Genomic DNA, 57,671 nt, shown 5'->3' with positions numbered 1-57,671 from the left:
TGCTGCAGGGCGAGATCCAGCGCCTTCGTCCGTTCCCTGGCATTCGGGGCACTGTTGGGAGGGGTGATCATGGACTGCGTCTCCTTCGCAGGGGCTGCGTTCGCGGGGATCCGGGTGGGAGCCGGCCGACGGCGCGGGCCGAAGGTGCCGCCCACCACCCTTCTAATGTCTGGGCGGCATATTACACACTTGTGCAGTAGGCGCAAGAGGGAGTTTTTCGGGTCCTGCGGGCACCCGGCGCGGCGCTAGACTGCGGGCCGGAAGGAGCGAAAGCACCGGAAAGAGAGGTGTCGCCATGAGCCGAAGCCTTCCACTCATCACCGCCGCGGTGCTGTTGCTCTCGGGTTGCCCGGGCGACGGCACCCGCCCCGGAGCGCCCATCCTCGTCACGCGCATCACGCCCGACGCGCCCAGGGCGACCTACCATTCGGCGCTCCACGAACCGTTGCGAACGGCCTGCTTCGACGAGGCGGGCTTCGCCGAACTCTGGAACCGCGCCTTCGCCGACCGCGGCACCGTGCCGGCGCCGCCGGCCGTGGACTTCGCCCGCGAGTTCGTCGTCGTCGCGGCGCTGGGTGAGCGTTCGAGCGGCGGCTACGCGATCGAGATCTCGGGGGCGCTGCTCGAGAACGGCGCCGTCGTCGTCGGCGTGCTTTCGACTTCGCCGGGCAAGAACTGCCCCGTGACGCTGGCCCTGACGCAGCCGCTCGACATCGTCCGGCTCGCGCGCCCGAACGACGGCCCCTTGCCGGTCCGCTTCGAGGAAAAGTCCGTCATCACGAGCTGCGGGTCGTAGCCGCCCCGCGCGCGGGAAACCCGCCGCGCGGTCAGTGCAGGATCGCGACCCGGCAACTCTCGCTTCGGCCGAAGCCCGACAGCCGCGCGAGATACGTGCCGCTCGGCAGGGCGCGCCCGGCGTCGTCGAGGCCCGCCCACCAGACTTCCTTCCAGCCGGGTTCGACGTCGCGGTCGAGGAGCAGTCGCACGCGCCGGCCCGTCAGGTCGAAGACCTCGAGCCTGACCGGGCCCGCCCGGGGCGCCTGAAAGCGGATCGCGGTGCGGCCGTTCGCCGGGTTGGGCGCCGGCCCGGCGAGCAGGCGCGCGACCGGCACGAACGGGTCGGTCACCGAAGCGGTGGCCGGCAACGGCCAGCCGTCGTCGTCGAACTGCGCGAGCGGAAACGTCGAGGGCGTATCCGGCGACGAGGACGCCCACAGGCTGTCGATGCGCGCTCCGATCGCGAGCATCGTCGAGTCGGTCTCGATCCACGCCATCGTCTCGGAGATCCCCGCGGCCGAAGCGGGGGTGACGACCGGCACTCCCGCATGCCCCGGCGAAGCGGGCGCAGGAAGGTTGTAGACCGGACTGCCGCTGATCAGGCACTGCAGTCCCTTGATCGTGTGCCGCGGCGCGGCGCCGTCGTCGGTGTACGAGCCGTTGATCTGCCCGGAGGCGAGCTCGTAGTACGTGCCGATGCGCGTCGCCGGGAAAATGCGGTTGACGACGATCGAGCCCTGCGTGCTGCCCGGGCTGTCCTTGTTGAGCGCGTCGTGCGTCACCGAGCCGGCCGGCGGGGCGATGTCCACGTAGCCCGTCTGCACGCCGCTCACGCTCACGCCGCCCACCGTCGTGCTGCCGCTCCCGCCCGTCGTCTCGCCGTTCCACAGCGGGCAGCTGTAGAGATGGCCGCCGACGCGGATGAGGTCGCGGTTGAGCTCGATCCACGTCGAGTGCGCGTAGAAGTCCTGGATGGCGTGCAGCGCCTCGCCGAAGAACATGAGCGCGACCCCGACCTGACGGCGCTCGGCGTCGTTGGTGGGCAGCGGCCGGTCGAGTCCCGAGCGCGCGAGCGTCATCAGCGTCTGGACGTTGTCCATGGACTCGGTGATCTGGTTGTTGTCGTAGTGCGAGGCGCTGAACTGGATCACCTGCGCCGAATCGGGATCCGAGCAGAACCATTGCAGGTAGGACGGGCAGTAGCAGCCCGAGACGCACTGCGTGATGTCGGGCCAGCGCACGCCCTGCAGGATGAACTTGAGAGCCGCCGGGCTCACCCCCTGCCGCGCGAGCACCTCGCCGGTCATGTTCGAGTGGCGCAGGACCTCGAACGCCCGGGCGGGAGCGGCGGCGAGGACGAAGACGAGCACGGTCAGGGCGAACGTTCGGGCGCGGAGCATGGCGGGGGATCTCCGGGTGCGAAGGGTGCGGAGCGAATCGGCGCGGCTCAAGGCTAGCATGCGAACCGTGGGGTCTTCAGCACGTTTGGCCGCGCGTCCCTGCGCCGCCGGCGGCCGCGGGCGGGCCCGGCGGGGTCGCCCGGCGTCAGCCGCCGAGCTTCGCCTCGTCCACCCGCTCGTAGATCGAGCCGCGCGGCGACAACCTGCTCCTGACGAGCAGCACGCGGTCCACGGCGAAGGCCGCCTGGGGCGCCCTCGCGGCGGAGAGCTTCGCGGTCCAGTCGGCGGGCGCTCTCGTTCTCCCGACCGTCAGGTGCGGCGCGAACGGCCGGTCCGCCGGTCCGAAGCCGTGCCGCACGAGCGCGGTGTCGAGCGCGGACGCGACTTGGCACAGCGCCCCGCTCCCCTGCGCGAGCCCGAGCCACAGCACGCGCGCACGGCGCGGCGACGGAAACACTCCGAACGTGCCGAGCGTGGCGGCGAACGACCCGCGCACCGAAGCGGCCTCGCGCGCCGCCAGCAGTGCGCGATGCGCCCCGTCCGCCCGGAGGTCGCCGAGGAAGCGCAGCGTGTAGTGCAGGTTGTCACGCTTCACCCAGGAGACGCCGTCGCCGGGCGAGCGCAACGGCCCGCACGCCTCCGCGGCCGCCGCCTGCGCTTCGGGCGGCGGAAAGACGGCGAGGAAGTACCGCTGCGTGTCGCTCATTGCGTGACCTGCCCCGGGCAGAGGGCCTTCGGGCGGTATGCCCGGGCGTCGCGGGGACCCGCTGGCGCCCTTTCGAAGCCGTCGCTTCACCGCGGACTCCGGCGCCGCCGGCCACCACGACCGTCCCCGCGCGGTGGAGTCCGCCCGCGGGAGCTTGAACACGATAGACGAGCGTGACAGCCTGCGACGAGGATTCCGGGCCACGTCCTGGCGCCCGGATCGGGAGCGAACGCGACATGGACAGCGGGCACCACGAACACACCCACGCCCACGGAGAACCGCCCCGGACCTCCGCGCCCACCGCCGCGAGCGGTCACGACGCGCACGCGACGCACGACGCCCACGCGGCCCACGGCGAACACGCGGCCCACGGCGAACACGCGACGCACGACCCCCGCGCGGCGCACGGCGAACACGCGGGCCATGACCAGCACGCCGGCCACAGCGTGGAGATGTTCCGGAACAAGTTCTGGATCTCGCTCGCGCTGACGCTGCCGACGCTCGCCTGGGGGCACATGCTCGCGCGCCTCGCCGGCCGCGACATGCCGCTCCTGCCGGGCTGGCGGTGGGTCGCGCCGCTCTTCGGCACCGCGGTGTTCGTGTATGGCGGCCTGGTGTTCCTGCGGGGCGCCGCGCGCGAGATCCAGGCGCGCCTGCCCGGCATGATGACGCTCATCTCGCTCGCGATCTCCGTGGCGTTCGTCTTCAGCGTCGCGGTGACCTTCGGCTACCCGGGGATGCCGCTCTGGGAGGAACTCGCGAGCCTCATCACGATCATGCTGCTCGGCCACTGGATCGAGATGCGCTCGATCTTCCAGGCCCAGGGCGCGCTGAAGGAGCTCGCGAAGCTCCTGCCGGCCACCGCGCTGCGCGAGGTGGACGGCCGCATCGAGGAGGTGGCGATCCGCTCGCTCGCCGCCGGCGACGTGGTGGTCGTCCGCCCCGGCGCGAGCGTGCCCGCCGACGGTCGCGTGCGAAGCGGCCGGAGCTCCGTGAACGAAGCGATGATCACCGGCGAGTCCCGCGCGGTCGCGAGGACCGAGGGCGACCCGGTGATCGCCGGAACCGTCAACGGCGAGGGCTCGCTGCGCGTCGAGGTCACGCGCACCGGCGGCGACACGTCGCTCGCGCGCATCATGCGGCTGGTCGGGCAGGCGCAGCAGTCCCGTTCGCGCGCGCAGGCGCTCGCGGACCGTGCCGCCTTCGCCCTGACCCTCGTCGCGGTCGCCGCCGGCGTGCTCACGGCGATCGTCTGGACGATGCTCGCCGCCGACCCCGCGTTCACCGTGGAGCGGGTCGTCTCGGTGCTCGTCGTGGCCTGCCCGCACGCGCTCGGGCTGGCGATTCCGCTGGTGATCGCCATCTCGACGACGCTCGGCGCGCGCAACGGTCTGCTCGTGCGTGACCGCCGCGGCCTCGAGGAGGCCCGCAACCTGGGCGCGGTCGTCTTCGACAAGACCGGCACGCTGACGCTCGCCGAGCACCGCGTGATCCGCCTGCGCGCCGTGGACGGGCTCGACGAGTCGGAGGCGCTCCGCCTCGCCGCGGCGGTCGAGCGGGACTCGGAGCATCCGGTTGGGCGCGCGATCGTCGCCAGCGCCGCCGAGCGCGGACTCCACCTTCCGCCGGCCGAGAACTTCCGCGCGCTGCCCGGACAGGGCGTCGAAGCCCGAGTCGGGGGCCGCGCGCTGCGGGTGGGCGGACCGAACCTGCTTCGCGGGCTCGGCGCCGAACCGGCGGCGGCGTTGATGGAAACCGCGTCGGAAGCCGCGGCGCGCGGGCAATCGGCCGTCTTCCTCATCGAGGATCGCCGCGCGCTGGCGGTGTTCGCCGTGGCCGACGCCGTCCGCCCGGAATCCCGCGAGGCGATCCGGCGCCTGCACGACGCCGGGATCGAGGTGGTGATGCTGACGGGTGACGCGCAGGCCGTCGCGGACGCCGTCGCCGCGGATCTCGGAATCGACACGGTCTTCGCCGAGGTGCTACCGGAGGACAAGGCGAGGAAGATCCAGGAGCTCAAGGCGCGGGGCCGGCGCGTCGCGATGGTCGGCGACGGCGTGAACGACGCGCCAGCGCTCGTCACGGCCGACGTCGGCATCGCCATCGGCGCCGGCACGGACGTGGCCGTGGAAGCGGGCGACGTCGTCCTCGTGCGAAGCGATCCGCGTGACGTCCCGCGCATCATCGAGCTGTCGAAGGCGAGCTACCGCAAGATGGTGCAGAACCTCTGGTGGGCCGCGGGCTACAACATCGTCGCCCTCCCGCTCGCGGCCGGGGCCCTGTCGCACTGGGGCGTCCTGCTCCCTCCCGCCGCCGCGGCGGTGCTCATGTCGGCGAGCACCGTGATCGTCGCGATCAACGCCCAGTCCCTCAGGCGCGTGCGGCTCTGACGCGGGTCGCGCTATTCCAGCGCCGCGTCCACCGGCAGGCCGAGCAGGTTGCGGCGCAGCATCTCGAGCGCGGTCTGGGCGGAGCGCTCGCGCACGGTCGCGCGCGTGCCCACCATGCGGTGGAGCCGCACGGCGGCGCCGAGCGGTGAGGCCACGGCGATGAAGACGGTCCCGACGGGCTTGGTTTCGCTGCCGCCGTCGGGGCCGGCGACGCCCGTGATCCCGACGCCCACCTCGACGCCGGCGCGCCCGCGCGCGCCGGCCGCCATCTGCTCGGCGACCGCGGCGCTGACCGCGCCCTGCGCCTCGAGCGTCGCCCGGTCCACACCCAGCAGGTCGTACTTGGCCTCGTTCGAGTACGTCACGAACCCGCGCTCGAGGTAGCGCGACGAGCCGGCGACGTCGGTGAGGCGCTTGGCGAGCAGGCCGCCGGTGCACGACTCGGCGGTCGCGATCCGCCAGCCCTTCCCCACGAGCGCCGCGCCCACGACCTCCTCCATCGTCGTCGTTCCCTCCGCGTAGACGACGTTCGAGACGCGCGCGCGCAGCTCCTCGTAGGCGCGCAGGCGCGTCTCGCGCACGGCGGCGGCGTTCGAACCGGCGATCGTCACGCGCAGGTCCACGCCGAACCAACTCGGCAGGTACGCCAGCGTCGCGCCGGGCCAGCCGCCGGACAGATTGCCGATGTGCCCGTCGAGGACGCTCTCGGCGATGCCGAAGGTGCGAAGCGTGAACACCTCGACCGCGTGCCCCACGCGCTCGCGGAAGTACGGGACCACGAACTCGCGCGCGAGCGCTTCCATCTCCTGCGGCACGCCGGGCAGCAGCACGACCGGCTTGTCGTGGTGCAGGATCAGCACGCCGGGCGCGGCGCCCTCGGGGTTCCGCCACACCTCGGCGCCGCGGGGCACGAGCGCCATGGTCTCGATCGCGGCCGGCAGGCGGCGAGCCATTCGCTTCGCCCGGTCACGAATCCACCCGAGCGCCGCCTCGTCGAGCTGCAGCGGCCGCCCGAGCGTGGTCGCGACCGCTTTGCGCGTGAGGTCGTCAGGCGTCGGCCCGAGGCCGCCGGTCATGATCACGGCGTCCGCGCGGTCGAGCGCGTTCGTCAGGCCCTCGGCGATTCGCCCGCTCTCGTCGTCCACCGTCGAATGCCAGGCGACCTGGACGCTGATCTCCTCGAGCGCGCGGGCGAGGAAGGCGAAGTTGGTGTCGAGCGTGCGGCCCGAGAGGACTTCGTGGCCGATGGTGACGATTTCGATCTGCATGCGCGCATCCGTCCGGTGACGTGGGGCGAGGGCCGAGTCCGGAATCTGCCGGAGCGCGCCGCGCGGGGCAAGCCGGTGTGGATGCGGCACACGCGTCGCGGGCGGCGGCGGCCCCCCGCGGGCCTGGGTTCTGTCTGAGGACGCCCCGCGGCGCCGCGGTCCCGGGCCCGCCCTTCGGGTTGCCGCCGGCGCCCGCAACGGCACCGCGCGGCGTTCTCAGACGGAACCTAGCGTTTCCGGCGCAACTGCACGTGACGCGTGAACGTCACGCGCCCTGCGCCGTGGCGCCACTCCGCGGCAATCGGCAGCCCGTTCTCATCGAACGCTTCGGCGGTGTCGAACTTCGCCACGAGTTGGTAGGTCGCCGAGTCCACGACCGAATACGAGATCTGATCGCGCCAGCGCGGGTCGAGGAACGCTTCGCGCGCGTAGGGGTTGGCCGGCAGCGCGTCGAGCGAGGCCGGCAGCGCGTCGTGCGCGTCGGCGTAGACCTGGACCTGGTTGGCGAGCTCCACCAGCGCCTGCACACGGCGCGCGTCCATGCTCCGCACCCGCGCCTGCTGCGGCGAGCCCACCTGCACCAGGCCCGCGACGAGCACGGCCAGCGTGCCGATCGCGCCGATGTGGCCGAGGACTCCGGCGCGCACGGGCCCCGCCGCGCCGTCGGATTCGTCGCGCCGCAGGCCCATCTGGTAGTGGCCGAACACGAGCCCGGCGATCGCGAACACGACCAGGCTCTGCAGGCCGATCCGCGTCGTGAGCCCGCCCGAGAGCAGATTCCGGAGCAGGCCCGCGAAGTTGCCGATCAGGGTGAGGACCGCGATGAACAGCGTCAGGTAGGTGAGCCAGCGGCGCACGCCCGAGGAGCGTTTCTCGGGCTCGCGCACCAACGAGCGGCCGACGAGCCACGAAGTCCACAGATAGATCGGGAACGCGGTCAGGCAGGCGGCGATCGCGGCGCGCAGCAGTTCGAGCCCCTGGCCGAACGGGAACGGCGCGGCAGCGTCGGGCAGGTGAATCGCGATGATCGCGAACAGGATCGCCCCGGCCGAGTAGGCGAACGTGTAGAGCGTCGCGAACATGACGAGGTGCATGAACGCCTCGCGCGCCGACAGCGACAACCGGCGTCGCGGCACCGGCAGGCCGGCGGGCCCGTCGGCCCAGCGTTCGAGTTCGGCGGCCACCTCCTCGGTGCGCCAGCGGGCCGCGGAGAGCGTCGCGCGGATCTGCTCGCGCGGAATGCCGCGGGCCAGCGCCTCGCGGACGAACTGCTGCAAATCGGCGTTCATGGCGACCTCCCTGAGGATCCCGCCCGGTCCGGGTGCGGCGGGACGAGCACGGGCCCGAATGCCGGCCGTGGACGAACCCCGCCCCGCGGTTGCGGGCTGGCCGCGGCGTCCGCCGGGGCTTACTTGTTCGCGTGGCCCGGAACGCGCCGGCGGCGTGGCCGCTCGTGCGAAATCCGGAACACGGCGACGATCGGCAGGGTGAGAAACGCGAGCAGGATCAGGGCGACGAGCACGAGCAGGACTTCCATGTGCGGCCCTCCTCTATCCCAGCAGCGGATGCCCCAGGCCCGCCAGCGCGAGCCGTGCGACGTGAAACGCGACGCAGGCGACGATTCCGGCGATGACGTCGTCGGCCACGACGCCCCAGCCGCCCGGCAGGCTCTGCGCCTGGTGCGCGCCGAGCGGCTTCCAGATGTCGAACATGCGAAAGAGCGCGAAGGAAGCGACGAACGCCGGAATCGTGTGCGGCACGAGCAGCAGCGCGAGCGACTGGCCCACGGCCTCGTCCACGCAGATCGGATTCGCGTCGTGGCCCAGCACGTGCTCGGCCTCGCCCGCGGCCCACACGGCGATCAGCGTGCCGGCGGCGAGCAGCAGAAGGAAAAGCCAAAGCGGCGGCACGGGCAGGAGGAAGCCGATCGCGGCGACCACGGCGCTACCGTAGGTGGCGCGAGGTCCCGGCACGAGCCCCACCGGCCCCAGCATCGCCAGCCATTTCGCGAGCGTCCTCACGACGGTCGGGGCTTGCCGGGCGTCTGCCCCGGTGCGAGCGGCGGGCGCGGCGCGCCGGGCGGCGGCGCGGCCTGCATGGGAGCGCGCGCGGGCGGCGCTCCGCCCGGGCGAAGCGGCGCGGCCGTGGGCCGCGGCCGAGAGATGCGTACCGGAGCCGCGGCCGGCCGTGCCGCCAGGGGCTGCAGCGGCGTCGGCGCGTACTGCGGCCGCGGAGGGGTCGCGGACGCAGTTGGCGCGGCGGAGGGCGAAGGCCGTGCGGGCGCCGGTGCCGCGGCGGACCCGGGCGCAACCACCGTTCGCGACAAGGAAGGCGAAGGCGGGGCCGGCGCGGACGGCGCGGGTCGCGCGGACGGCGGGGCCGGCGCGGACGGCCGCGCGGGCGCCGGCGCGCTCGAGGCGAGCCGGGCGAGCACGGCCTTGCACGCCGCGCGCAGCGTCTCGCTCACGCCCTTCGCGTCGCTGGCCACCGCTTCGAACTCGGGCCAGCCGTGCGGGTTCAGCGCCGCCCGCAGCCGCTCGAGTGGAATGGGCAGCGCCGCATCGCGCTTGTTGTACTGGAATACCCACGGGACGCGCGCCAGCGCGGGGCCGGTGATGCCGAGGGTGCGCAGATGCTCGTGCAGGTCGGCGAGCGATTCGCGGTTCGCCTGCTCGCGCGCCGGGTGCGAGTCGGCCACGAACACCAGCCCGTCCACGCCCTGCAGCACGGCGCGGCGCGAGAGCTTGTAGTAGACCTGCCCGGGGACCGTGTAGAGGTGGAAGCGCGTCAGGAAGCCGTTCACCTGCCCGAGGTCAATCGGCAGGAAGTCGAAGAACAGCGTGCGCTCCTGGTCGGTCGCGATCGAGATCATCCGGCCGCGCCGCTCGGCCGGCAGCCGGTCGTGGAGGACCTTGAGGTTGGTGGTCTTCCCGCACAGGCCGCAGCCGTAGTAGACGATCTTGAAGTGGATCTCGCGCGTGCGGTGATTGATCAGCGCCACGCTCGCGCCTCCCCCGCCGGGGCGGGCGCGGACCGCGTCACGGGCCGGGGCATGCCTGCCTCACTCCCCGAAGAGCGCGTCCACCTCGCTCGAGGCCGCCATGGCGTACTCGGGCGCCCCGGCGAACCCCGGCGCCGGCGCGTCGCCGATGCCAACCTTCTCGAAAAGCCCGCGGAACACCTGATCGAGCGTCGCCACGGCCTTGCGTGCCCGGTGCCGCACCAGCCCGAGGGAGCTGCGGCGGTCGAAGACGGTGCACAGGATCACGCGGTCTGCGAGCAGGCACGAATGCACGGAACGCAGCGCGCCCTCGCTCACGACGGCGGCGACCCCGGTCTCTCCCAGCAACTGGGCGAGTTCGGCGTTGGCGGTGAAATCGGCGGCCACCAGGCTCGCGAAGGACATCGCGTCGAAGTCGTCCACGCGACCGGCCGAGGTGATCAGCTGTCCCGAGCGGTCAATGAGGTGGGCCGACAGCGCGTTGGTGCGCTCGAGCAGTTCGGCGAGAACCTGGTCAATCGTTCGAAAGTCGTTTTCGAACAGAGTCCACTGCGGCATGCAGCCCCCGCTGGTCCGCGTTCCATATCGGACCAGAAGTGATGGGAACTCTGTGGCACGTCCGTGTTCCGGCGCGGAGGTGTATCACGCGGGCCGGGGCGGGACAAGCACCTTCGGGTTCGAAACCCCGCCGGCGCGCCGCCCGGAAGCGGAGTCGCTCCGGCGCCGGGGCGGCCGTCGGCGCGGCGGTTCAATCGTGCTCGTCCTCGATCTCGCCGACGATCTCCTCGAGGATGTCCTCGAGCGTCACGATCCCGACGAAGCGGCCCTCGCCGTCGCGGACGATGGCCATCTGCCGCTTCTCGCGCCGGAACCGCGCGAGCAGCCGCGCCACCGGGATCTCGGGGGCGACGAACAGCGCCGGGTACATCGCGTCCATCAGGATCACCAGCCCGCGAAGGCTGAAGATGTGGAACAGGTCCTTGGTGTTGACGATGCCGACCACGTGGTCGCGCGTGCCTTCCCACACCGGCATGCGGGTGTGGCCGGTCTCGCGGCTGGTTTCGAGAATCTCGTCCTCGGTCGCCCCGAGCGAAACCGTGACGACCTTCTCGCGCGGCACCATCACGTCGCGCACGGTCTTGTCCGACAGCTCGAAGACGTTCCGGGCGTAGGCCGCCTCGTCCGGCTGGATCACGCCGGCCTCGCGGCCCTGCTCGATCAGCATGTCGATCTCGTCGGGCGAGTGCACGTCCTGGTCGGGCCGGACCGGCGGCAGCCGCAGCTGGCGCACCACCCAGTTGCCCGAGGAGTTCATGAAATGAATGAACGGGCGGAACAGCCGGCCGAACACCAGCAACGGACCGGCGATGACCAGCGCCACGTCCTCGGCGCGCTCGAGCGCGACGGCCTTGGGGGCCCGCTCGCCCAGCACGACGTGCAGGAAGGTGATGATCAGGAAGGCCAGCGCCACCGCCGCGCCGTGCGTCAGCGCGAAGCTCCAGCCGCCCGGAATCGCCTCGAAGATCGGGTGCACCAGGTGCGCCAGCGCCGGCTCGCCGATCCAGCCGAGCGCCAGGCTCGAGAACGTGATGCCGAGCTGCGTGGCGGCGATCGAGTCGTCGAGCTTCTCGATCGCGTCGCGCACCGACACGGCGCCGAAGCGCTTGTGCTCGACCAGCTCCTCGACGCGCGTCCAGCGCACGGTCACGAGCGCGAACTCGGACGCGACGAAGAACGCGTTGAGCGCGACGAACCCGAACACGAGCAGGATCTGCAGCGAGTCGAGCAGGTACGGCACGGCGCCGGCGCCCCTACTCCACCTCGCGCCGGCCTTCGAGAGCGCGCGCGAGGGTGACCAGGTCCGAGTACTCGAGGTCGGAGCCCATGGGCACGCCCCGGGCGATGCGCGTCACCCGGACGCCCAGCGGGGCGATGAGCTTCGAGAGGTAGAGCGCCGTCGCTTCGCCGTTCACGTTCGGGTTGGTGGCCAGGATGATCTCGCGCACCTCGCCGGAGCGCAGCCGCTCGAGCAGCTCGCGGATCCGCAGCCGGTCGGGGCTCGTGCCCTCGAGCGGCGAGAGCGCCCCGCCCAGCACGTGGTAGCGGCCGCGGAACGTGGCGGTGCGCTCCAGCGCCAGCACGTCGCCCGGCGATTCGACCACGCACAGCACGGAGCCGTCGCGCTGCGGATCGGTGCACAGCGCGCACGGATCGTTCTCGCTGAAGTTGCCGCACGTGCCGCAGAAGCCCACGCGCTCGCGCACCGCGCGGATCGCCTCGGCCAGCCGCAGCGCGTCCTCCTTCGGCACGCGCAGCAGGTGCAGCGCCAGCCGCATGGCGCTCTTCTGTCCGATGCTCGGGAGCTTGACCAGCTCCTCGATCAGCAGCTCGAGGTACTTGGAGCTGTACACGGGATCCGGGGGCCGCGCGCTAGAACGGCAGCTTGAAGCCGCCGGTGAGCTTCGCGTACGCCTCGGCCATCTTCTCGGCCGACGTCCGCTGCGCCTCGCCGATGGCGGTGATGACCAGGTCCTCGATCAGGGTGACGTCGCCGTCCTTGAGCGTCTCAGGGCTGATCTTGAGCTCCTTCAGGATCTGCTTGCCGTCCACGACCGCCCGCACGGTTCCGCCGCCCGCCGAGGCCTCGTAGCGCTCCTCGCCCAGCTTCTCCTGCAGCTCGCCCATCTGCTTCTGGACCTTCTGGGCCTGCTTCATCATGTCGCCGAAGCTCTTCATCATTCGGAGCGGTCTCCTCGCCCGCTGCGGTCGATCATCTCGCCGTCGAAGCGCGCGATCGCCCGGTCAATGTTCGGTTGCACGTCCGCCAGGGTGGTCCGGCGCGGCGCGGACCCCGCCGCGAGCGGCGCGCAGCGCAGCTGCAGCGGCTCGCCGAAGGCGTTCGCCAGCTCCTCGCAGACGATGGCGCGGTGCTCGGCGACGTCCACGACCGCGCGGTGCAGGTCGTCCATCGCCAGCACGAGCGAGCCACCGGCGAGTCCGACGAGCCGGCTCTCCTCGAGGAACGCGCCGAGCATCCGCTTGCGCCCGTTGACGGCGGTGAGCGTCAACTTCCAGCGCGACTCGGTGAGCGCGTCGAGCTCGATCGCGTCCTCGCCCGGGGCGGAAGTCGTCGCGATCGCCTCGGGCGCCGCGGGCGCGGAAGCCGGGCCGGCCGGCGGCGACCAACGTTCGCGCGCGGCTGCCGCGGGCGCCGACGGGCCGGCGGCGGACGCGCGGGGTTCCGCGTCGCTGCCGCGCGCGGGCGCGCGGCCCGCGGGCGGCGCGGCGCTCCGGGCCCCGGGCGGCGCAGCGGCGGGCGGGGCGGAAGCGCCGCGCGCCGCTTCGCCCGCACGCGCCGGCGGGCGCGTCGCCGGCGGCGTGACGCCGCGCGCCCCGGACGGGCCCGTTGCGGACGGGGTCTGCGGGCCGCTTCCCGCGCGCGCCGGCGCGGGACCCGCCTCCGGGGATCCGCCGAGGCGCTTCTCGAGCGCCTCGAGCCGCGCGAGCAGCGTCGCCAGCGACTCGGCCGGCTCGAGCGTCGCCATCTGCAGCACCGCCGCTTCGAGGTGAACGATCGGCTGCGGCGAATCGCGCATCGGCCACTGGCACTCGGCGGCGATGCGCAGCAGGCGCAGCAGGTCGGTCTCGCTCCAGTCCGCGCCCTGCGCGCGCAGGCGGTCCAGATCCTCCCGGCTCGCCGCCAGCAGGTCGCCGCCGTGCTCGCCGTCCACCTTCATCAGCAGCACGCCGCGGAAGTGATCGGCCAGCCCTTCGGCCAGATCGCGCGGGTCCATGCCCTTCTCGAACGCCCGGTGCAGCTCCTGCAGCGTCGCCCGCGGATCGCCCTTCGTGATCGCCTCGCCGAGGCGGAAGAAGCCTTCGTGGTCCGGGATGCCGAGCACCCGGCGCACGAGTTCCTCGGTGACTTCGGGCTCGCCGGCCGAAACCACCTGATCGAGCGCCCCCACCGAGTCGCGCATCGAGCCCTCGCCCTTGTGGGCGATGAGCAGCGCCGCGCCGTCGGTGAGCGAGAACTTCACGCCCTCGGGATCGGCCGCCTCGCGCCGCTGGATTTCGAGCAGCCGGTCGGCCACCTTGCGCAGCGCGACGCGGGCGAAGTCGAAACGCTGGGTGCGCGAGCGGATCGTGTCCGGCAGCTTCTGCGGATCGGTGGTCGCGAAGATGAACACCAGGTGCGCCGGCGGCTCCTCGAGCGTCTTGAGCAGCGCCGCGAAGGCGTCCTTCGAAAGCTGGTGCACCTCGTCAATGATGACGATGCGGAAGCGCCCGCGCGTCGGCGCGAAGCGCACCTTCTCGCGCAGGCTCTGCACGTCGTCAATGCCGCGGTTCGAGGCGCCGTCGATCTCGACCACGTCGAGCGAGACGCCCGAGGTGATCTCGACGCAGCTCGTGCAGGCGTTGCACGGGTCGGCGCCCGGGTGCACGCCGGCGGCGCGCTTCTCGCAGTTCAGCGCCTTGGCGAGGATGCGCGCCGACGTCGTCTTGCCCACGCCGCGCGCGCCGGTGAACAGGAACGCGTGCGCGACCCGGCCCGATTCGAGCGCCCGCGCGAGCACCGTGCTGACGTGGTCCTGGCCGATCAAGTCGGCGAAGACCTGCGGGCGGTACTTGAGGGTCAACGCGCGATGGGCCATGGGCGCAGTTTAGGGCCAGGGGGACAGCGGCACACCCGAAGGATTGCTTACCGCTGCTACCTTCCGGTCCTGACGGGGTTCACAAGGTCGGGTTGCGCTGAGCCTGGCCCACATGGGTAGTGGTGGAGATGATCGGATTCGAACCGACGACCCCCTCGTTGCGAACGAGGTGCTCTACCAACTGAGCTACATCCCCACCCAAATCTGTGCTTGGGAACGACTTCCGCCCCGCGAAAGGCAGGGGCGGCGCGTTGCGGCACGGCATTCTAGCGATTCGCGAGGCACGGTCAAGCCGTGCACTCCCGGCACCGGCCGAACAGGTAGAGCTCGTGGCCGTCGAGGTGGAATCCCTTCGGCGCGAACTGCTGGAAGCTGTCGCCGCAGCGGTCGAGCTCGAACACCCGCCGGCAGAGACTGCAGCGGAAGTGATGGTGGTGCGCCTTGCCGGCCGCCTCGTAGCGCGGCGGTTCGCCCGGCAGGTCCACCTGCGCCAGATGCCCGCCCTCGATCAACTGCTTGATGGCGCGGTACACGGTGGCGATGCCCAGACCCGGCACGAGCACGCGCGCCGCCTCGAAAATCTCGCCCGGGCCCACCGGCCGGCCCGCCTCTTCGATCACCTTGAGAATGGCCCTGCGCTGGGCCGTGCTTCGTTCCATCGCGTCGCACCCCCGAGCGATCGTCCCGGCGCGGCCCCACGCGGGGAAGCCGGGAGTGGAGGCGTGCAAGCCGCTCCAGCACCGGCGTTCGCTCCGTTCGCCGGTGCCCCCACGTCTGGAAATGGCGGAGAGAGAGGGATTCGAACCCTCGAGGCGGTATTAGCGCCTACACGATTTCCAATCGTGCTCCTTCAACCACTCGGACATCTCTCCGCATCGATGGCGCCCGGCTGGCCGCGCACGGCTCGCCGGGGACGGATTCGCCTGCGGACGCGAAACGGCCGCATGCGAACGCGGGCGCGGCGGGCATACACCCACGAGGAGGTGACGGGGACGCCCCCCTCGCGAGCACCCGAGGAACAGGTCGCTGCGCCGACTGGGCGGGGAAGGTAGCGGCTCGCGTGCGGTGGTTCAAGACGTCCGCGACCCTGCGGCGTCGCCGACGCGCTCAGGCGCGTGGGCGCCGCGCGAGGATCTGGACCGTCGAGGCGAGGCCGGTGTGGTAGACGCCCTCGATCACTTCGCGCGTCACCTCGCGCGCGATTTCCAACTCGAGCCCGGGAAACTCCGCGCGCAGGGTCTCGAGGCCCGGCCGGCGCTCGGGGCCTTCGGGTCCGCCGCTCCTGAACCGGCCCTGCTCCGGGCCGTACTGCTCAAAGACGAAGACGCCGCCCGCGACGAGGCCGCCCGCGACCCGCGCGTGCACCTGGCGGCGCAGCGCGTCCGGCAGATGGACGAAGATCGAGACGATGGCGCTGAACGCGAGCGGATCGATCGCGAACCCTGCCAGGTCGGCCGCGATCGTCGCGATCTTCACGCCGCGCTCGGCCGCGAGCGCTTCGGCGCGCGCCAGGCCGGTGCGCGACTGGTCCATCGCCGTGACCTCGTGCCCGCGCTGCGCGAGGAAGACCGCGTTGCGGCCCTGGCCCTCGCCCAGACACAGCGCGCGCCCGGGCGGGATGCGATCGGCGACCTCGCGAACGAAGTCATTGGGTTCGCTGCCGTAGGCATAGGCCGTCTCGGCGTAGCGCTCGTCCCAGAAGCCGAGCGGATGCGGCTGGCCCTTCGGGTTCACGTGCGACATGCGGCGCAGGTTAGCAGACGTCGGACGCGCGGGACCGGCCGGAACCGGTCCCGCTCCTACCGGCTCGCGACGGCCGCGCGCGCCGCGGCGGTGTCCTCGAGCTCGCGCCGGAAGCGGGCGGCGTCGGCGGCGCGGCCCAGCGCGGCGTAGTCCACCGCCAGATCCTTGCGGGCCGCGCGCAGGAATCCCGACTGCGGGTCGCTCTGCGGCAGGAGGATCTCGTAGCCGGCCCGCGAGGAGGCTTCGGCCTCGGCGTAGCGGTGCTGACGCATCAGCACGCGGCCGAGCTTGATCCGGCAGATGCCGACGTCGGTGTGCGTCGCTGGCAGGACGCCGTCGTACGCCGCGAGCGACTGGCGGAAGCAGTCCTCGGCGAGCCGGTCGCGATGCTGGCCCATGTAGACGCTGCCCAGGTTCGCGAGCGCGATGCCGACGCTCCCGTGGCGGGGGCCGTAGGCCGCGCGATAGAGCGTGACGACCTGCTTGAAGCTCGACTCCGCCTCGGCGTAGCGCTCGCGCGTGAGCGCGAGATCGGCGATCTCGTTGAGCGTCGTGGCCACGTACGGGCTGCGCGGACCAAAGACGCTCCGCCGGATCGCCAGCGCGCGCCGCAGCAGCGAATCCGCTTCGCCGGTACGCTGCATCGCGATCAGCGGCTGCGACAGCATCGTGAGCAGCGAGGCCATCTGAGGTCCGTCGTCGCCGTACCAGCCGCGCACGATGTCGAGCGCCCGCCGGTAGTAGCCCTCCGCCTGCTCGTGGCGGCCCCGTTCGTCCTCGATCGCGCCGAGGTTGATGAGGTTGTCGGCGACGCTCGGGTGCCGGTCTCCGAGCCGCGCGCGCGTGGCCGCGAGCACGATGCGATTGAGCGAGTCCGATTCGTCCAGCCGCCCGAGATAGTAGTAGGTGTTGGCGAGGTCGGTCAGCGTGCTGGCGCGCTCGCCGGCGTCGGCGCCCGGCGCCGAGTAGAGGCGCACCGACTCGAGCAGCAGCGGTTCGGCTTCCGCGTAGGAGCCGGCGTTCGAGAGCACGCGCCCGAGCGTGCCCGTGGCCTGCGCCAGCGCCCGGTTCGGAGCCGGCAGCCCGCGCGCCATTTCGAGCGCGCGCTGCGCGAGGCGCTTCGCGTCCGCCCACCGCGACTGTTCCGCGCGCAGAATCGCGAGCGCTTCGAGGGTGCGGATCACGCCCTCGTCGTCCCGCCTGGGAAGCCGCTCCGAGCTCGCGAGCGCGTGCGTGAGCAGCGTGTCGGCGCGGTCCAGCCGGCCGAGGCCCTGGTAGGCGCCCGCCAGCGTGCGCTCGAGCTCGGCGCGCACCCCCGGTTCGGCGGCGAGCTGGTCCGCTTCGCGCATGCCGTGATCGAGCAGCGTGACCACGCGCAGCGTGTCCGAGACGCCGGCCTCGGGGTCGTAGCCCTCGAACAGGCGGGTCATGAAGCCCTGGATGCGCTGCGTGCGCACCGTTTCCGCGCGCGCCGCGTCGCGCGCGTCCGCGAGCCGCAGCGTGTAGAACGTCACCACGGTGACGAGCACCGCGAGCGCGAGCGCCGTCGCGCCGACGGCCGCCGCGTGGCGGCGCACGAACTTGCCCGTGCGATATCCGAACGAGTCGCCCCGCGCCTCGAGCGCCTCGCCCGCCAGGAAGCGGTCCACCTCGCGCAGCAGCGCGTCCACGGTCGGGTAGCGCCGCGCCGGGTCCGGGTGCATGGCGGTCAGGCACAGCACGTCGAGATCGCTCCACGCCGAGCGGCTCGTGCCGCGCACCGGCGGCTGCTCGCCGGTCGCGAACGCCGACGGCCGCCGCGGCGACTGCCCGGTCAGGATCCCGGCCGCCTCCGACGGCGTTCGGCCCTCGAGATCGAAAGGCAGCCGCCCCGCGAGCAGCTCGTAGAGCACCACGCCCAGCGAGTAGACGTCCGTGTGCACGCCGAGCGCGACGCCGCGCACCTGCTCGGGCGCCGAGTAGGCCGGCGTCATCAGGCGCAGTCCCGTGCGTGTCCGCGCGGCCGGGTCGGACAACGCCTCGAGCGGCTTGGCGATGCCGAAGTCGAGCAGCTTCACGCGCCCATCGGGCGTGACGAAGATGTTCGACGGCTTGAGGTCGCGGTGCAGGATCGCGTGCGCGTGCGCGTGCTGGACGGCCTCGCACGCGTCGCGAAACAGCCGCAGGCGGTCCCGCAGCGAGAGCGCGTTCACCCGGCAGTGATCCGTGATCGGCAGCCCTTCCACCAGTTCCATCGCGAACCACGGCGTGCCGTCGTCGAGCGTGCCCGCGTCGTAGAGGTGCGCGATGGCGGGATGGTTCAATTGCGCGAGCGCGCGGCGTTCGAACGCGAATCGCTCGCGCCGCGCCGGAGAAAGCGTCGCGTCGCGCAGCACCTTGACCGCCACGTCGCTCTCGAGGTCCGCGCGGTGAGCGCGGTAGACGACGCCCATGCCGCCTTCGCCGAGCACGCCCACCACCCGATAGGGCCCGAACGCGCGCGGCAGCGCGGAGCCGGCTTCGCCGGCGAGCACGCGCCCGGCCGCCGCCGCGAGGCCACCGCCCAGCAGGTCGCCGCCCGACTCGTCGGCCGCCAGCATCGCGCGCACGCGGGCGAGCAGCGCCGTGTCGCTCCCGCACGCCCCGCGAAGGAAGAGGTCCCGCTCGCCGGCCGGCCGCTCGAGTGCCGCGTGGAAGAGCGCCTGGACGCGCTCCCACGCCTCGGCGCCCGGCCCGCCCGTCATGCCGGGCTGCCGCCGGCGCCCAGCTCGACCGCGAGCCAGGCGCGGGCCGCGCGCCAGTCGCGCTCGACCGTGGTCTCGGACACCTGCAGCAGTTCGGCCGTCTCGCGGACGTCGAGCCCGCCGAAGAAGCGGCTCTCGACCATCGTGGCCTGCCGCGGGTTCAGCTTCGCCAGCGAATCCAGCGCCCGGTCCAGCGCCAGCACCTCGTCGGGCACGCAGTCGTGCCCGTGGAGCGACTCGTCGAACGTCGCCAGCGCCGCGCCGCCGCCGCGCTTGGCCGCCTTGCGCGCCCGCGCCGCCTCGATCAGGACCCGGCGCATCGCGCGCGCCGCGATGCGCTTGAAGTGCAGCTCCGAGGTGACCGGGATGTCCGGGTCACGTGCCATGCGCAGCCAGGCCTCGTGCACCAGCGCGGTCGGATTGAGCGTCGCGCTCGGATCGCCCCGCCGGACCGCCGAGGCCAGGCGCCGCAGCTCTTCGTACGCCTGGCTGAAAAGCGCGTCCAGGTCCTCGCGCGAGTGCGGCATCGAGCCTCCAGGTGGTCGCTCACCCGCCTCGGGACAGGGGTTCGAGCCCCTCCTCGGCGGGATCTCGGGACGGATCCGGGCGGATTCCTGCGCATTGCGCAACGGGGGGGTGAGTCCACCGGCCGTCCGGCCGCTCCATCAGCGGCGTTCAAGACCAAGAAGGCTAACACCCGGGATGTCGGAAATGAACACCCGAAGCCGGCGGGATGGGCCTCGAACCCGGGCTGGCCGGCCCCGGACAGGCTCCTTCCCGGGTCCCGGCCTCCCCTTTCCGGCCGCTCGCGACGCCGTGGCCTCGGCCCGGCCCAGGGAGCGGTGTGCCGCAGGCTCGATCGGGCGCGGTTCGGGGGACCGCTCCGATAAAACGAACGGACCCGCGAGAGCGGGTCCGTTCGGCGAGCTCGCAGCGCCCGTGGCGCCGCCGGCTGGCGGAGAGGGAGGGATTCGAACCCTCGAAGGGCTTGCGCCCTTAACGGTTTTCGAGCCCTGCCCAAATTTCCGCCTAACCTGTTGACTCCTCAGTGTCTTCGTAGTTCCGGGGTACCCCGAGGGGAACCCCTTCGGTTTCAAGACGCTCAGCCTCACGCTGGATCATGTCCGTCGAGATACTGGCGTAGCGCTGCGTCGTGACGATCGACGCATGCCCGAGAATCTGCTGCAGCGCGGCCAGCGATCCTCCGCGTTCCAGCCACCGGCACGCGAACGTGTGCCGCAGTTGGTGGACGTGGAAGCCCTCGACGCCGGCGGCACGCACGTAGTCGCTGATGCTCTGCGCGTGTTTGAACGCCACGAGCCGGCCCACCCGACCGCGGATCTCCAGCTGCAGGCTTCTCGGGACTGGCACCCGCCGGACCTTGCCGCTCTTGGTCTGATGGATGACCAGCAGCCCGTGCTGCAGGTCCGAAGACTGGAGTCGGTGGAGCTCGCCCCAACGCAGACCCGTCCCGGCACCGAGCCGGCAGAAGAAGCCCCACGGGTCCGGCAGACTGCAGGCCAACTGCAGCTGCTCCTCCGACAACCGATCGGGTGGCCGCTCCTGGATCCGCGGCAGGAACTTCCGCGGGACCGGGGACTGGTCCAGCAGTCCCGAGTCCACGCACCAGCGGAACAAGCACCGGCAGTCGGCTAGCACGTGCCGCACGGACTGTCGCGACAAGTGCCCCCGCTCCAACCGGAGCCGGTAGCGTCGGAGATCGTCGCCCGTGATCCGAACGACGAGCAGGTGCCCGATGGCCGGGACCAGGTAGTCACGCACGCGCTGAGCCGCCAGCGGCCGATCTTCCGGCCGACGAGCGGTAGCCACGTACGCCTCGAGCCAATCTTCGGCTGCTCTCTTGACCGTGAGGTCCGGTCGCCGAACCGTCTCGCGGTCTCTGTATCGACGAAGTCTGCGGCACGCCTCCTCGTAGTCCATGCCGAGGGATCGCCAGAACGTTCGCCCGCCGACTTTGCGGCGGAAGTACCAGCCCGGCTTCCCCGGCTTCCTGACCAAGTTCCTCGGTCTCGGTGGCACGTCAGCCTCCTTCTTGACGCGCTTCGAGCCAGCGAGAAACCGCCTTGGGCTCGAACCTAACCGAGCGCCCGAACCGGATACAAGGCAAGCCGCGGCGCATGAGCCGGCGCACCGTCCGCGGGCTGACGCGCAGGTACTCGGCCACATCGCCGAGCGTCAGCAGGTGCGACTCGTCGACGATGCTGGGGCGCTGCGGCGCTAGCTGAGGCGCTTCCACAGACCCAGCCGGGCCGAGGTCGAGCAGCTCGGCGTGCGACGCTCGGATGCGAGACGGGATCCCGCTCATTCGAGACCTGCAATGGTTGTCACGGCCGGGAGGCGCCAACCCGCGATCGTCCCCTCCGGAGCGATCCACGGACGGCACTCGGTCGTCGGAACCAGACTGGCGTTCCTGCCAGCCGAACGGCCGTACGCTTTGCGACCGCCGGTCATTCCAGCTGAAGCAGCCGGCGGCGCAGTCGATTCAGGCCCGGCGAGCGCAGTCCGTGGAAGAGCACCCCGGCCGCCACCGCCCAGCCCACGCGTAGCAGTACCCCTGGCTCCGGAGGCCAGAGTCCTGCCAGCGCCAGCTGGTCGGTTAGCGGATTCGAGAAGCTCAGCACGAGACCGACGCCGACGAGCATGAGGATCGTCTGCGGGCGCTGTGCCGCGAGCAGCCGAAGAATGGACCAGACGAGTCGCACTGCGCCGACCACCGGCAGTGCGAGGAGCCAGCCGAGCCCTCCGAGGAGTTGTCGTTTCATGGGATCCGTTGGTTAGTTCATGAGCCAACGCTCCCGGCCCGTGTTCTTCTCTGCAATTGCCCGCGCCCAAGCAGCGCGGGGGATTCGTGATCTCAAGCACTTGCCGCCTCCTCCCCCTTCTTGCTGCAAGAAGGGTCCGTGAGAAGGGCCTCAGCGCGGCGGATGAACAGCTCCGGCCAGTCGGCCTCGGCCACGACCAGCACGCGGCCAAGCCAGGCACGCTTGGCCAGCCGCTCGAGCGCCGGGACGACCGACGGGGCGGCGATCACCACGAGCAGGGCCTCGCGGTCGGCGTGGACGGCGCTGTAGCGCGCGAGCTTGTCCTGCCAGGCGCGTGTCCGCTCGGTTCCGCGATCGACCTCGACCGCCACGACCAATCGCTTCCCCGCCGCCGAGAGCTCCACGAGCAGATCCGGCACGACGAGGTGACCGCCTGCCTCCCGCAACTCCCAGTCCGGCCGGACGCGCGCGAGCCGGATCTGGTTGTGGGGCCCGAGGACGGCAGCCAGTGTGCTCCACGCGCGCACGACGTCGAGGTGGTGGCCGATCCGGCCGCTCGGCACGCGGCCGATCGTCAGCCCCTGTGCTCGCGCCCAAGCCCGACCCAGCTCGCCAAGCGAGTGGAGGTTCTCCTCCGCCAGGTGTTCGACCCGCACGTCGAGATAGCCCGCCCCGAACAGGCTCCGAAGCCGCTGGGCCACTCGCGTCCGGCTGGCCGCGCCGAAGAAGAGCCGCGCCAGGTCGCTGCTCCGGCACAGCCTGAACCTGCTGACCGCTCCCAAGATCGCCCGGTCGCGTCTCGTCAGTTCCAGGCGAGTCCGGCCTCGGCGCACCCCGCGCGGCGCTCTTTGGTGCTGGTTAGTCAAGGGCCGGGTTCCTCAAAGGCAGCTGGCATCGCGTGCATGGCACCCAGCCGGCGGTACGGTGGCAGATCGGGCACTTGGCGAAGACGTAGCCGTCGAAGGCGGCGCCGCAGCCGCAGCGCCACGTGCCAAGCAGCACGACCTCATGGCCGCGGGGACAGCTGAGCCGATCGCTGTGGACGAGGCGCCAGCGACGGAGCAGGTCCGCGCCACGCCAGATCGCCCGGCCGCCCAGCCAGATAGTGGCCACCAGCCAAACGAGCGCGCGGACGACTCCGACGACGAATCGCGCCAATTCCCGTACTTCACGCACACTCCGCTCCTATCCAAGGCTCGGGAAGCCATCGTCGGGTCCGGGCGCTTCAACCTCGGCCTCTTCTTCAGGAGCACGGAATGGACTCGACGGCGGGGTGAACTGCCGAACCGGGACCGTCCCCACAAGAAGCGCCTGCGCGGCGCTCTCGGGAATACGGCCCGCGTCACGTCGCATGCCATCCAGATCGATGCGCGGGGAGCGAAGGAGCGCCGCATGCCCGAGGCTCTTGGCCCAGAGCGCGAACGTGCGGTTCGGCAGATGGCTGAGGGTACGGACGAGTTCGCGACGATCCGCCGCCTCGGCGCCCTCTCCCACCGCCAGCGGCAGGACGGAGGCCAGGGAGGCCGCGTCCTCGGCGCTCGAGCGGAAGGCCATCTCCAGGTTGGCGTTCGTCCGCAGCACCCGGGCGAAGCCGTGGTCGAGCTGCGAGATCTGCTGGTTGAGGAAGACCAGCGTCCCGCGCTTGGACCTAGCCAACGTCGCGAACCGCGAGAAGTGCTCGACGTCGCGGGCCCGGACCGCCAGCTGGCCTTCGTCGAACACTCCGACCACCGGCAATGAGCCCTCGGTGATCTCGCGGGAGAGCACGGCGCGCGTCCACAGGCCCATGAGCAGCGAAGCGATCAACCGCTCGGCCGCCTCCGCTCCGGCCGGCGCGCCGCCCAGACGCACGAGAGTGAGCCCGGGCCGACGGAAGAGCGCGGCCAGATCGATGCACCCCGGGTGCTCGAGCGCCGCGCGCAGTTGCGGCAGGAACACCAACAAGTCGAGGCGCGCGGCAATCGCTTCCAGCGACGCCCGCTGCTCGCGCCCGAAGCTGGAGGCGGCATACTCGCGAAGCTCCGGATCGGTGGAACGTAGCGCCAGCTCCTGGAAGACGCCCGGTGTACGCAGCCACCGCGCCAGGGCCGTCAGCGGATAACCGCACTCGATGGCCAGGCTCACAAGCCACACGAAGGTCCGCAGCATCCGCACGCCCAGCTCGCTGGCCACCGTCTCCTCGAGGCTCGAAGCGAGGGCCAGGGCCTGGACGCTTCGCGGCACCCCGGGCTCGGGCACGGTCACGCGAAGCGGCAGCGGCGTCGGGCCGAAGGGATCGAGCAGCTGGACGTCATCGAGCAGCCACGTCTCGCTCCGAGCCACGAGCGCCTGAACGGCGAGCAAGACGAGATCGGCGATCTCGGGCTTGAAGTCGAAGAGGAAGATCCGCGCACGGCTCCGGCGCAGGAGCGAGAGGATCAGACTGAGCGCCGCAAAGCTCTTGCCGGATCCAGTTGCTCCATGAATCCACACGTGGCCGAGATCGCGAAACGGCAGGCCGAACCAGTTGTACTCGCCACCGACCGTGGGTCCGCGGCCAAATACAATGCGGTCCGATGCGCGGGCGCACCGAAATCGGCTCTCGAACTCCCGGCGTGCAGCGAAGTAGGGACTGGCATCTTGGCGCGCGATCCGCTCGAAACGACGAGCGTCGCGCGGATCGGCAGGATGGAGGATGCGCCTTAAGTCGAGAAGAAGGCTCATTCGTCGGCCCCCTCGTCGTGGTGCAGGATCGGATCGGAGTCCGCCGACTGCGGTGCATCGTCCAACGGGACGTCGTCGGCCGAACGTCGAACGCTGTGACGGACGAGCCGCCGCTCCGCGCGTCGTTCACGGACGAGCCCGCGATCACGGCCCTCGAACGCTGCTCGTGCACGAGCCGCCAGACCAACCAGCAGGCAGATCAGGACGACCCCACCCAGCAGGTCTGCGGCGAGCGACATCGGGCGCAGCGAGCGATCGGCCGAGGTCCAGATCAAGAGGACTTGTGCAAGAACCCAGTGGATGATGAGCATCGCGAAGACCCCCTTCACGAAGACGGACACGAGGAACCCGAACCAGTCGACTTCGCGAGCCATCACACCGTCTTCCGCGGCGGAAGCAGACGGGTGTCGGCAATTGTCCCGATCGCTTGCCGCAGATCCCCGGTCCCGCCGCAGTCCGGGCACGCGGGGCGGCCCACTGCCGGTCCCTCGGGTTCCTGCGGCAGCCAGACGGCTTCGTCGCTGAACACCCGCTCGCGGTCGCCGACGAGAACTTGATCGAACACGGGCAGCTCGAGATCGGGGTCGAGGCGGAGTTGGACGAGGTTGCGGTTACCGATGCGTTCGAGCAGACGCCCCCAGCGCGCGTGCGTGGTGCCGTGGTGGAGCAGCCCCATCGCGACCGCGAGCTTTGCGGCATTCAATCGGGTCGTGGACGAAATCGGCGTCCCGTCAGACGTGACGGCATTGGCGTATCGGTGCTCGAGGTAGGCCTCGTAGCGCGAGCGGAGGATGCAGCGATGGCAAGCCGGGGTGACAGCCGGGTAGGTGAACGTCAGCTCGGCTCCGCGGCCTTCGGCGTACAGTTGGCCGCAGAGGGTCGGTACGCCGTGCTGCAGCCCAACGCGGTTCACTCGCGCCTGCGCGAAGAAGTCGTCCGTGCAGCCGCACAGCAGCGTGCGGATCGGCGGCCGGGCGAGGTCGAGCCCGAGCAGGCTCTCGACCTCGGACTCGGTGAGGCTGGTGAAGTCCGCCTGCAGGGCGCGCACCTCGACGGCGGGGTTGATGTCGCGCAGCCGGTCGGCGATGGCCTCGACCTTCGAACGGCCGAGGTCGCGTCGATACACCTGCTGCGTGGCGAGGTTCGAGGTCGAGACGGTGTCGGGATCGATGAGGACGAGGTCATGCACGCCGGCCCGGACGAGATCCTCGGCAAAGCCGGCCGCGCCGCCCACGCCGACCACGACGACGCGGCAGTGCCGCAGATGCGCCAGGTCGTAGGCGCACACGACGCGCTGAAACGTCTCCTCGCGAATGCGCCGCGGAGGCAGGACGGGCAACTCGACCGCGGGAACGTTCGGCGACTTCTCGCCGGCCGTCAGGAGCACCTCGTCGAGGACCTCGAGCGTCGCTGGCGCCGCCGTTACGCCCTCGGCCGTTCGGCGCACCACGAACGGGTGAATCATCGGCTCGGGCGTGACGGTCACGATCGGCATGAGGAGCCGATCGAGGTGCGGGTTCGCCTTGAGGATGGCCTTGGCGTAGTGCAGGTCACCACCCGATGGACGCGCGAACTGCCCCGGGTGCGAGTGCACGAAGCCGAGCAGGCGGATGCCGGAGGGCCGCCACCAGTCCGACAGCAGAGAATTCAATCGAACGTGGTCGGGCGAGTAGGTGCTGCCGGAGCGCACGGCGCCGTCGTCGAACACCACGTGCCGGACGACACCGTCGACTGGATCTCCGCCCAGGAGCATCCCGTTCTCGGGCGTCTTGCCGCCGATGGCACCGATGATCTGGCGATGGACCGCCGCAGTCACACGTAGGGGCTCTCGCGAGGGGTTGCCCGGTCCATCGCTCCGTCGCATCCTCGCACCTCGATTCCCGAGTCCTAGCCTGAGTCTCATGGGGCACATCCCTCCTAGAACGAGCGACCTGTGCGCTGGTAGATGAGCGTGGCCTCGGCCCACATCAGGGCGACAGCCTTTGCCGCGGCCATCGACCGGACTGCAGTCGACCAGCAGATGTAGAGCCCCTGCGCGTCGTGCAGCACGTGACACGAGCCGACACGGGGATTCGGAAGCTCGAGGATGTGGATCCGGATGTCCCCGCCGATCGGCGTGAAGCGGAACCGGAAGAACGAGCTGCCGTCGCGCGAGCGGTAAGTCAGCGTGCGCGACCAGCCGTCGGAGTCGGACGAGCGGCTGGAACCGCTCACCACCGAGTTCCGCGAGTCGTTGTTGCTGGCTGCGGCGAGTGCCGCGAGCAAGCCCACGAGCCACCACATGTCGCCTCCTTCGAGTGATTGCGATCCGGAGCCCGGCCGTCGGGCGGCGGCTCGGAGCCGCCGCCCCGCCGGGTGCGTGCGCCGGCTAGTGGAACGTGCCGGCCGGGACGAAGTCCCGGTCGTCGCCACGCACCAGCGAACTGTTCGTCGCGGTCATTGCGATACCTCGCGGGAGGCAACGAAAAGGCCCTCACCGCCATCGGTAAGGGCTGTCGCGTCGAGCGCTGGCGCCTCGGTCGTGGTTCTAACGTGGACTCGCCTCCGCCTGGCGAAGGCGGACTTGCGCCGTAACCTCCTTGCGTCGGGCAGGAGTCTCCCGGATCAGTGGCCGGGGAGCAGAATCGGCTGCCCACCGGCTACGACGAAGAGGGCGTCCTGTCTTGCTCGATGAGCGATCTGCAAAAGTTGCTCCGCAACCCTTCTCGATTTCCTTCGGTCCAACGCCGCCGGCATGTATGACTCGACGACGAGGATCCTCTCGCGAACCGGTTGAGAGCCGCCATTGAGCCATGTTCCTTGCCCCCGGAACGTGGTCGTTCCCGAGGCAACGGCGAGGAGCGTCGCTTCGATCTCGCGCAGGATGCGCTCCGACGAGACAGACCGGTGAGAGCGATCACGCGAAGGGACAGTGACGCGCACGAGCGCATGTGGCTTCAGGCTCCGTGCTAATTGGTCGACTGCTCTCGGCATCTCAGGACCCCCAGTCACTCGTCGGCGAGCGATGAAAACGCCCCACCGCATTGCGTTGGGGCTGTCGCGTCGAGCGCTGGCGCCTCGGTCTAGCTCAAGGTTGCGTAATTCGTGCATCAGTTCGCCTGACGAGGGCGACTAGTTCGTCGGCACCTCCACGATCACCAACTCGTCGCCGCGCTTGATGATGAGGGCGCCCTCAACCGTGATCACAGCAAGCAACCGCCGCAGATTCGGTGACCGCACTTCGACAGAACCGTCCCGGCGAGGAACGAGTAGTGCCGGTGAGGGCTTCATTGGGCCGAGACCGTCGTACCCGGGCTTCGTAGTCATGGCTCCTCCCAGATGACGGAGAGTGGAGCCGGTCGGAACGCCCCGTGTCAGGACTGCCCCGCTGAAGCGGAGGCTCGTCTTCGGGATAGCTCGCCGGCTCCTCCGGCACGACCACGCGTCAACCGACGCGTAGCGGCATGGAACCTGGCCAGCTGGTCCAGAACACGATCTCGGCCGATGCCTAGTGATCCTCCTCATGAAAGGAAAAAGGGCTGCCTCGCGCCTTCGCGCGGGACAGCCCTGACGTCGCGAACAATAGAGGCTCAGTCGGTTCTCGTCAAGAGGAAAATCTAGCGCCGGAACCCCGCCCGGCAATCGATCAGTTCCTGGATCGCTACCATGACGAGTGTGGAGTTCTGATCGAGCAGGCGGCCGAGCCGAATCTTCATCATCTTGCAGTCGGGCTCCCAGCAACCCCACACGTGAGCTAGCGCCTCGGCCCAGTGGACCCGCCGGATGATGACCCTGAACCGGCCCGGTCGTGCGAAGTTTTCAGGATTTGCGGTGAGTCTTGTGGGAATGAAAGAACGCGGAGTGACTGCGAGCAGCCCATCATTTCATCCCCTCCCTCGTCGGTTGTCCCGGATCAGAACACGTCCGGATGATCACGCATGGTCCGTTGAAGGCCGCGGAGTTCGTTGCCAAACCCTTTCTCCTGGGCTATTCCCAAGACGAATTCGGCTTGCTCTTGCGCCTCGTTGCGCCGACCGGACGTGGCGTATACCTTCACAAGTGCATTTCTGCCCATAACTCGCGTAATCACATAATCATAGGGGATTCTAGCCTCGCCTGTCAAGAGGTGGTCCTCGGCCCTGTCCCAGTCGCCTAGGTCTGCCAGGGCGATCCCGATCTGCTGAAGCGCGCGACCGACAGCCACGCCATCTCCGGCCTCTTCGGCGCGGTGGAACTCTGCCTCGAGGATCTTCAGGGCCTCTGCCGGCTCGCCAATCGCCACGAGGACCGAGGCCATCTCCGATTCAACGTAGGGCTGCTGCCACGCGATGTCTGCAACGATGGCGCGCGCACGCTCGACGCAGTGCAGGGCTTCTCGGCCACGCCCAATCATCCGCAGAGCGACACTCTCGATGTCGAGCGAATAAATCAGGTTCGATGGGTCATTCAGACGGGTCCACACGGCCCGGGCCTCTCTGGCCTTGCTGATGGCGCCTTGAGGGCCGAAGCACTGGCCGAGATTCATAGCACGATGCGCCTTCAGGGTCGTAACGCGGGCCCACAACCGCAGAGCCCGGTCTGAGTCGCGCCGGCCTCTGAAGGTGCGGTCTGCATCACGCAGAAGATCATCAAGGTCGGGCCCGTACAATCCCCAGTTGACACGGTGCTCCAGCTCATTGAGGAGCAAGACACGTGCACTCGCTCGCTCACCCTCGCGGAGTCGCTCCGCTACATCCGTGAGATACGCAGGTCCGAGGGCCTCAGCCATTGCCAAGAGCAGCTCATACCCGCAGTCGACGCTCGCGATTCCTTCCCATTCGTTCAGCGGCTTCTTCGGCCCGCCCGTGCGCTCCTCCTGGAACCGGTCCTTTAATCTGTTATTGTGCATGAGCCTGAACTTCTCGAAAAGCGTATTCGAGAGTCCGTAGTGTTCGATAGTGTACCGCCACCGTCTGGAGTAGAACTCCTCCGTCCGCTCGCCTCGATTCCTCCTCAACCCGGTTAGTTTCGCGCACATCAGCTCAATGGCATCGGACGAGAGGGCCGCCGTTCCATCATGCACCCCCTCATCGAGCTGCTGTCTTGCACGCGCCAGTCGGTCGGCAGCCGTCTTGAAGGTGTCCGAGAGATTCTGCAGAGCAATCTCGCCATTCATGGTCCAATACCTCTCGTCAACCTGAAGCAGCCCTGTCTGGGCGGTGGAGACATGGCAGCATGCGCTCCCTGCTGATTATCGCACCCGGCAATCATCTTGTCAGCGGAGGAGCCGAGACGTTCGTCCGCCGACTGTGCGCCACGATGCGCGACCACGGGGCCTTCGCGCGCTGGGTCTCGCGGTTCATGTCCTTGAAAGAACCCGGTAGCTCGGCAGCGGATACGGGATGGCTTGAGTACAACCAGTTGCTTCCGGCTTCTGCGGCGGAGCAAGCGGCCAAAGAGCTGCAATTCTACGAGCGACGCAGGGCTTTTCCTAGTCCGGATCTCCTCGTCACCTTCGGTGCCGCCGCATCACAGATCGCTGAGCACCTGCCGAGGCCACTATCGCACGCACGCAGAATAGTATTCTTCGAAACTCCGCACGACCGGCAACCGCGGTGGCAGGCCAATGAAGCCGTGCTCAGGGAGTGCAATGGGATTCTGAGCTTGGGTGCGAGAACCTGGAGCATTAGCTCTACCCATCAGCTCGTCCTGGCGCGGGTAGGCATCAGCAACAGGCGAATCGATCGGATACTGCCCTGGAGGGTGGGTCGGTCCAGCAGGCCGTTGCCGCTCCACGCTCGTGGTAAGACGATTGTGGTGCCCACCCGCGTTGCGCCGCGCAAAGGTACGTTTGAGCTGATCACATCGCTGGGGGCGCACTGCGACTTGCTCCGGGACTGGCGCACGATCATCACTGGCGGAGTGGCCGCCCGCTACCGGCACTACTCGCGCGTCGTAGGACAGGCGCATCAGGGACTCGCCGGCCGAGTTCGCATCGCGATCCCCCCTCAGCCCTTTCCGCGCTTGGTGCTTCGGCACCTCTTCGCTACTTCCCGTCTCGCAGTGATTCCGAGTCACGGTGAACTCCTCGGACTCGCTGCCATCGAAGCTGTCGCCTGCGGCGCACTGCCGATTGTCCCTGACATCTCGGGACTGGTCGAAGCCATCGACGGCGGCAGACATGGCATTGTCGCGCCGTACACGGACGACCTCTCGGCGCTGGGAGAGTGGGCAGCACATCTCGCACACGAGACCGGACGTTCCCGCGCACTCTCGCGATTAGCAGATCGACTTGCAACATCGTATTCGGCCGGCGGCAGACATGGCTTCGGCGCCTCCGTGGAGCGCAGCCTGCGGTGCGGCTGAGTCAACCTCGTGCCACCAACTCTCTCACCACATCGCTCCACGTAGGGCATTGGATAGGCCGTACGCTTCCTGTGCCGTGCTGACCCAAAGCGAAGACCACTCCCGGGTAGTTAGGTCCCGGCGCTTCTGGAAGTTCAAGATGATCGTCGACGATTCCCGTAATGTGCGGAGGAAGCCTCCGAAGCGTGGTCGCCTTCCAGTGGAGCGGGTTCATCTTCCGAGGATCGGGACAACAGCTTGACCTGCCCCCCGGAAGCTGACGCAGCCTGAGATACCAGTCCTCTGCTAGCCTCGACGGCAACGGAGGACACATGGCAGGCAACGGGAAGCGCTATACCGAAGAGCAGATCATCGCGATCGTGAAGGAAGCGGACGCCGGCTCGGTCGGCGAGGTGATCCGGCGTCACGGCGTCGCGCCGAAGACCTATTACCGCTGGAAGGTGAAGTTCGCCGGCATGGACGTGAGCGACGCCAAGCGCCTGAAGGCGCTCGAGGACGAGAACCGCCGCCTGAAGCAGATCGTGGCGAACCAGACGCTGGACCTGCAGCTGCTGCGGGAGGCACTGGGAAAAGACTGACGACGGCCGCGGCCCGGCGCGCCGCCGTCGCAGAGGCCAGGACTCGCCATGCCGGAGTGTCGGAACGCCGCGCCTGCAGCGCGCTGGGCGTGCCGCTGTCGAGCCAACGCTACCGTTCACGCCGTCCTCCACAGGAAGGGCTGCGGCAGCGGCTGTGCGAGCTGGCGCTCGAGCGCGTGCGCTGGGGCTACCGGCGGTTGCACCTGCTGCTGCGAAGGGAAGGGGTGCGGGTGAACATCAAGCGCACGTACCGGCTCTACCGCGAGGAAGGCCTGGCGGTGCGCCGTCGCAAGCACAAGCGCGTTTCGGTGCCGCGGCAGCCGCTGGTGACGCCGCAGCGGGTGAACGAGTGCTGGGCGATGGACTTCATGTCGGACTCGCTCGCGAGCGGGCGGCGCTACCGGGTGTTCAACGTGGTGGACGTGCTCCCGCGCGAGGGGCTGGCGAGCGAGGTCGACACGAGCCTGCCGGCGGTGCGAGTGATCGGGGTGCTCGAGGAGATCGCGCTCGAGCGCGGCTACCCGGCGCGCATCGTCCTCGACAACGGGCCCGAGTTTCGCAGCACACGACTCGATGCGTGGGCGTACGAGCACAAGGTCGCGCTGGAGTTCATCCAACCTGGCAAGCCGATCCAGAACGCGGTGATGGAGAGCTACAACGGCCGGATGCGGGACGAGCTGCTGAACCAGCACTGGTGGCGGAGCATCGCGGAGGCTCGCGACGCGATCGATGCCTACCGGCAGGACTTCAACGAAGTCAGGCCGCACAGTGCCCTCGACAACAAGACGCCGAGCGAGTTCGCCCGGCGTTACACTGAGACCCTCAACACGCAAAGGCTGGCATCTTGAACCGTGGCAGCGTTGGGGAGCAGGTCAGTCCCTAGCCCCGAACCGCACGAGCCCCGTCAGCGAATCGGTGAGCCCACCCGCGAATCCCAGGCACGGCCCCGGTCCGCTGCTGTTCAGGATGTTCCCCCACGCGTCGAAGTTCCATCACGCGCGCACCAGGCCGTCACTGGCCCGCACGAGCGCCCGCACGCTGCCCAGATGGTCGCTCACCACCCGGTAGACGGTGTCTCCGCGCACCCCCAAGTCCGTGGGCGCGAGTATGATCATTCCTATCTTGGTCGTTCACCACTGAGCTGCAACAAATATGCTCGGGCGAACGGGGCTGGCCATGAGCCAGCGCCACTCCCCGGCACTATTCGCCAAGCATGCCCGAGCGAATCTGGGGACGCAGTTGTTAGCCGTGCATATGTTCTCGCAACCGAATCGTAGACGCACACAACCCATCGAGTATTGACACGCTCCAATGGGCTCACCGTACTGGTATCGGGACCGCTTCGAAACGCGGTCAAAAGGTCCACAATATCACTTTCTGCTGTCAGTTTCGCTACGCTCGCTGCCCCGTCCGGCCGCGGCGTTCCATCATTGAGCCGCATAGGCCGCTCCGCGTAGTACACCTCGGCCGTCCACCCTCGTCCCACGACCCCTCGGAGCCCAGCCCCATCATGCAGCAAAGCACTGCAAAGCACGTCCTCCTGGGGCTGACTCCATTTCCAACGAGCGTCGTGCCTTGCCGAACACCCTTGAATGGCGACCAAGAAGCATGCGATCCACCAAAGCAGTCGTGGCCCCGCCTGACTAGAAGCCATGGTATTCAACCGGCCGATGGCCCTTGAAGCGGTAGCTGAACGGCTCTCCAGGCAGGTGACTGCCGATCCATGTCGCAATCTCACCTGGTATGTCACGACCGTCTCCGACGTTGAAGTCCCACACATCGTCCAGCACATCGACATATCCCGCAAAATAGTACGTTCCGTCAGCTCCACGCATGAGGCAACCTGTGAGTCGATACCTCACGCGGCCATACGGTCTTATGAGGCTTCGCAGAGTACCTATGCGTTCATGCAGTTCCGTGTCGACATTCGTTGACTGGCCGGGGGCAAGCACCTTCTTGGCTTCATTGAAGCCAGGGAACGAGCTGGGTTGGTACTTCCGCTTGTCAACTTCAGAAAATGGGACCTGGTGTGACCCGCCCTTGCCGGAGGTGTACTTGCCAATGGCATCAAGCCACGTCTCTCCCACAAACGGGAAGCGGCCACTAGGATCCTGCAGGTCGACCGGCCCGCCTGCGCAGTAGGCATACAAGTTTATTCCACCCTCGAAGCGGAGGGGGTCCTTTGTCGTCCAGCGCCCAAGACTGGGATCATAGTCGCGCGCCCCAAACTTCATCAAGCCGGTCAGCGAATCCGGCAGCCCTCCCGCGAATCCCAAGCATGGCCCCGGTCCGCTGCTGGTGAGGACGTTGCCCCACGCGTCGAAGTTCCACCACGCGCGCACCGCGCCGTCGCTGGCTCGGACGAGCGCCAGGATGCTGCCGAGATGGTCGCTCACGACCCGGTAGACGGTGTCCCCGCGCATCGCCAGGTCCGGGACGTTCCCGCGAGTGCTGTAGACGAACCGCCAGAGCAACTCACCGTCACCGTCTAGCTCGGCGACCGGGCTCACACTATCCTGGTACAGCCACTGTCGCTCCATCACCCCGTCGATCTTGCCATGCGGCGGTTGCGGCCGTCGATGTCGTACCAAATCCCCTAGGCGAGCCGGGGTGACTAGCAGGGAGCGAGGCGGGCGTGCCGCTTCTTACCAGCGCACGCTGATCACTCGGGTCCACGTCGAGTCGACACGCACCTCCACCACACCGTAGACAAACATGTTCTTTCCCTTCGGCCCATTCCGCGCTGCTAGCGACCTTAGTGTCGAGTCTTGAACCGCATACAGTAGGCGTTCGACATTCTGCGCAGCCGCTCGCTGATAGTCCCGCTCTCGTTCAACATCCGAGAGTCTAGACCCAGAATCCAAGAGCGCGTACGCCACGCCCACGGTAACAATGGCGGCAACCGCCAACAGGAGCAGTACTGGGACGCGCAGCCGAGTCCGGATCATTGCTTCTTCTCCTTCTTCGCGTTACCAGCCTCTCTCGCGAAGACCTTGCATGTGTAGCCTGGCCACCACCATGTCGGCGGGTTGGCCTTCCGCTTGCGCACATACTCGAGGACAGCTTGATAGTCGGTATCAGCGCGGTAGTCCAACTGTGCCGGGTGCCCCTTCCCGAGCCCTTCGGACAGAGCCTTCGCAAGCGCGTCCAGCGATTCCTGAGTCGGCGCACCATTGTGGAACTTCAGATCGGGGATGGTTCTCCGCTCAACCTCCCCCGAAGAGTTGTTGTATCGTCCAAACTCATAGTACTCGGTGTGCCCAGTTGCTGGGTCCACGGCGATCACGCCGGCGTGACCGAGTGGTAGCACTGTCGGCCCAACGTGTATTGGATAGCCGACATAGTTGACGATGATCGCGTCAGTGCCACTTGGGTCTGCCCAGTCCAATGGGTCATTTGCCGAGTAGGCATACATGTTGTCGTCATTACCCGCGAATCCAATCGGGTCCTTCGCTGTCCATCTCCCCGCAACCGGGTCGTAGTCCCGCGCCCCGAACCGCACCAAGCCGGTCAGCGAGTCGGTGAGCCCACCCGCGAACCCCAGGCACGGCCCCGGTCCGCTGCTGGTGAGAACGTTCCCCCAGGCGTCGTAGTTCCACCAGGCGCGCACCGCCCCGTCGCTGGCCCGCACGAGTGCCCGCACGCTCCCTAGGTGATCGCTCACAACCCGGTATGCAGTATCCCCGCGCATCGCCAGGTCCGGGACGTGGGCCCGGGTGCCGTAGACGAACCGCCAGAGCAGCTTCCCGTCGCCGTCCAGCTCGGCGACCGGGCTCACGCCGTTCTCGTACAGCCACTGCCGCTCCATCACCCCGTCGATCTTGCGCGCCACGCGGCGGTTGCGACCGTCGATCAGGTAGTCAATCCGCTGGCCCGAGGGCAAGACGACTGTCACAAGGTTGCCGAGAGCGTCGTACGTGTAGCGCGTGGTGTCGGTACCGGCGACCTTCATGGACAGTTCGCCGTTCAGTGTGTACATGTAGCCCGTATCGCCGAGGCGGAGCAGGCGGTCCTGCGCGTCAACATCTGTCGTGATCCTGTCGCCGGCCCCCCCGGGGCCCTGCACCGAGTCGGGATTGCCGTTCGCGTCGTACCAGATCCGCTGGACGAGCAGCCCGCTCCGCCACACTTGCTCGAGCCGGCCGGCGATGTCGTAGCCGTACTCCCACGTGCGGCTCGAATCCACGGCCACATCGTCCAGTTGCTCGATTCGGCCGAGGGCGTCACGCTGCACGCTCTGCTGCAAGAGCACACTCGCTCCCGTGCGATACCGCAGGTTCACAAGGTCGCCATAGCCATCGTAGTCCTGCCGGCTGACCACCACTCCCGCCTGGGTGCTGTCCGGCAGGCCGTTCGTGCTCCGCGGAAAGACCCCAAGCGCGCCGGCCCGCCTCAGCAGACCGTCCCGGTCGTACGCGAAGCCGGCCGTATCGGTAGAACCGCCCGCCGTCACCGTCTGCAGGCGAGGCTGGAGGTCCGGGTTCCAATCCAGGGCCACGTTGCCCTCGACTGCCCCCGACCAGGTCTCGCTCGTTGGCAGCGACCCGTTGTAGCCGAAGGCAACCGTGGTAAGTGAATCCGCGCTCGTCAGGCTCGCGAGCTGCCCGGTCGACGGGGAGTAGGCTAGTGTGCTTGTTCCACGCGGCTGGGTGACGTGCCAGAGCCGGCCGCCGGCGTCGTAGTCGAGCTCGACGGTCACGTCCCCGGGCTGGGTGATCGTCTCGAGCTGGTGGTCGAAGTTGTAGCCGTATTGCGTTTCGCGATCGCCTGAGCCGGTGTCGGGAGCCCGGTAGAGCGTCGTCTGGTCCACTCCCGAGTAGTCGAACTCATGCAGTTCGCTGCCAGGCGGTCGCAGGGCCGTCACGTTCCCATTGGCGTCGTAGCCGAAGCCAACGACGCGTCCTCCCGGCAGGTCCTGCCGGAGGAGCCTTCCGGCGGCGTCGTAGCCGAACAGTACCGTATCCGGCTTGGGGCTGATCGCCCGGAAGACACGGCCGGAGTCGTCGTAGTCGTAGTGCCAGAGCCTCGCGCCCTGCGTCACGTCCTCGAGGCGGCCCGCCGCGTCGTAGCCCAGCGTGACGGTACTCAGACCGGGGATCGCGACGGTCAGCGGGCGGCCGGACTCATCCACCGTGGTTGTCACGGACCGCCCTTCGGGAGAGGTCGTCTGCCACGTGCCCGTCCCGGCGCTCAGCGCGAAGGTTGTCTGCCACGTCCCGTTCGAGTTGATCGAGACGTTCTCCTGCCATGTGCCGCCGGTCGCGCCCGGCGGGTCGAAGGAGGTCCGGCTGTACGGCCGGGTGAGGCCGATCCGGTGCTTGAGCCCGTTGGGAAGCACGACCGTCATCCCGGTGTCGATCGGCGCGAACATGCCAAAGCGGGGCTCCGGCCTGGGACGCCCGCGCACGGAATCCCCGGCCGAAGAAACCCCAGCGATCCATTGGCCACGATCGTCAACCGTATCCACGTAGAACGACTTGAAGCCCGAGGGATCCTCGACGGACTTCCGGAAATACCCATCGAACGATTGCCGGGCCACGTAGGTCGTGGTCCGTCCCAAGGCCGTCTCCACTTCCACCGTGCGCGTCGGGCCGGCTTCGCTGGCCGTCAGCGTCTGCACGCCGGAGGCGGGGTCGTGGTCCTTGTCCAGGCGACCTTCGTTGTCGTACTCGAACCAGTGCCGCTGATCCTTCGCATCGTAGAAGTCGGTCAGCAGTCCGCTGTCGGGATCATTGTAGAGAAGTCGGACGCCCTCGCCGTTCGGGTTGGCGACACGGCTCAGCAGGCCATCTTCCAAGTAGAGACTGTCGCACACCCCAAACGGGCCGCAGATGACCGTCAGGGAGGCACTTGGCCGCGTAATGACGGTCTGATTGTTGTCCGCGTCGGTCAGTTTCCAGAGCCGTCCCTGCCCATCGTACATGAAGGTCAGCAGGTCCGCACCCGTCATAGCATCAACGGTCCGCAGGTGGCGGCCCCGGGAGCTGAAGACGTAGCTCTCCCGACCGTCTTCGGAGGGCACCATGAACTCGCCGAGCGTCTTCGTGGGCAGAATGGTCGCGATGCGCGAGACTACGTTGTCCTCACCCACCCAGATGCCGCCGTCGCCGCCGACCGCCACGCCGCGCCCGATCGAGATGTGCAGCGGGGCGCCCGCAGCGGGGACAATTTCGCTCCAAACCCGTGTCCCCGATGCTCCAATGCCTGCGACTGGCACCATTGTGCCGTCGGCATCCCGGCGGTACAACCGTGCCTCCGGCGCACTGCTAACAATCAAGAGTCCACCATCGGGTGCGACGGTAAGTGAATACGGCCGGAAGTTCACGCTGGTGCCCGTGACATTCGTGAGCTGGCCGTCCGGCGTCACCTTCTTCACGCGTTCTCCGTCCGCGACATAGAGGACACCGTCCCGGTCAACGACTACGTCCCAGATGTCTCGAAGTCCGACGGTCGTGGCCCGACCTTCGAGATCCTGTGTGCTCAACTGTCCTGTTCCGGCAAAGGTGCGAATGATCCCGTTGGTGCCCACGCGGCGTACGCGCCTGCTTCCGCTCGCCTCACCGATGTAGATGGCGCCGTTCGGCCCCACGGCGAGGCCGCGTGGATCACAGAGTCGCGCGGCAAGGGCAGGCCCGCCGTCGCCATACCCGCCGGAGGTCACGGCGTGGCCATCACCGACGACAGTAGTGATGTGACCCGCAAGGTCTACTCGGCGCACGCGCTGCTGGTAGTTGAAGCTGCCGTAGGTGTCCGTATCCAGGATATACAGCGAGCCGTCGGGTCCGAACGCGATGCTATTTGGATCGTTCAGACTGACATCAACGGCCGCCTTTCCTTCATCGTCAGGGTCATAGTTTGTGCCTCCGTCGCCCGCCACGAGTTGCAGCTTGCCATCGGAGCGCAGCTTGTAGACTCTGCCGCCGGAGCTCGCGAACTTGCCGATCAGAATGTAGAGTAGGCCATCAGGCCCTGTGGCGAGATCGCGTGGCGAAATCTCTTCCGAAACAGCCGGATTGGCCTCATTGATTGTGTTGTTGTACGACTGGCCGTTGCCGGCGATCCGGTCGATCATCGGGTACATCGAGTCTCCGGAGCGGAGGTCACCGTCTCCGTAGTAGATCGCCCCCGACCCTGCCGGATCGTAGAAGTGGTGGGCAGAGAGCGTCCACCCCCCAAGGGAGGCCGAGCCGGTCCCTGGGGCGCCGATGCTCACGTTCTGTCGGGACCAACTGATGCGGTCTTCGTCACGGTTGCCAGTGGCGACAGCAGCGCCCCCGCCGCTCGTACCGGCATCGTCCATGGAGCCGCCTCCTCCACGAACCGTCATGGCATACGCGGCACCATACTCGTAGCCGACACCGACGCGGGCCGTGACGGCACCGCGAACGGCACGGTTGTAGTCGTCCAGCCCGTTCCAGACGACGGTTGTGAAGGTGGACGCCAGGGGCGGAGTCAGAACCTGCGTGAGGCGCTGCCCGGCCACGTCAACGACCACGTGGACCTTCCGCACCTGGGACGGCAGGCTGTCGCCGTAGAGCGGAATGCGGAGCTTGCGCATCGCCGCGTCACCCGGCATCCGGTAACTGCGGTAGTTGAGCGAGTACGGCGAGCCGGCCAGCGGGATCCGCTCTCCGAGCACCCGGTTCTCGCACTCAATGATCGAACCCTTGCGCACGGTCGAGCACGGGACCAACCCGAGGATGCGGCGAGCCCGCTGCGCGGCCGGGCTGCTCGAGTAGGCGAGCCAGGCCAGGTTGAGGTTGAAGTCCCAGGTGCTGAAGCGGTCGACCCGGACGCGCCACAGCGTATCGCCCGGCGCGTACTGCTGCGCCAGCCTTGCGCGTTCGGCCTCGTCGATACCCAGCGCGAGGAGCGAGTCGGCGTCGTCCGCGCCGGCCACCGTGTCGGCGTCGACCGACGCTAGGCCGTTCACGACATCGACGATCCTCAGCACGACGCCGTCCTCGCCTGCCTCCCACTGCCCCTTCGTGCGATCGTAGTAGCCTGAGGGAATGGTGGTGCCGAGGGGCAGGTGGAGGAAGTCCCGCACGTAACAGGCGACTGGAGTAGAGAAGCGCGTCTCGGGGGATGGATCGCCAGCAGGTGCCAGCGCCTCAGCCTCGTCGAGGCTCAGACTGACGCAGTACGTGTAGGCCGTGCTGGGCGGAAGCGCGGCGGGCATGGACTCTAACCCCCCGTCGCCGACCGTGTACTCCTTGGCGCGAACGCTGACCGAGCTTTCCAGCGTCACCGTGTCGCCGGGCGCGCGAATGACCTTCGCGCCAGTGCCGCTGCGGAACATCAGAGCGAGGCGCCGGTCGCCGTTCTCGTCGGATTCGAAGCGCGTATCGAACACGGTGTCCGCCGCGAGGCTGATTGCGTAGCGGCGAGAGCTTCTGCCGATCAGGGCCAGGCTGTCGAGCACGACGTAGTCGTTGGTGGCGACCTGCAGATTGCGCTGGGCCTCGAGGTAGCCGGCCTTGAGGAAGCGCAGCGTGACCACGCCGCCGCCATTGACCGCCAGATCGAATCGGCCGTCCTCGCGCGTAAGGGTCTGCCCATACTCCGAGTGGCCGAGCACACTGACGGCGACGTTTGGAAGCGGTCCGATGTCGCGCGCGAAGACCTTGCCGCGTAGGACAGCCACCCGGGCGGTGTCGAACGTACTGGCGGTTGCACCGGTTTGGAGTGGCGAGGCGCCCGTATACAGGAACTTGGTTGCGTCGAGGAACGTCGTCGCCTCCGTCGATGGCAGCTCGGGCGCGTCGACGACCTCGCTCAGGGCCGACTCGTTCGTCGGCACCCGGTTGACGTACCGCCAGAGGGACGTCACGTGTCCGAGCACGTCCGTCGCCCGGACCAGGATGCGGTTGGGTCCGATGTCTAGCGGGACATGCGCCTGGAAATGCCCCGAATCGCCAACGGCCACCTGATCGCCATCGACCTCGACCCTGGTCACCGTTGAATCGATCCAGTAGCCCGTAACCACGAGCGTATCCAGCGTGGTGTCGACGGTCGCCAGTTCCGTGGCCGGGTAGGTCACTTCCAGGGTTGGAGCCTGCGTGTCGCGAATGACCGTCCGCCGCACGGTGTCCGTGAGGCAGGCGCCGTTCATGCCCACGAAGGTGAGCGTCGTCTTGCCGTCTGGCGCGGGCAGCGCAACCGAGTCACTCCAGGCCCCGCTCGTCAGGGTCTTCTCCGCGCCGTCCACCCAGAGCCGCGTTCCGGTCTGGGTGTCGGCGAGTTGCACCGAAGCCAGGACCTTTGCAGCCTGCGTGACTAGTGAGTCGGTCGGGGCGAAGACGGCGAGGTCAGGCGCCGTCACGTCGGTACCGTAGAACTTGACCGACATCGTCTTTCCGGACTGCTGGCCCTGGAGCTTCACTTCGAGCGTGTTGTCGTCCTCCAGCGTCACGCTGCGGCTGATGAAAGCGCGACCCCGCGTCACTTCGCCGGGGAAGATGATCTGCGAGCTGTTGAGCCAGACCTCGGACTCGAGCGTCCGCGCATTGCCCGTCGAATCGACGTTTCCATTCGTCAGGACCATGACGTGGGGCGAGGCCGGCACGCCGTCGGCGATGCTGAAGTAGCGGGTGTACCACTTGTCCGCTGAGCTGCTGGCGCCGCTTAAGCCGGACTGAGAGGCCACCTGGAAGAGCGGTTCGGGCACCTGCGTGATGCGCAAGTCGAGCTTAGCGCCGGCACTGCCGTAGAGCGTCACCTTGAGCGTGGCGGTGCCCTTCGGTGTGATGGTGCGGCTGAGGAGTACGTTCGAGGCATCGACGTCGTGCGTGCCGAAGTACTCGACGCCGCCGTAGGTCACCCGGGCCGAGTCGAGCGGGTTCGAGGTACTCGGACGCAGGACCTCGAGCAGGAAGCGCCGGCCCGGCACGGCGATGGCAGTGCAGGTGTCAATGTGCGTCACCTGTGAACCACTGCTGAGCGAGTAGCGCTTGACGGTCCGGACGAGCAGGGTATCCGCGCAGGCGGCGGAGGCCTGCGGCGCGCCGGCCGGCCCGCGAGCCAGCAGGACGACCGTGAGCAGAGTGGCAGCGGCGAGGAGCGGGCGCAGGCGACGGAAGTTCGCGGTCATGGCGCTCACCTCCCCGCCAGGACGAAGCGCCGCGTGCGGGCCTGTCCGGCTTGGGTGAGCCTGGCGAAGAAGACCCCGGCCCGTACGCCCGGGGGCGTCGGCCACTGAAGCTGCATCTCGCCGGCGTGCTCGTGCTGACGCACGTCGCGCAGGAGGCGCCTCCCCTGCACATCGAAGAGCTCGAAGCGCGTCTCGGCCCGCGAGGGGACCGAGAAGGTCAGGTGGAGCACGCCGCCCTGAACGGCGAGCCCGCGAATGGCCAGCGGCGCCGCGGCCGGAATCTCCACCTGCACGTCGCCCGTGACCACGTCGAGGTCGGCGGTGCGGATCCGAAGCCGATAGCTGAGGATCTCTCCGGGCACCACCTCGTGGTCTTCCAGCACCAGCACACCCTTGTCGTCGCGGCTGAGCTCCCGGACCAGCTCCCACTCGTCGCCGGCGCCCGAGCGCTCGACCAGCACCGTGTACCGGGCGTTGGCCGATCCCAGCCATGAGAGGCGTACGAGGTCGGGCCAAGCTTCCGCCGCCTTGAGGTCGGGCAAGCCGCCGAGGCTGGCGAGCGCGGCGCTCAGTACCGTGCCATGGCCGCCGGCCTCGTCCTGGCTCCAGGAGACGAGCACGCCGTCGCTGAGGGCGAGCAGGCGTGGCCGGCGTTCGTTCAGCGCCGTCTCGGTGACGGCCAGACCGGTGGTCGGCCAGCCGGCGGATACCTCCCCGCTGCCGCCGAGGCGCACGAGACGAACGTCTCCCGAGGAAGAATCGCTCGCATACCCGATCCAGGACAGGTACGCGCCCCCTGTCCCGTCGAGCGCTAGGGCCGGACTGGATGCCGCTTGGCCCTCGCCGATGATCCGCCCGGCGCCTGGCCAGTTGGCTGGAAGCGTGCCGCCCGGCGCCACCCGCGTGAGAAACGCACGGCTTGAGTCGTCGTCGGCCTCGTACCAGGCCACGTAGGTGCCACCCGTGTCGGTGGCCATCGCCGCGGTCCGGAGCTTCCGCGCCGAATTGGCCAACTCCAATCCATCTGACGGCCAGCCCGCGGCAGGTTGACCGTTACCGTCCAGCCGCGCGAGCCGAAGTCGACTCAGCCCAGCTGATTCAGCGACCCAGCCGAGCATCATGCCTCCGGCTCCGTCGCCAGCCGCCACCGGCCGCACGGCATTCTGGCCCGACTCGACCACGACGCGGCCATCACTCGGCCAGCCCGGAGAAACCGAGCCATCGTCACCGAGATGGAGGATTCGGAGTTCACGCGCCCCGCTTCCACCCTGCTGCCATGTCAGCCAGGCGCCGCCAGAAGGATCACCGACGATCGCCGGGTCCGAGGCGGTTGCTCCGGAAGCCCCTACCCGCAGCCCGTCAGACGGGAAGCCGATCGCTCGCTCGCCGGATGCCGAAAGCTTCAGTAGGTAGACCGCGCTGCACTGCGGGTCGCGGTAGTCCTTCCAGGCCAACCACACTCCGCCGTCACTCGAGAGCGCCGTCGTCGGTTGCGTCTGGGTCCCGCGGGCCGCGCAGACGACGGCGCCGCCGTCGGGCCAGCCGGTCGCGGCGGAGCCGTCGCCGCCGACATGCTGGGCGCGCAGGTCACAGTCCTCGCCAGCCGATTCGATCCACACGACAAATGCGCCGTCGGCGCCATCGCCGACTGCGACCGAATACGTGGCGCGCAGCGCTCCCACGCAAAGACGGCCAAGCAGTGACTCATCGGTAATGGCTGTGCCGGTACTCGAGTAGCGCGCGCTGGGCACGGTGAATGACCGTCCCGTGCGAACATCCACGCACGCGGTGGCGCCGCTGGGAGAGGCAACGAAGGTCAACGCGCAGACGAATACATACGCCAGCGACCGCGCGGAGACACACACGCGCGGAGCGCAGGCAAGGCGGCCCAATTTCATGCTCGCAGCTCCCTGTGCCAAAGCGACGGCAGTGAACGACTCGTTCGACGACTGCGATTGTCTCGCGTCGGGGGCGCGTTGGCCGCAACGCTACTCCCCCGATGGAAGTACATCAAGGGGATCGATCAACGCGGGGCGACACACCTGGGCCCAAGTCGTTGTCGGAATGCGGTGCTTGCGATGGCGGCTCCGAGGTCGATCGCATAAGGCAAGTCCGTAGGGAACCGCGACGGTGGCGTATGGATCGCGGATGCTGTGAAAGCAGCGCAGACACTTCCGCGGGGACGGGCGCATCAGGACGCTGCTGCAATGCGTCCAATCGGCGGCCTTCGCCGCACTCGGAGCTTTCATTCATTCGCCGTCGAGACTTCGCCGAGGATTCTCAAGAATGTATGGAGGGCACGGAGCGAGAAGAGACCAAGTGCCAGTTGGCACCGCCGAGTCCGTGCAGTAAACCCGTGTGTCGTCGTACGCGGTCGCCTTACCTGTCCCAGGCAGCACGCACCGGAGCAGGTGCGAATCCTCAAACTATCGGGCCTGAGCCTGCTCAAGCCCCTCGAGCGCCCACGCGTGCCTACCATCATCGGCAAGCGCGAAGCCACTCCGCCCCCTGCAGCTTCCTCCTCACGCTCGGTGGCAGGGTCGAGAGGTCTTCGCACTCATGCCTCGGCGTCGAGCCTTGGCCGTCACGTGCCCAGGCCCCTACGGCACCGCAGCCGCCTGCACGGTCAGGTAGCCGAGGCTTTGACAAGGCGACCCGAGGTCGAGCTGGCGGACGTAGCTCTCCGTGTGCCCGGCTGCGACGGTCGGCGCCGTGAAGCGCACGGTGAACGTCTGGCTCTGCCCCGCCACGAGCGAGTAGGTCGTAGTCCCGATGAGGGACATCGGGGCCGGAGGGGTGTCGATGAAGTGGATCGAGCCCGCCATCGTGCCCGAGCCCCCGTTCGTGAGCACGAACGTCGTGTCCTTGACCTGCCCGGAGTGCAGCGTCCCGGCGGACAGGTTCGTCGTCGAGGCCTGGCAGGAGGGCGTCCCGCCGACGCCCACGCCGGTGCAAATGACGTAGTCGCGGACGCCACCCGCGGTTCCGGCACCGTTCATGGTGCAGCTGACGGGCATGGCGCAGGACTGCGGCCCCGGACGCGTCGGCGTGAAGCGGGCGTAGCGCACCTGCGTCCCGCCCGGCGCGAGGCCGAACAGCGCGCTGCCCACGACCTCGAACTCCGGGCAGGCCTCCGAGACGGCGCCGTCGGCGTTGTAGGTCGTGTCGTAGTTTTTGAGCGTGAAGGGCAAGTCGGCCGAGGAGCCGACGCTGACCTGGCCGAAGTCCAGCGGCGCGCTGATGACTCGCACCTGGCAGTCCCCGCCGTAGGTGAGCACGCCGGTTCCCCGGCAGACGATCGGCGAACAGCCACCCGGGGAGACCTTCAGCGTGCAGGCCTGCGCCCCGCCGCTCGAAGGGGTGAACTGGAGCGTGATGTACGCCCACTGCCCCGCCGACAGGCTGAAGCTCGGCGGATCGAGGAAGTGGAAGTCCACCCCCGCCCCGGTGATCGCGCCAGACAGCGTGCCGCCCCCGGCGTTCTGGATGCTGATCGTCCGATTGGCCGAGGAGCTGTAGTTGACGCTGCCGAAGTCCAAGAGCGTCGATTGGACGTTGCAGACCGGCGCCGCCGTCTGCCCCGTGCCGGTGGCGACGACCTGGCTGCAGATGCTGGCACCGGTCGAGAGCGTGCAGGCCTTGGCGCCGGCGCTCGCTGGCGAGAAGCGCAGCGTGAAGCTCTGGCTCTGGCCGGCGGTCAGGCTGTAGGCAGCCGTGCCGACGAGTGCGAACTCGGCCGCGGACTCGCTCATCGTGCCGCTCAGGGTCCCGCCGCCCGAGTTCCGGAGCATGAACGAGCGGTCGGCGCTCGAGCCGACGTTGACGCCGCCGAACGAGAGGCTCGTGGCGCTCAACTCGCAGACCGGCGTCGGCGTCGGGGCGGTTGGTGGCGGACTGGACTTCTTCGAACAGCTCCACAGGATGCCGAGGACGGCAAGCGCTAGGATGATGGGACCAAGCAGGCGGCGCATGGTCGGCCTCCCTTTCAGGACGCGGGGGCGGGTGGTGACGGGTTGGGCTTGGGTTCGCCGGTAGTCGGCCGGACGATCCAGGGCGAGCGTTCCAGTGAGCGCATCAGCGCTTCGCGATGGCGGTCGGAGATCCGTGCGTAGATGGCGGTCGAGCGGATGTTGCGGTGGCCGAGGTGGTCCTGGACGAACTCGAGCGACGCGCCGGCGTCCAGCAAGTGGGTGGCGATCGAATGCCGCAGCGAGTGGGTCGTCAGGCGATCAGGTAGTCCCGCGGCGCGCCGGTACCGGACGAAGCGCGCCTGGATCTGGCGGCGACGGAGCGGCCCGTGCCGGCCCGGGAAGAGCGGCGTGTCCGGCCCGCGGGAGATCCGGGCGAGGTGCGCACCCAGCAGCTCGAGCGCGGCGGCGAAGAGCACCTGTTCGCTCCAGCTACCGCCCTTCAGGCGCCGCACGAGCAAGCGGCCGCGGTCCAGGTCGACATCCCCACGCCGGAGGAGCAGCACCTCCCCCACGCGCAGGCCGTGGAGGTACATCAACGCGAAGAGCGTTCGGTCCCGGGGGTCCGAAGCGGCGGCGAAGAACCGTCTCGCTTCCTCCTGCGTGAGGTAGCGTGGCAGCTGCTGGTGGGGGTGAGGCTGAATGGACAACGGTGTGAGGAGTGAGAGTCCGCCTGCCGGCTCACTGCGCGAAATTGCAGAAGGGCGCAGTCGTTCGAGCTCGGCCCGCGAGAGCCCGTGGATTCAGGCTGCTTCGGGTTGGTTGGCGGGCAGCCCCGAGCCTTCCGGTTGGCTCAGGGGCGGCTCAGACGCAGCGAGATTCGGGGGTCATCGTGCCGCGGAGCCAGCAAGTGCGCAGTTCTGCAAGAGGGCGCACTCGACTTCCACTATCCTGACGCAGGCTGAAAGCCCCGTCAATGCCGAGTTCCACGCCGCCCGAGCGGCGTTGCCTTGAGCGAGCGGAGGGTACCGGTGAGTACTCCTCATCCGGAGTTCGAGACCTTCACCCGCGACCGGTTTGGGTTGCAGTCGTGGGTGCTGCGACGTCTGCCGCCGCTGTCCAACGACCGGGTCTTCCGTTTAGCGATCGCGCTGCTCATGGCCGAGGTGCTCTGCGCCCTCGGCGCGATCCCCGGCGTGCCCGCTGCTGTGTCACCGGTGCTGGCACTCGTGGGATTGGCGCTGCTTGGATGCGCCCACGCCGTGGTCCTGCTCCTGACCTTCGCCGGCGATGCGTTGCCCGAAGAATACGGGCGACTGGTCAACGTGCGCGAACGTCTTCATCCGATCACGATGGCGGCCCTCGTCTACCTCGTTCTCGCCCACGTCACGGCCTTCGCCACTGGTTACGCCGCGCTCCAGCGGCTCGATCCGAACACGTGGGCCGACGGCCTGCGCCATCCGTACCTTGCCCTGTGGGTATTCAGCTACCTGACGACGTTCACGATCGCCTTCGGCGATCTCCAGCCCGCCTCAACAGCGGTCAGGCTCCTGCTCGTCCTGCAGGTTGCGGCCTCGGCCACCATGCTCTTTGGGATGGTGGCGGTCATCGTCTCCTCCTACGTCGGTGTGCTCGACCGACGACGGGAGCTCCTCGCGGCGCTCCGCTCCCCGGAGGCGGCCGGCGGCACCAAGGCTCCAACAGGCGGCGATCAGTCCGCAGGTCGGAAGGAGGACGTGCCGGGCCAAGGGCCGACGCAGCTCGGCCAGGCCAGCACCCCGCAGGAACCGGCCCCACAGATCCAGGCGGGCGATGCTCAGGGTGGCCTCGCGGAAGACCGAGCCGGCCGAGCCAGTGTGCAGTCGGCGGAGGAAGAACGACCGATGCTCAGCGACCAGGTCGCCGATGACGTCGCGCGGGCCGGCGACGGTGACTCGAGCGAGTAGCCACTCGAAGTGATTGTGGCGCTCACCGGGCTCCCACAGGGGACCGGTCAAAGGATCGACCCAGCGCTCCGTCCGCATCCGTCCGAACACTCGCACGCGGGTGACGCCGGCGCGCCCGACGTGGTGGGCTGGATCGCAAAGATCGGCCAGGCCGTGAGCGAGTCGTCCGGCGGCGCGAGATCGCTCCATCGTTGTGCGCGCGGCGAGGAGCGCGCGAAGCTGGCCCTGGCACTCGGTGAGGCCATCGCCGACCTGCCGAACCGGATCGTAGCGCGACCGCTCGGCACCCAGTCGACCGATCGCCCAGAGGGTGTCAGGGCCCAGCGGGCCCGAGAAGGCCCGGATAGCGGAGAAGATGGGAAGCGCCTGTCGGTCTGACGGCGAAAGTGATGCGAACGCGAACCGTTCGATCGAATCGTGCGTACCGCGCAGCGGGCCGAGTGTGGTGAAGATGTAGGCATCCAGCATGCTCGCGGCCGGTGGAATGGACCGCTCACAGGCATTCTAGCAGGCCGACGCCAGCGACGGCCTGTGGACAACCCACGAGCCGCAGGTTCTCGCCGAACCATGCGTTCGCCGATCAGTGCCCCGTTGCTTCTCGTCCGCCGGCGAACACGTTCCCCACGAGCTCGACCGGTCGCGGCACGAGTGGCCCGGTGCCGCGTCCACCTCGCGGCGCGACCGTGAGTCGGTAGTGATTCCCGTCGGCAGCAATGATCTCGTAGATCCGACCCGCCGCACCGAACGGCGTCAGGTACAGCGCTACCGGACGAGCGCTGAGCGAACCGGTCGAGTCGCACAGGACCCAGTACCCAGGCGCCGGTTCGAATGGCGTCGCCGGGCTGGCGTACGTCGGAGGTGCTTCATGCTCGCCGGCGTACCGGTAGATGTGCCCATCCGCGGTGATGGCGTAGTCGAGTCGGTAGACCGCGGCCACCTCCGAGCCGGGGGTCCGTCGGGAATCGACTGCCGCGATCGTGAGCCACGAAAGAACTGCCCCTACGGCGAGGGTGGCAAGTAGGCGGCCGTGCATTGGGTCCTCCTTCGCTGGTCCATTCACCGGGCCGGGCACGCGGGCGAGCTTGGTGGCATGATGATCCTACTGATAGGGCTCATCAATCCAGTGTGTCTAACGATGTGGGGGCCGCGCGTGCAATCAACGACGGATGACCACCAGAGGGAGTTCGAGGAGACGGATCGCAGGAACCACCATCGGGGCCTGATTGCGCTGGCGGCGCTCGTGGTCGCAGCGCTCTGCGTCTGGCTGTTCCTTCAGCCATACTTCGTGCTCAGCCGCATCCGGCAGGCAGCAGAACGCGGGGATCGGGACGCCCTGGCCGAACTCATCGACTTCCCCGCGCTCCGTGGCAACCTCAAGGCGAGCTTCAACGCATCCGCTGCACAGAGCATGTCCGACCTGAACGACAATCCGTTCGCCGGCCTCGGGCTGCTTCTCGCTGGCGCGTTCATCGACCGCATCGTGGATACCTACGTGACGCCCAGCGGCATCGCCCTGCTGACCGCCGGTCAACGCCCCGACCCCGACGGTTCATCCCCAGGGCCGGATTCTGACCGGACGGTCAAGGTCGAGCAGCGCTACCGCAGTTCGTCGGTGTTTCTGGCCGTGGTCCACGCGGACTCCAGCCGTGAGGCCGACATCACCTTCGTGCTGCACCGACGCGGATTGGGATGGGTGCTGACGGACATCCGACTGCCCACCTTCGGCCGTGGGTCGCAACCGAATGAGGATCTCTCGAGTGTGGGTGGTAAGCGCTCGTCCTCACGGCGCACCGCCCGGCCCCACGACCGTTCGGCGCAGCGAGGCGGCGACACATCCACGCCAACCGATGTTCCGACCGTGGTGAGGGTGGAAGGAACGGACGAGCAGGTCGTCGTCGTGCCACCGACCGACGACGAGCTGCCCAAGTTCGGCGACTACGTCTATGTCGACGACTTGCCCGAGGCGATCACCCGCGTACCGCCGGTGTATCCCGACCTGGCGCGAGGGGCCGGGATCGACGGCACGGTGCTCGTGCAGGCGCTCGTCGGCAAAGACGGACGTGTCAGGGACGTGCGCATCCAGAAGAGCGTCCCCGCGCTCGATGCAGCCGCCGTTGCGGCGGTGAAGCAATGGGTTTTCAAGCCCGCGCAGTCGGAGGGCCGGCCCGTGGCCGTGTGGGTCGCCGTGCCGGTCAAGTTCTCGCTTCGGTAGGTGAGGCTCCCCACTCGTCGACCCGAGCTGCTCCGCGTCGGTTGAGGCCAGGTGGAATCCCAACACCACGGCACTGCGTTCGGCTGGCATTGCCTTGATGCCAAGCGCCGTCCATCGGGTCGGCGTCCCGACCATCGCTTGGATCGTTCGCCAGGTCGCGCCCGCCGTCCATCTGCCGACTTCACGAAGTAAGCAAACAGGAGCATGGCAAGTTGCGCCATGCTCCAAGACGTGCGGATGGTCCGCGCTGGACCGATCGCCAGGATGGCGACGACCCCAAGGAACATCAGGCCGACCGCGATGAGCCAGATACCCACTCGCGCGCCCGCCTCGGATTCGGCCGTCTGCATTCGGCCCAGAATGACGAGTACCAGCCCGTTGAGAACCGCGGCCACACCGATCGTCAACAACACAATACAGAGGAACTCCATGGCACTCCCCCAGTTCACCTGCCGAGCACAGCGCTCGGCATGTTTCTAGGGGTTGCCATGCATGTGGTCTAGTAGGTGGACGCTATAAGCTATCATACTACGATACACATGTCAATAGCGTCTTGAGTCTATTTGTCCACGTGCACTCCACCTTTGCTAACATGCACGCGACTGGGGACCGATTTGGCCACTGTTCGAAGCGCGAGATTGAACGCCTCGACGAGCTTGTTGAGCGGCGCTGCGCCAACCATCTTCTCGGTGTCAATGGCTTCAAAGGCCGTCGCGAACTCGGCGTTCCAGTTCACCATCTCGCGCAGTTGATCGAGCGTGATATTGCCATCGGTCAAGTAGACACACAGTCGCAGATACCGCAGCGCGTGTCGACGGTTCAGAAGGAGGGAGCCCTCTCTCAGGAGTGCTTTCGCCACCGCCACGAGCAAGTAGATCGCTGCAAAGACGAGGGCGGCCGATGTCGATGAACGGAAGATCGAGAAGATAAGGACACGAGTGTCGAGCGCCCCTACCGGCGGAAGTGCGGCCCCATGCGTGCTTAACTCCCATGCCCCAAACAGGAGCGTAAGCAGTGCAACCACATAGGTGAGTCCGCCGAAGATGTTCAAGAACACCGCGCGATGAGTAAGCTCTCGTTGGGCCTTCTCGACCAAGACGTCCGTGGCAGCATGTTTGAGCGGATTCGGTACGCCGTGCACCCGGAGCGCTTCACTCGCTTCGAGCAAAAGGTACTTCCGCGCGTAGACATCGCGACCGATGCCAATCCACCGTCCTGGTACCTTCGTTGGCGGGCCGTCCAACCAGGCGATGAACTCATTGAAGGCCTGTTGTCGCGCGGCCTTGTCTCGGTCCTGGACGTCCTGCAGGCCTTCTGTTTCTCTCATGAGCGGCCTCCTCCCACTACAGTGTCGAACAGAATTCGACATGTAGCAACCGCTGAATGTTGGACGGACTCCTCAATCGTCGGCTGTCCGAGAACGACCCGCGCACGAAGTTGCTCGCGCAAGGCGGTCGAAGACGTTGTAGGCTCATCTAGACCTTGCGGCCGCGGAGCACGAGTGAAAAGACCGCGACGTGTCCGCCGGCACGTGATCCCACAAAAAGAGGGGCCGTCCATCGCTGAACAGCCCCGGTGAAAGAACTAGTTGAGGCTGAGCCCCTCGCGGAACGCCTTCGTGAGCCGCAGGGTCCCGTCCATCTGGGCTCGGGGTTGCCGCTGGCCGATGACCGCCGTGAAGGCGTTGAAGAGGGCCCAGGCCGAGCGTGGTGCGAACTCGGGGTTGTCGAGGTCATCGAAGTGCTCGATGACCTTGGGCAGCTGGGAGGCCGGCAGGGCGCCGCACCGGAGCGCCAGGACCATCAGGTGGTGCGAGAGCGCCACGGAGAGGATCTGCCGCTTCATCTGCTCGATCTCGGCCGCCAAGATCTCCCTCATCGCCGACACGGACATCAGCATGTCGTAGATGAGGCCCGGCAGGTCGCGGAAGACGTGGGCGGTGTGCTTGCGCGAGACCTGCGTCTCGCCGTGGAAGGCGAGGTTGTCGCAGACGAAGACCCTGGAGCCTGCGACGAGCTGGACCGCGAGCGAGCGGTCGTAGCTGCTCCTCACCCCCACCGCGAGGCCCCAGTCGGCGACGTGGCCGTTGCGACAGGTGAGGACCCCGAACATCTGGTTGCCTTCGCGGGCGAGGGCGTAGCGCTCGTCCTCGACCCTGAGGCCGAAGCGCGGCAGGTGGAGGTGGATCTCCTCGATCAGCCGCCCATAGGGCACGGGGACGTAGGAGTCGGTCGGCTCGGGGACCTCCACTGAGGCAAGGTCCCCCCGGGTGGCGGACCAGCCGCCGCGGTGAACGACGAGTGCTTGAGTCACGGGTGCTCCTTCCTGTTCATGCGGGGGCGGGTTCAGACTCTGTCGGGTCGATCTCCTGGCCGACGGCCCAGATCACTTCGTGGACGTACTCCTCGAAGACACGGCCGGCCTCCCAGCGGATGCGCCAGCGCACTCGGTCCTCGCCCTGGAACTCGATCGTGGCGCCGTCGGCCAGGTGCGGGGCGAGCGCCAGCCACAGCTGCTTGGCCGCGTCGTCGTCCCAGTGGTCGCCCTGGAAGTGCTCGATGCTGAGCGACCATGCGTCCTCGCGGGGCGGGCTGCTGCGCTGCCAGGGAGCCACCTCGAGGTGATAGGGACTCAGTTCTCGGTGAGCGGTGACGATGGTCGTGGCCTCGCGGGCTGCGGCTTCACTGCGGCACATGAGGTTGGCTTCTTCCAGATCGACGGTGTAGCCCATTGGTGCCTCCCTCTCGTCAGAGCAGTTGCCGGGCGCGGAACGAGACGAGGCCCCGGCTCGCGACCAGGACGTGATCCAGGACGCCGATGCCGAGCAGATCGCCGACTTCGACCAGGCGCTTGGTGATCGAGAGGTCTTCTTCCGAGGGCTCGGGATCGCCCGAAGGGTGGTTGTGGACAAGGACGACCGAGGCAGCCGAGCTGACGACGGCGGGCTTGAAGACCTCGCGCGGGTGGACGATCGAGGCGTTCAAGGAACCGATCGAGACGGTCTCGATCCCCTCGACCTCATGCCGGGCGTTGAGGAGCAGCACGACGAAGTGCTCTCGCTTGGCCCGGACGAGCCGCTTGACGGCCGGCAGGTGGGCGACGTCGTCGGGACCACGGATGGGAACCGGGGAAGTGGTGCGGTAGCGGCGACGGGTGAGTTCGCGGACATACACGGGGTGACTCCTGCAGGGGCGGGCAAGAAAGAAGGGCCCCGAGCGAATACGCGCGGAGCCCCGATGGAGATGGAAGGAACGAAGAGACGGGGAAGGTGCGACGAGCCGCGGGGCGCAAGGCATTCAGCTGCCGTCCGTGGCCCCCGATGACACGCGACGACCGCCTAGGTCCTCACGCGCCCGCGATCTCGCCGACACCTTCCCTTTCAGCCAGTTGGAGTAACTGCTCGTCGGCCTGCATCGGCCAGGTACCGCGCCACTGCTGGCAGTGGGCGAAGTACTCGCACTCGGTGCAGCGCCAGGACGGGTTCGGGAAGAAATGCTCGGTCTCGATCGCGAGGGAGACCTCGCGGATCAGCCGGGCGGTCCAGGACAGGTCCTCGAGCGAGCGGGTGGTCTCGTGCCGCTCGAGCCGCGGCTTCGTGGTCTTGAGCAGCATGTCCAGCCGCAGGCGCGGGACCTTCCCCTTAAGGAGCAGATAGGCCAGCGCGTAGGCGGAGAGCTGCAGGTGCCGTTCGAGTCCGCCGGCTTCAAGTGTCCGGCCGGCGGTCTTGAGGTCCACGAGCACGTCATCGTCCTCGATAAGGTCGATGATGCCCCGCAGGCGCACCTCGAGCACTTCGCCGGTCTCGGGATCGGCGAGGTCGAGTTCGAACGGCTGTTCGACCGCGACCGGCTTCGTCCCATTGCAGGACTCCACGTAGAGCTGGAGCATGGCCCGTCCCTTCTCGGCGAGACCCTCGCGGGACTCGCGTTCGGAGAAGACAAGCGGCTCCACGTTCTGCGCGTACCAGTCGGCGTCGAAGACCTTCTGCACGTCGGGAAGCTCCGGCGAGCGTCCGGCGAGCCGTTCCTTGTGGAACCACTCGACGGCGGCGTGGATCGAGGTGCCGAAGGCCATGCCAGCGACCCGCCAGGGACGCGGGATCTTGTCCACGTATTGGAAGCGGTACTTGAGCGGACAGCCGAGGTAGGCGTTGACCTGGCTAACGGAGAGGACGCGTCTCGGCTCCATTGCCGCCTCCCGCGGTGGCGGGGACGGGGTTCAGGAGCCGGTCGATCATCTGCATGGCGCCGGTCTTGGTGATCTCGGCGAGCGAGTCGACGTCGAAGAGCTCTTTGATGCGCACCTCGGCGGCCTCGCGCTGGTAGCCCTGCCCCGCGAGGATGCGGAACAGGTACCGGCGCTGGCCCTCGGTCATCGGCTCGGGCGAGCCGCTGGCGTTGGATCGTGGAGCGGAGCCGTTGCCACGCGGGCGCGTGGTCGTGCGACTCGTGCCGTTGGGGCGCGCAGGGTGTGCACCCGGTCCGGGGCTCGGGGTCCGGTCGCGGCTGACGCCGTCCAGCTCCTCGGAGGAGACGACGCCCACATTGCAGGCGTCACGGAGGGCGCGGGCCTTGGCCCGGGTCTCGGCCACGCGGATCAGGTGCGGGGCAAGGAAGTCATCGACGTTGCCGGGATCGGCATCGCCCAGAGCTTCGAAGTGCCCGCGCTCCGTCTCGACCGAGGCCTTGACGATCGCGAGGCGGCCGTTGTCCTCGGAGGGCGTCAAGACGAGCGAGGTGGCGATGGACTTCAGGCCCTCGTCGTGCGCGAGCTTCAGCAGCTCGGCGTAGGCGATGGTCTCACGGGGTTCGGGCTCCCCGTTGGCCCGGGGAGCGGCTGGCTGAGCCCTCATGGGAGGACTCCTTGTCAGGGGGCGAGTAGTACGACAGCGGCAAGAGTTGTACTGCGTCAGGTAGCGTAGCTCGCGGCGTTCTTCCCCCGTAGAGAGGTGAACGCGGCGACGGCGGCGCATCGCTGTGGATAAGTCTCGAAGATCACGCTGCTGTCCAACAGAAACCGGACCGACCCACAAGGGATCGGTCCGAATCTAGGTGCTTGATGCGCCGGCGTGTTAGGCTCTTCGCTGGGCACGAAATCCAGGAACTTCCTCTCCAATCTCAATCGAGTGAAAGAACACGGCCACGATGGAGTTGACGTTCCGATACACTGTCTGCCCGGCCCTCAATGACACGGGCTCGAGCCCACCGTTGCCGTCTGAGAACGCCGGAGGCGCAATACGGGCTTCAATCCCGTGCCTCGACAGCCACCGCCTGATCTCCGTGACGACGAAGCCGTCCTCGTCGCCGGCATAAAGAACGACCTCCTCGAGCTCTCCCGACTGGGCCATCATACGATCGCCGCCCGCTCCGAGTTTCCCGTTACCTCGTGCACTGCGGCCGCGATCGCCGTCGAGTCCATTGACTCGGGAATCCATAGGCTCCGCTCCTCCCCACGTCCTTGGGGCGCCACCGCGTCCAGTAGACGTCGCATGAACCTATCCTCCTCACGAAGTCGCGTGTACGCCTCATTGCCGTCCAGCGTACTCCCTGTGGATAGTTCAATGTCAATATTACACCGTTCCATGAGGACTTTGAATAGCCCCATGTACGAGTCGCTCCAATCACGGTCCTCCGGAGTGCCCGTTAGGGCTACTGTCAGACCATCTCCATCACGTAGAGCGTCCAACGCCTCCGGGGACGTAATGGAGATCCTCCCGCTTGCTTGCTCGGAATGAAGGTGGGCAGATATTGCGGGTGCAAGTCTGGCCAGTTCGTCAGCCGGCGGGTTGAAGACGACCATGGTCTTGCGGCCGTTGGCCGCATCCCCATTGAGTGCGTGCCTGTACTCCATCTCGCGCTGGACGCCCCGCGCAGAGTGTCCGTTCAGGAACGGCCGGTGCACGTACACGAGATCGCTCTGTCGTACAAGCGCGTGATCTCGCTGGTTGATCTGCCAGCTGATCTCGTTCCGGAGGGCGAACACCAACCCGCGCTGCACAGCTCTGTCAGCGTGCTTCGGATGCTCCATCGGCCGTTGAACAATCTCATGCCAGAGTAGCTGCTCCGCAGGAGTGACCTTTGGCCACCGTGGGCCCAGAGAGCGATCGAGGGGATACTCACCAGCTGGCTGCGCAAGAAACCGATACTCGTCAATCGAGGTGGGCTCAAATACAACCAGACCCCGAACTGCAAGTTCAGTTGCGATGCCCTCGACTTCAGCAATCTGCTCACGTGCCACGCTATCGAGCGCACCATCTGCAAGGGACGCCTTCCGGATCGACGAAATGTGGTGGGAGAGATAGACTGTCGTGTGACCGCCTACAACCAACCGATGAAAGATACCAAGAGGGTGTTTGACCGCGAAGACGAAGCATGGGCAAGGGAACATCAGTGCCAAGTGGTGAGCGAACGCTACCTCCTGGGAACGCCAAGTGAGCATTCCCTGAAGGGCAAGCTCCTGACCATACGGTTCCCGTTCATTCCCGGCGCGAATGAACGTGATATCCGACTGGGGCAGCCGCGAACGCATGTCGTAAATGTCGTCGATCAGGACGACGACTTGGCGGACATGGCCAGCTAGGCGGGAGTGAAGAGACCTCACGTCGACCGGGGAGTAGAACTCGAAGTGAAGCGGGTTGAAGTACGTCCCGTACAGCACAAGCAGGACGTCTCTGGTCTTGGACGCGTCAATGGCGCGAATCGCGACGGACTCCAGCGCCTCCCGCCAAGAAGCGGCGAGTTTGTGGTGGCCGAGCGCGGCAATGAGCTGCATGGAAGGCCGTCGTGGTAAAGCGTCGCCGTCTTCGTCTTTCAAGTTCAGCGCCAGACATGCTTCCTTGACTGCTGCGTCGAGGTCAATGAGCAGGCATTGCCCCGACTCGGGCGCGTTGCTCGAACGCCACCTGAGGTACTTCTCCAAGCTCTCGGTGCGCCCCGTGCCAGGCGCGCCGAAGACCAGAGTGATTCGAGCGCCAGGATTGACTGCGGCGGTAGGCGGCATCGCAGCGGCCACGACATTCCTCCACGACTGAGCGAACAACAGACCGGCAGACTACCACCGTCAGAGGCTCGGTCAAGCGAAGGCGAGGCGGGCGAAGCGCCAACTCGGGCGGCGGGACCTACCGAGCTAAGGGCAGACTAAGTGCCGTAGTCGTGGATGCTGCCACTGCGATCGCCAGCGCGTCGAACATGTGCAGCCAGTACTTGTCCCGCGGCCGGAGACCGAGGGCAGCCCGCGCCGGTCGCTTCGGGACGAGTTGGCGAAGATGCCCGAAGCCGTGATCGACGAGGTGCTCGGCGACATCGACCTTGTTCGCGCGGGGATTCCCAGTGACGCGCTCTCGGATTGCCTCTGGCGACAGCTCGACGACATCAATCCCCAGTTCCTCGGACCGGTCGCGGAGCTCGTCGGCGATGACGTTGAGCAGATGCGACCGCTTCGTCGGCAAGTCGAACGGCTGCTCGATCGCCACTGCGTCCGGGTCATGTTCTTCGATCAGGTTCAGGACGAGCTGCTTGGCCAGCCCGATCGCTTCGTGGTGACGCTTGCCGTTGGGCAATGTGCGCACGCCGAACCAGACGAGTGCGCGGCCGCGCAGGACGACAAGGCCCATTTCGCGGGTGCCGGGATCGATGCCGATGACGGTCTTGGGGTGCATGAAGGTAGTGGAGTTGAGTGAATCGAAAGGGTGCCCTCCCGAGAGCCGCCGGCCTTCTCCCCTTGCAGGTGCGATGGCCGGGTGCGGTGGCGCCGGGGCAAGCCTGACGCGCCAGTACTTCAGCCGGATCTCCGGCTGCGGGAGGGCGGGTGCGTGACCGCCTGGTGGTGCCACGCAAGGCCGACGGCATCGAGGTCGTTCAGCCAGTAGCGCTCCTTCCAGCGCCGGTCTTGCGTGAGCAGGAGACGCAGCTGCGGGAAGCGGTGCGCGACGATCACCGCCGCCTGGCTCTTGGTCGCCTTGCCGTTGCCGGCGACCGTCTGGCGTACGGCCTGTGGCGCGTAGGTGTGAAGCGGGATGCGCCAGTGTTTCGCGATGCGCCGGGCCGCGAGCGTGATGCGGTGGAGATCATTGAGCCACGGCACCGGATGGCGGTAGGTCTTCTCCACGACGAACGCGCCGGGCCGATGTCGATTCACGAGCCGGCCCATCCCCAGGGTCGCTTCGCGGAGTCGCCGATTCTTTGGCAGTGCTCGAAGAGGGATGACGCCGTGCTCAAGGAGCCGGCGGCCGGCGAGAACGGCGTAGCCGAGTTCTCGGGTGCCAGGATCGATGGCGAGGATGGGACGGTTAGGGTTTCGGGGCATGGGCGTGGGACTTGAGGAGGTAAAGAAAGAGGGCCTTCCGACTTTCGTGTGGCTGAGAACAGCGGCTTGATGGCCTGATAGGCTGCGCGCGGACCCTGACCGCGAGGACGCGCGATGACGATCGACAGCCGGACGCTGTACGCGACACTGCTGGGCC

General features: G+C 68.2%; 45 protein-coding genes, 3 tRNA genes, 1 other RNA gene and 2 pseudogenes (1 of these 51 running past the window's edge). 7 read left to right on the top strand and 44 right to left on the bottom strand.

Going from position 1 to position 57,671, the window contains the following annotated elements:
• Positions 1-71, bottom strand: partial view of a recombinase RecA gene (recA, locus tag IT347_01955; protein ID MCC6348336.1) — the beginning only. 1,054 nt of this gene lie to the left of the window's left edge; the window shows 71 of its 1,125 coding nt (coding positions 1-71); its start codon is at positions 69-71; its stop codon lies off the left edge, out of view.
• A 224-nt stretch (positions 72-295) separates the two neighbouring features.
• Here recA and IT347_01950 point away from each other — a divergent pair, with 224 nt between their 5' ends.
• Positions 296-796 carry a protease complex subunit PrcB family protein gene (locus tag IT347_01950; protein MCC6348335.1) on the top strand — a complete coding sequence of 167 codons (501 nt, stop codon included), beginning with the start codon at positions 296-298 and terminating at the stop codon, positions 794-796.
• 31 nt (positions 797-827) lie between these two features.
• On the opposite strand, the gene IT347_01945 is transcribed toward IT347_01950, so the two are convergent.
• On the bottom strand, positions 828-2,177 hold the full coding sequence (locus IT347_01945) for a T9SS type A sorting domain-containing protein (protein MCC6348334.1): 1,350 nt from the start codon (positions 2,175-2,177) through the stop codon (positions 828-830).
• A gap of 145 nt (positions 2,178-2,322) precedes the next feature.
• Complete coding sequence (thpR, locus tag IT347_01940) at positions 2,323-2,883, bottom strand: RNA 2',3'-cyclic phosphodiesterase (protein MCC6348333.1); 561 nt, start codon at positions 2,881-2,883, stop codon at positions 2,323-2,325.
• A 236-nt stretch (positions 2,884-3,119) separates the two neighbouring features.
• On the opposite strand from thpR, the gene IT347_01935 reads away from it, so the two are divergent.
• The gene (locus tag IT347_01935; protein ID MCC6348332.1) at positions 3,120-5,273 is read left to right on the top strand and encodes a heavy metal translocating P-type ATPase; all 2,154 of its coding nucleotides are present in this window, start codon (positions 3,120-3,122) and stop codon (positions 5,271-5,273) included.
• Positions 5,274-5,284: 11 nt separating this feature from the next.
• On the opposite strand, the gene IT347_01930 is transcribed toward IT347_01935, so the two are convergent.
• From IT347_01930 to IT347_01805, 26 genes and pseudogenes are all read right to left on the bottom strand, one after another.
• A complete protein-coding gene (locus IT347_01930; protein ID MCC6348331.1) occupies positions 5,285-6,541 on the bottom strand; it encodes a competence/damage-inducible protein A in 1,257 nt (418 codons plus the stop codon).
• Between the two features lie 227 nt (positions 6,542-6,768).
• On the bottom strand, positions 6,769-7,830 hold the full coding sequence (locus tag IT347_01925) for a hypothetical protein (GenBank protein ID MCC6348330.1): 1,062 nt from the start codon (positions 7,828-7,830) through the stop codon (positions 6,769-6,771).
• Between the two features lie 261 nt (positions 7,831-8,091).
• Complete coding sequence (locus tag IT347_01920; GenBank protein ID MCC6348329.1) at positions 8,092-8,562, bottom strand: phosphatidylglycerophosphatase A; 471 nt, start codon at positions 8,560-8,562, stop codon at positions 8,092-8,094.
• A gap of 389 nt (positions 8,563-8,951) precedes the next feature.
• A pseudogene (locus tag IT347_01915) lies at positions 8,952-9,542 on the bottom strand (GTPase domain-containing protein).
• Positions 9,543-9,602: 60 nt separating this feature from the next.
• Positions 9,603-10,100: a roadblock/LC7 domain-containing protein gene (locus IT347_01910; protein ID MCC6348328.1), complete on the bottom strand. Its 498-nt coding sequence runs from the start codon at positions 10,098-10,100 to the stop codon at positions 9,603-9,605.
• A 190-nt stretch (positions 10,101-10,290) separates the two neighbouring features.
• Complete coding sequence (locus IT347_01905) at positions 10,291-11,340, bottom strand: HlyC/CorC family transporter (protein MCC6348327.1); 1,050 nt, start codon at positions 11,338-11,340, stop codon at positions 10,291-10,293.
• 13 nt (positions 11,341-11,353) lie between these two features.
• Positions 11,354-11,953 (bottom strand): recombination protein RecR, encoded by a 600-nt coding sequence (gene recR, locus IT347_01900; GenBank protein ID MCC6348326.1) that lies wholly within the window; start codon positions 11,951-11,953, stop codon positions 11,354-11,356.
• A gap of 19 nt (positions 11,954-11,972) precedes the next feature.
• Entirely contained in the window at positions 11,973-12,281 is a 309-nt protein-coding gene (locus IT347_01895) for a YbaB/EbfC family nucleoid-associated protein (protein MCC6348325.1), read from the bottom strand.
• Positions 12,278-14,197, bottom strand: a complete 1,920-nt coding sequence (gene dnaX, locus IT347_01890; GenBank protein MCC6348324.1) for a DNA polymerase III subunit gamma/tau — start codon at positions 14,195-14,197, stop codon at positions 12,278-12,280. Before dnaX ends, IT347_01895 begins: the two co-directional genes overlap by 4 nt.
• 10 nt (positions 14,198-14,207) lie before the next feature.
• Positions 14,208-14,306: signal recognition particle sRNA small type (gene ffs, locus IT347_01885), an RNA gene on the bottom strand.
• A gap of 11 nt (positions 14,307-14,317) precedes the next feature.
• Positions 14,318-14,393 (bottom strand) — tRNA-Ala (locus IT347_01880).
• Between the two features lie 91 nt (positions 14,394-14,484).
• Positions 14,485-14,856 (bottom strand): transcriptional repressor, encoded by a 372-nt coding sequence (locus tag IT347_01875; GenBank protein MCC6348323.1) that lies wholly within the window; start codon positions 14,854-14,856, stop codon positions 14,485-14,487.
• 122 nt (positions 14,857-14,978) lie between these two features.
• A tRNA-Ser gene (locus IT347_01870) sits at positions 14,979-15,069 on the bottom strand.
• Between the two features lie 235 nt (positions 15,070-15,304).
• The gene (locus IT347_01865) at positions 15,305-15,940 is read right to left on the bottom strand and encodes a methyltransferase domain-containing protein (GenBank protein ID MCC6348322.1); all 636 of its coding nucleotides are present in this window, start codon (positions 15,938-15,940) and stop codon (positions 15,305-15,307) included.
• A gap of 56 nt (positions 15,941-15,996) precedes the next feature.
• Complete coding sequence (locus IT347_01860) at positions 15,997-18,663, bottom strand: serine/threonine protein kinase (protein MCC6348321.1); 2,667 nt, start codon at positions 18,661-18,663, stop codon at positions 15,997-15,999.
• A complete protein-coding gene (locus IT347_01855) occupies positions 18,660-19,190 on the bottom strand; it encodes a sigma-70 family RNA polymerase sigma factor (protein ID MCC6348320.1) in 531 nt (176 codons plus the stop codon). The genes IT347_01860 and IT347_01855 overlap by 4 nt, the downstream gene beginning before the upstream one ends.
• Positions 19,191-19,616: 426 nt before the next feature.
• Positions 19,617-19,708 (bottom strand) — tRNA-Ser (locus IT347_01850).
• The gene (locus IT347_01845) at positions 19,693-20,682 is read right to left on the bottom strand and encodes a site-specific integrase (GenBank protein MCC6348319.1); all 990 of its coding nucleotides are present in this window, start codon (positions 20,680-20,682) and stop codon (positions 19,693-19,695) included. Before IT347_01845 ends, IT347_01850 begins: the two co-directional genes overlap by 16 nt.
• A 22-nt stretch (positions 20,683-20,704) precedes the next feature.
• On the bottom strand, positions 20,705-20,989 hold the full coding sequence (locus tag IT347_01840; GenBank protein MCC6348318.1) for a helix-turn-helix domain-containing protein: 285 nt from the start codon (positions 20,987-20,989) through the stop codon (positions 20,705-20,707).
• A gap of 142 nt (positions 20,990-21,131) precedes the next feature.
• Positions 21,132-21,446 carry a hypothetical protein gene (locus IT347_01835; protein MCC6348317.1) on the bottom strand — a complete coding sequence of 105 codons (315 nt, stop codon included), beginning with the start codon at positions 21,444-21,446 and terminating at the stop codon, positions 21,132-21,134.
• A gap of 92 nt (positions 21,447-21,538) precedes the next feature.
• On the bottom strand, positions 21,539-22,228 hold the full coding sequence (locus IT347_01830) for a replication-relaxation family protein (GenBank protein MCC6348316.1): 690 nt from the start codon (positions 22,226-22,228) through the stop codon (positions 21,539-21,541).
• A 403-nt stretch (positions 22,229-22,631) separates the two neighbouring features.
• A complete protein-coding gene (locus IT347_01825; protein MCC6348315.1) occupies positions 22,632-24,149 on the bottom strand; it encodes a hypothetical protein in 1,518 nt (505 codons plus the stop codon).
• Positions 24,146-24,523 (bottom strand): hypothetical protein, encoded by a 378-nt coding sequence (locus IT347_01820; GenBank protein MCC6348314.1) that lies wholly within the window; start codon positions 24,521-24,523, stop codon positions 24,146-24,148. The genes IT347_01825 and IT347_01820 overlap by 4 nt, the downstream gene beginning before the upstream one ends.
• Positions 24,523-25,965: a ThiF family adenylyltransferase gene (locus IT347_01815; GenBank protein MCC6348313.1), complete on the bottom strand. Its 1,443-nt coding sequence runs from the start codon at positions 25,963-25,965 to the stop codon at positions 24,523-24,525. Before IT347_01815 ends, IT347_01820 begins: the two co-directional genes overlap by 1 nt.
• A 101-nt stretch (positions 25,966-26,066) precedes the next feature.
• Entirely contained in the window at positions 26,067-26,432 is a 366-nt protein-coding gene (locus tag IT347_01810; protein MCC6348312.1) for a hypothetical protein, read from the bottom strand.
• 1,609 nt (positions 26,433-28,041) lie between these two features.
• Complete coding sequence (locus IT347_01805; GenBank protein ID MCC6348311.1) at positions 28,042-29,283, bottom strand: tetratricopeptide repeat protein; 1,242 nt, start codon at positions 29,281-29,283, stop codon at positions 28,042-28,044.
• A 59-nt stretch (positions 29,284-29,342) separates the two neighbouring features.
• On the opposite strand from IT347_01805, the gene IT347_01800 reads away from it, so the two are divergent.
• Entirely contained in the window at positions 29,343-30,473 is a 1,131-nt protein-coding gene (locus IT347_01800) for a glycosyltransferase family 4 protein (GenBank protein MCC6348310.1), read from the top strand.
• Between the two features lie 311 nt (positions 30,474-30,784).
• Positions 30,785-31,899 (top strand): annotated as a pseudogene (locus IT347_01795) (IS3 family transposase).
• 795 nt (positions 31,900-32,694) lie between these two features.
• Here IT347_01795 and IT347_01790 read toward each other — a convergent pair.
• The 5 genes from IT347_01790 to IT347_01770 form a co-directional block, all read right to left on the bottom strand.
• Positions 32,695-33,561, bottom strand: a complete 867-nt coding sequence (locus IT347_01790) for a hypothetical protein (protein ID MCC6348309.1) — start codon at positions 33,559-33,561, stop codon at positions 32,695-32,697.
• A 434-nt stretch (positions 33,562-33,995) separates the two neighbouring features.
• Positions 33,996-41,144, bottom strand: coding sequence for a hypothetical protein (locus tag IT347_01785; GenBank protein ID MCC6348308.1), 7,149 nt, complete (start codon positions 41,142-41,144; stop codon positions 33,996-33,998).
• A gap of 5 nt (positions 41,145-41,149) precedes the next feature.
• A complete protein-coding gene (locus IT347_01780) occupies positions 41,150-43,042 on the bottom strand; it encodes a hypothetical protein (protein MCC6348307.1) in 1,893 nt (630 codons plus the stop codon).
• Positions 43,043-43,744: 702 nt separating this feature from the next.
• Positions 43,745-45,115 carry a choice-of-anchor D domain-containing protein gene (locus tag IT347_01775; protein MCC6348306.1) on the bottom strand — a complete coding sequence of 457 codons (1,371 nt, stop codon included), beginning with the start codon at positions 45,113-45,115 and terminating at the stop codon, positions 43,745-43,747.
• 14 nt (positions 45,116-45,129) lie between these two features.
• On the bottom strand, positions 45,130-45,762 hold the full coding sequence (locus IT347_01770) for a tyrosine-type recombinase/integrase (protein MCC6348305.1): 633 nt from the start codon (positions 45,760-45,762) through the stop codon (positions 45,130-45,132).
• 321 nt (positions 45,763-46,083) lie between these two features.
• Here IT347_01770 and IT347_01765 point away from each other — a divergent pair, with 321 nt between their 5' ends.
• Positions 46,084-46,998 carry a hypothetical protein gene (locus tag IT347_01765; GenBank protein MCC6348304.1) on the top strand — a complete coding sequence of 305 codons (915 nt, stop codon included), beginning with the start codon at positions 46,084-46,086 and terminating at the stop codon, positions 46,996-46,998.
• Between the two features lie 9 nt (positions 46,999-47,007).
• On the top strand, positions 47,008-47,376 hold the full coding sequence (locus IT347_01760; GenBank protein MCC6348303.1) for a hypothetical protein: 369 nt from the start codon (positions 47,008-47,010) through the stop codon (positions 47,374-47,376).
• 202 nt (positions 47,377-47,578) lie between these two features.
• On the opposite strand, the gene IT347_01755 is transcribed toward IT347_01760, so the two are convergent.
• Positions 47,579-47,935, bottom strand: coding sequence for a hypothetical protein (locus IT347_01755; protein MCC6348302.1), 357 nt, complete (start codon positions 47,933-47,935; stop codon positions 47,579-47,581).
• 153 nt (positions 47,936-48,088) lie between these two features.
• Here IT347_01755 and IT347_01750 point away from each other — a divergent pair, with 153 nt between their 5' ends.
• Positions 48,089-49,210, top strand: a complete 1,122-nt coding sequence (locus IT347_01750; protein MCC6348301.1) for a TonB family protein — start codon at positions 48,089-48,091, stop codon at positions 49,208-49,210.
• Between the two features lie 559 nt (positions 49,211-49,769).
• Here IT347_01750 and IT347_01745 read toward each other — a convergent pair.
• The 9 genes from IT347_01745 to IT347_01705 all read right to left on the bottom strand — a co-directional run bounded on the left by IT347_01745 (position 49,770) and on the right by IT347_01705 (position 57,514).
• Positions 49,770-50,537, bottom strand: coding sequence for a hypothetical protein (locus IT347_01745; protein ID MCC6348300.1), 768 nt, complete (start codon positions 50,535-50,537; stop codon positions 49,770-49,772).
• A 257-nt stretch (positions 50,538-50,794) separates the two neighbouring features.
• Positions 50,795-51,523 (bottom strand): DUF932 domain-containing protein, encoded by a 729-nt coding sequence (locus tag IT347_01740; GenBank protein MCC6348299.1) that lies wholly within the window; start codon positions 51,521-51,523, stop codon positions 50,795-50,797.
• Between the two features lie 16 nt (positions 51,524-51,539).
• Entirely contained in the window at positions 51,540-51,905 is a 366-nt protein-coding gene (locus tag IT347_01735) for a hypothetical protein (protein MCC6348298.1), read from the bottom strand.
• Positions 51,906-51,957: 52 nt separating this feature from the next.
• A complete protein-coding gene (locus tag IT347_01730; protein ID MCC6348297.1) occupies positions 51,958-52,506 on the bottom strand; it encodes a hypothetical protein in 549 nt (182 codons plus the stop codon).
• A gap of 49 nt (positions 52,507-52,555) precedes the next feature.
• Positions 52,556-53,398 carry a PD-(D/E)XK nuclease family protein gene (locus IT347_01725; GenBank protein ID MCC6348296.1) on the bottom strand — a complete coding sequence of 281 codons (843 nt, stop codon included), beginning with the start codon at positions 53,396-53,398 and terminating at the stop codon, positions 52,556-52,558.
• Entirely contained in the window at positions 53,370-54,062 is a 693-nt protein-coding gene (locus IT347_01720; protein MCC6348295.1) for a hypothetical protein, read from the bottom strand. The genes IT347_01725 and IT347_01720 overlap by 29 nt, the downstream gene beginning before the upstream one ends.
• 494 nt (positions 54,063-54,556) lie before the next feature.
• On the bottom strand, positions 54,557-56,221 hold the full coding sequence (locus tag IT347_01715) for a hypothetical protein (protein MCC6348294.1): 1,665 nt from the start codon (positions 56,219-56,221) through the stop codon (positions 54,557-54,559).
• A gap of 106 nt (positions 56,222-56,327) precedes the next feature.
• Positions 56,328-56,867: a crossover junction endodeoxyribonuclease RuvC gene (locus IT347_01710; protein ID MCC6348293.1), complete on the bottom strand. Its 540-nt coding sequence runs from the start codon at positions 56,865-56,867 to the stop codon at positions 56,328-56,330.
• Between the two features lie 119 nt (positions 56,868-56,986).
• Positions 56,987-57,514 (bottom strand): crossover junction endodeoxyribonuclease RuvC, encoded by a 528-nt coding sequence (locus tag IT347_01705; protein ID MCC6348292.1) that lies wholly within the window; start codon positions 57,512-57,514, stop codon positions 56,987-56,989.
• Positions 57,515-57,671: the final 157 nt, after the last annotated feature.

The sequence above is a fragment of the Candidatus Eisenbacteria bacterium genome (assembly GCA_020847735.1).
Lineage (GTDB): Bacteria > Eisenbacteria > RBG-16-71-46 > RBG-16-71-46 > RBG-16-71-46 > CAIXRL01.
Note: the sequence above shows the minus strand (reverse complement) of the source record. Positions and strands in the feature narration are given on the sequence as shown.

Excerpts from the sequence above, each read along its gene's own strand:
- IT347_01730 (MCC6348297.1), bottom strand. The coding sequence starts at position 52,506 with ATGCCTTGCGCCCCGCGGCTCGTCGCACCTTCCCCGTCTCTTCGTTCC.
- IT347_01835 (MCC6348317.1), bottom strand. The coding sequence starts at position 21,446 with ATGAAACGACAACTCCTCGGAGGGCTCGGCTGGCTCCTCGCACTGCCG.
- IT347_01800 (MCC6348310.1), top strand. The coding sequence starts at position 29,343 with ATGCGCTCCCTGCTGATTATCGCACCCGGCAATCATCTTGTCAGCGGA.
- IT347_01745 (MCC6348300.1), bottom strand. The coding sequence starts at position 50,537 with ATGAGAGAAACAGAAGGCCTGCAGGACGTCCAGGACCGAGACAAGGCC.
- IT347_01945 (MCC6348334.1), bottom strand. The coding sequence starts at position 2,177 with ATGCTCCGCGCCCGAACGTTCGCCCTGACCGTGCTCGTCTTCGTCCTC.
- IT347_01775 (MCC6348306.1), bottom strand. The coding sequence starts at position 45,115 with ATGCGCCGCCTGCTTGGTCCCATCATCCTAGCGCTTGCCGTCCTCGGC.
- IT347_01875 (MCC6348323.1), bottom strand. The coding sequence starts at position 14,856 with ATGGAACGAAGCACGGCCCAGCGCAGGGCCATTCTCAAGGTGATCGAA.
- IT347_01805 (MCC6348311.1), bottom strand. The coding sequence starts at position 29,283 with ATGAATGGCGAGATTGCTCTGCAGAATCTCTCGGACACCTTCAAGACG.
- IT347_01865 (MCC6348322.1), bottom strand. The coding sequence starts at position 15,940 with ATGTCGCACGTGAACCCGAAGGGCCAGCCGCATCCGCTCGGCTTCTGG.
- IT347_01710 (MCC6348293.1), bottom strand. The coding sequence starts at position 56,867 with ATGCACCCCAAGACCGTCATCGGCATCGATCCCGGCACCCGCGAAATG.
- IT347_01735 (MCC6348298.1), bottom strand. The coding sequence starts at position 51,905 with ATGTGCCGCAGTGAAGCCGCAGCCCGCGAGGCCACGACCATCGTCACC.
- IT347_01720 (MCC6348295.1), bottom strand. The coding sequence starts at position 54,062 with ATGAGGGCTCAGCCAGCCGCTCCCCGGGCCAACGGGGAGCCCGAACCC.
- IT347_01910 (MCC6348328.1), bottom strand. The coding sequence starts at position 10,100 with ATGCCGCAGTGGACTCTGTTCGAAAACGACTTTCGAACGATTGACCAG.
- IT347_01725 (MCC6348296.1), bottom strand. The coding sequence starts at position 53,398 with ATGGAGCCGAGACGCGTCCTCTCCGTTAGCCAGGTCAACGCCTACCTC.
- IT347_01825 (MCC6348315.1), bottom strand. The coding sequence starts at position 24,149 with ATGAGCCTTCTTCTCGACTTAAGGCGCATCCTCCATCCTGCCGATCCG.
- IT347_01950 (MCC6348335.1), top strand. The coding sequence starts at position 296 with ATGAGCCGAAGCCTTCCACTCATCACCGCCGCGGTGCTGTTGCTCTCG.
- IT347_01780 (MCC6348307.1), bottom strand. The coding sequence starts at position 43,042 with ATGAAATTGGGCCGCCTTGCCTGCGCTCCGCGCGTGTGTGTCTCCGCG.
- thpR (MCC6348333.1), bottom strand. The coding sequence starts at position 2,883 with ATGAGCGACACGCAGCGGTACTTCCTCGCCGTCTTTCCGCCGCCCGAA.
- IT347_01925 (MCC6348330.1), bottom strand. The coding sequence starts at position 7,830 with ATGAACGCCGATTTGCAGCAGTTCGTCCGCGAGGCGCTGGCCCGCGGC.
- IT347_01705 (MCC6348292.1), bottom strand. The coding sequence starts at position 57,514 with ATGCCCCGAAACCCTAACCGTCCCATCCTCGCCATCGATCCTGGCACC.
- IT347_01860 (MCC6348321.1), bottom strand. The coding sequence starts at position 18,663 with ATGACGGGCGGGCCGGGCGCCGAGGCGTGGGAGCGCGTCCAGGCGCTC.
- IT347_01930 (MCC6348331.1), bottom strand. The coding sequence starts at position 6,541 with ATGCAGATCGAAATCGTCACCATCGGCCACGAAGTCCTCTCGGGCCGC.
- dnaX (MCC6348324.1), bottom strand. The coding sequence starts at position 14,197 with ATGGCCCATCGCGCGTTGACCCTCAAGTACCGCCCGCAGGTCTTCGCC.
- IT347_01855 (MCC6348320.1), bottom strand. The coding sequence starts at position 19,190 with ATGCCGCACTCGCGCGAGGACCTGGACGCGCTTTTCAGCCAGGCGTAC.
- IT347_01840 (MCC6348318.1), bottom strand. The coding sequence starts at position 20,989 with ATGAGCGGGATCCCGTCTCGCATCCGAGCGTCGCACGCCGAGCTGCTC.
- IT347_01785 (MCC6348308.1), bottom strand. The coding sequence starts at position 41,144 with ATGACCGCGAACTTCCGTCGCCTGCGCCCGCTCCTCGCCGCTGCCACT.
- IT347_01810 (MCC6348312.1), bottom strand. The coding sequence starts at position 26,432 with ATGTGGTGGCTCGTGGGCTTGCTCGCGGCACTCGCCGCAGCCAGCAAC.
- IT347_01895 (MCC6348325.1), bottom strand. The coding sequence starts at position 12,281 with ATGATGAAGAGCTTCGGCGACATGATGAAGCAGGCCCAGAAGGTCCAG.
- IT347_01935 (MCC6348332.1), top strand. The coding sequence starts at position 3,120 with ATGGACAGCGGGCACCACGAACACACCCACGCCCACGGAGAACCGCCC.
- IT347_01820 (MCC6348314.1), bottom strand. The coding sequence starts at position 24,523 with ATGGCTCGCGAAGTCGACTGGTTCGGGTTCCTCGTGTCCGTCTTCGTG.
- IT347_01750 (MCC6348301.1), top strand. The coding sequence starts at position 48,089 with ATGATGATCCTACTGATAGGGCTCATCAATCCAGTGTGTCTAACGATG.